At 33.9% G+C, this 57,671-nt stretch carries 54 protein-coding genes and 1 tRNA gene (1 of these 55 running past the window's edge); 23 read left to right on the top strand and 32 right to left on the bottom strand.

Annotation, left to right across the window (positions count from 1 at the left end):
- From BC952_RS15110 to BC952_RS14220, 3 genes are all read right to left on the bottom strand, one after another.
- Positions 1-3,651, bottom strand: a 3,651-nt coding sequence (locus BC952_RS15110) for a beta strand repeat-containing protein (RefSeq protein ID WP_121366249.1), incomplete at its 3' end; no start/stop codon positions are given.
- A gap of 10 nt (positions 3,652-3,661) precedes the next feature.
- Positions 3,662-4,093 carry a hypothetical protein gene (locus BC952_RS14215; RefSeq protein ID WP_121366250.1) on the bottom strand — a complete coding sequence of 144 codons (432 nt, stop codon included), beginning with the start codon at positions 4,091-4,093 and terminating at the stop codon, positions 3,662-3,664.
- A gap of 277 nt (positions 4,094-4,370) precedes the next feature.
- Positions 4,371-5,435 (bottom strand): helix-turn-helix domain-containing protein, encoded by a 1,065-nt coding sequence (locus BC952_RS14220; RefSeq protein WP_121366251.1) that lies wholly within the window; start codon positions 5,433-5,435, stop codon positions 4,371-4,373.
- A 264-nt stretch (positions 5,436-5,699) separates the two neighbouring features.
- Between BC952_RS14220 and BC952_RS14225 the strand changes: the two genes are divergently transcribed.
- Entirely contained in the window at positions 5,700-6,851 is a 1,152-nt protein-coding gene (locus BC952_RS14225; RefSeq protein WP_121366252.1) for a 5-(carboxyamino)imidazole ribonucleotide synthase, read from the top strand.
- Between the two features lie 107 nt (positions 6,852-6,958).
- On the top strand, positions 6,959-7,441 hold the full coding sequence (gene purE, locus BC952_RS14230; protein ID WP_121366253.1) for a 5-(carboxyamino)imidazole ribonucleotide mutase: 483 nt from the start codon (positions 6,959-6,961) through the stop codon (positions 7,439-7,441).
- 49 nt (positions 7,442-7,490) lie between these two features.
- On the opposite strand, the gene BC952_RS14235 is transcribed toward purE, so the two are convergent.
- Complete coding sequence (locus BC952_RS14235) at positions 7,491-8,162, bottom strand: hypothetical protein (protein ID WP_121366254.1); 672 nt, start codon at positions 8,160-8,162, stop codon at positions 7,491-7,493.
- 226 nt (positions 8,163-8,388) lie between these two features.
- Between BC952_RS14235 and BC952_RS14240 the strand changes: the two genes are divergently transcribed.
- The 3 genes from BC952_RS14240 to BC952_RS14250 all read left to right on the top strand — a co-directional run bounded on the left by BC952_RS14240 (position 8,389) and on the right by BC952_RS14250 (position 11,403).
- The gene (locus BC952_RS14240; protein WP_121366255.1) at positions 8,389-10,416 is read left to right on the top strand and encodes a M3 family metallopeptidase; all 2,028 of its coding nucleotides are present in this window, start codon (positions 8,389-8,391) and stop codon (positions 10,414-10,416) included.
- 88 nt (positions 10,417-10,504) lie between these two features.
- Positions 10,505-11,218 carry a YqjF family protein gene (locus tag BC952_RS14245; RefSeq protein WP_121366299.1) on the top strand — a complete coding sequence of 238 codons (714 nt, stop codon included), beginning with the start codon at positions 10,505-10,507 and terminating at the stop codon, positions 11,216-11,218.
- On the top strand, positions 11,218-11,403 hold the full coding sequence (locus BC952_RS14250) for an SRPBCC family protein (protein WP_208639993.1): 186 nt from the start codon (positions 11,218-11,220) through the stop codon (positions 11,401-11,403). Before BC952_RS14245 ends, BC952_RS14250 begins: the two co-directional genes overlap by 1 nt.
- Positions 11,404-12,159: 756 nt before the next feature.
- Here the strand turns inward: BC952_RS14250 and BC952_RS14255 are convergent.
- From BC952_RS14255 to BC952_RS14300, 10 genes are all read right to left on the bottom strand, one after another.
- Entirely contained in the window at positions 12,160-13,056 is an 897-nt protein-coding gene (locus BC952_RS14255) for a GH25 family lysozyme (protein ID WP_121366256.1), read from the bottom strand.
- Between the two features lie 71 nt (positions 13,057-13,127).
- On the bottom strand, positions 13,128-13,592 hold the full coding sequence (locus BC952_RS14260; RefSeq protein ID WP_121366257.1) for a DUF2589 domain-containing protein: 465 nt from the start codon (positions 13,590-13,592) through the stop codon (positions 13,128-13,130).
- Between the two features lie 3 nt (positions 13,593-13,595).
- Positions 13,596-13,799, bottom strand: coding sequence for a hypothetical protein (locus BC952_RS14265; protein WP_121366258.1), 204 nt, complete (start codon positions 13,797-13,799; stop codon positions 13,596-13,598).
- A gap of 4 nt (positions 13,800-13,803) precedes the next feature.
- Positions 13,804-14,340 carry a DUF2589 domain-containing protein gene (locus BC952_RS14270; protein WP_121366259.1) on the bottom strand — a complete coding sequence of 179 codons (537 nt, stop codon included), beginning with the start codon at positions 14,338-14,340 and terminating at the stop codon, positions 13,804-13,806.
- An 82-nt stretch (positions 14,341-14,422) separates the two neighbouring features.
- The gene (locus BC952_RS14275) at positions 14,423-15,088 is read right to left on the bottom strand and encodes a DUF2589 domain-containing protein (RefSeq protein WP_121366260.1); all 666 of its coding nucleotides are present in this window, start codon (positions 15,086-15,088) and stop codon (positions 14,423-14,425) included.
- A 72-nt stretch (positions 15,089-15,160) separates the two neighbouring features.
- Positions 15,161-15,721, bottom strand: a complete 561-nt coding sequence (locus BC952_RS14280) for a hypothetical protein (RefSeq protein ID WP_121366261.1) — start codon at positions 15,719-15,721, stop codon at positions 15,161-15,163.
- 359 nt (positions 15,722-16,080) lie between these two features.
- A complete protein-coding gene (locus tag BC952_RS14285; protein ID WP_121366262.1) occupies positions 16,081-16,827 on the bottom strand; it encodes a LytR/AlgR family response regulator transcription factor in 747 nt (248 codons plus the stop codon).
- Positions 16,820-18,364 carry a tetratricopeptide repeat-containing sensor histidine kinase gene (locus BC952_RS14290; protein WP_244200161.1) on the bottom strand — a complete coding sequence of 515 codons (1,545 nt, stop codon included), beginning with the start codon at positions 18,362-18,364 and terminating at the stop codon, positions 16,820-16,822. Before BC952_RS14290 ends, BC952_RS14285 begins: the two co-directional genes overlap by 8 nt.
- Positions 18,365-18,637: 273 nt before the next feature.
- Positions 18,638-19,030 (bottom strand): hypothetical protein, encoded by a 393-nt coding sequence (locus BC952_RS14295; protein WP_121366264.1) that lies wholly within the window; start codon positions 19,028-19,030, stop codon positions 18,638-18,640.
- A 128-nt stretch (positions 19,031-19,158) separates the two neighbouring features.
- Complete coding sequence (locus BC952_RS14300) at positions 19,159-19,971, bottom strand: UbiA prenyltransferase family protein (RefSeq protein WP_121366265.1); 813 nt, start codon at positions 19,969-19,971, stop codon at positions 19,159-19,161.
- Positions 19,972-20,118: 147 nt separating this feature from the next.
- Between BC952_RS14300 and gcvP the strand changes: the two genes are divergently transcribed.
- Complete coding sequence (gene gcvP, locus BC952_RS14305; RefSeq protein ID WP_121366266.1) at positions 20,119-22,968, top strand: aminomethyl-transferring glycine dehydrogenase; 2,850 nt, start codon at positions 20,119-20,121, stop codon at positions 22,966-22,968.
- A gap of 66 nt (positions 22,969-23,034) precedes the next feature.
- On the opposite strand, the gene BC952_RS14310 is transcribed toward gcvP, so the two are convergent.
- Entirely contained in the window at positions 23,035-23,559 is a 525-nt protein-coding gene (locus BC952_RS14310) for a hypothetical protein (RefSeq protein WP_121366267.1), read from the bottom strand.
- A gap of 365 nt (positions 23,560-23,924) precedes the next feature.
- Here BC952_RS14310 and BC952_RS14315 point away from each other — a divergent pair, with 365 nt between their 5' ends.
- The 5 genes from BC952_RS14315 (at position 23,925) to BC952_RS14335 (ending at position 28,179) form a co-directional block, all read left to right on the top strand.
- Complete coding sequence (locus tag BC952_RS14315) at positions 23,925-24,983, top strand: 3-oxoacyl-ACP synthase III family protein (protein WP_121366268.1); 1,059 nt, start codon at positions 23,925-23,927, stop codon at positions 24,981-24,983.
- Between the two features lie 236 nt (positions 24,984-25,219).
- Positions 25,220-25,744 carry a class I SAM-dependent methyltransferase gene (locus BC952_RS14320; protein ID WP_121366269.1) on the top strand — a complete coding sequence of 175 codons (525 nt, stop codon included), beginning with the start codon at positions 25,220-25,222 and terminating at the stop codon, positions 25,742-25,744.
- Positions 25,744-26,592, top strand: coding sequence for a glycosyltransferase family 2 protein (locus BC952_RS14325; protein WP_121366270.1), 849 nt, complete (start codon positions 25,744-25,746; stop codon positions 26,590-26,592). The genes BC952_RS14320 and BC952_RS14325 overlap by 1 nt, the downstream gene beginning before the upstream one ends.
- Positions 26,593-26,671: 79 nt before the next feature.
- Positions 26,672-27,421, top strand: coding sequence for an MlaE family ABC transporter permease (locus tag BC952_RS14330; RefSeq protein WP_091173546.1), 750 nt, complete (start codon positions 26,672-26,674; stop codon positions 27,419-27,421).
- The gene (locus tag BC952_RS14335) at positions 27,418-28,179 is read left to right on the top strand and encodes an ABC transporter ATP-binding protein (protein ID WP_121366271.1); all 762 of its coding nucleotides are present in this window, start codon (positions 27,418-27,420) and stop codon (positions 28,177-28,179) included. The genes BC952_RS14330 and BC952_RS14335 overlap by 4 nt, the downstream gene beginning before the upstream one ends.
- Before the next feature lie 4 nt (positions 28,180-28,183).
- Here BC952_RS14335 and BC952_RS14340 read toward each other — a convergent pair whose 3' ends face one another.
- Both BC952_RS14340 and BC952_RS14345 read right to left on the bottom strand, forming a co-directional pair.
- A complete protein-coding gene (locus tag BC952_RS14340; protein WP_121366272.1) occupies positions 28,184-28,786 on the bottom strand; it encodes a SprT-like domain-containing protein in 603 nt (200 codons plus the stop codon).
- Positions 28,787-28,798: 12 nt separating this feature from the next.
- Positions 28,799-29,476: an SDR family NAD(P)-dependent oxidoreductase gene (locus BC952_RS14345; RefSeq protein WP_121366273.1), complete on the bottom strand. Its 678-nt coding sequence runs from the start codon at positions 29,474-29,476 to the stop codon at positions 28,799-28,801.
- Positions 29,477-29,606: 130 nt separating this feature from the next.
- On the opposite strand from BC952_RS14345, the gene BC952_RS14350 reads away from it, so the two are divergent.
- Positions 29,607-30,185 carry a GNAT family acetyltransferase gene (locus BC952_RS14350; RefSeq protein ID WP_121366274.1) on the top strand — a complete coding sequence of 193 codons (579 nt, stop codon included), beginning with the start codon at positions 29,607-29,609 and terminating at the stop codon, positions 30,183-30,185.
- On the opposite strand, the gene BC952_RS14355 is transcribed toward BC952_RS14350, so the two are convergent.
- The 10 genes from BC952_RS14355 to BC952_RS14400 form a co-directional block, all read right to left on the bottom strand.
- The gene (locus tag BC952_RS14355; RefSeq protein ID WP_121366275.1) at positions 30,178-31,158 is read right to left on the bottom strand and encodes a M20/M25/M40 family metallo-hydrolase; all 981 of its coding nucleotides are present in this window, start codon (positions 31,156-31,158) and stop codon (positions 30,178-30,180) included. The two genes, BC952_RS14350 and BC952_RS14355, sit on opposite strands and share 8 nt — an antisense overlap.
- A 20-nt stretch (positions 31,159-31,178) precedes the next feature.
- Positions 31,179-31,832 (bottom strand): hypothetical protein, encoded by a 654-nt coding sequence (locus BC952_RS14360; protein ID WP_121366300.1) that lies wholly within the window; start codon positions 31,830-31,832, stop codon positions 31,179-31,181.
- A 4-nt stretch (positions 31,833-31,836) separates the two neighbouring features.
- Positions 31,837-32,886 (bottom strand): ATP-grasp domain-containing protein, encoded by a 1,050-nt coding sequence (locus BC952_RS14365; RefSeq protein ID WP_121366276.1) that lies wholly within the window; start codon positions 32,884-32,886, stop codon positions 31,837-31,839.
- Positions 32,887-32,908: 22 nt separating this feature from the next.
- The gene (locus BC952_RS14370) at positions 32,909-33,619 is read right to left on the bottom strand and encodes an NRDE family protein (RefSeq protein WP_121366277.1); all 711 of its coding nucleotides are present in this window, start codon (positions 33,617-33,619) and stop codon (positions 32,909-32,911) included.
- Positions 33,607-34,095: a DinB family protein gene (locus BC952_RS14375; protein WP_121366278.1), complete on the bottom strand. Its 489-nt coding sequence runs from the start codon at positions 34,093-34,095 to the stop codon at positions 33,607-33,609. The genes BC952_RS14370 and BC952_RS14375 overlap by 13 nt, the downstream gene beginning before the upstream one ends.
- A 9-nt stretch (positions 34,096-34,104) precedes the next feature.
- Positions 34,105-34,485: a DoxX family protein gene (locus tag BC952_RS14380; protein ID WP_121366279.1), complete on the bottom strand. Its 381-nt coding sequence runs from the start codon at positions 34,483-34,485 to the stop codon at positions 34,105-34,107.
- A gap of 13 nt (positions 34,486-34,498) precedes the next feature.
- Positions 34,499-34,957, bottom strand: coding sequence for a YHS domain-containing (seleno)protein (locus tag BC952_RS14385; protein WP_121366280.1), 459 nt, complete (start codon positions 34,955-34,957; stop codon positions 34,499-34,501).
- Positions 34,958-34,960: 3 nt separating this feature from the next.
- On the bottom strand, positions 34,961-35,560 hold the full coding sequence (locus BC952_RS14390) for a peroxiredoxin-like family protein (protein ID WP_121366281.1): 600 nt from the start codon (positions 35,558-35,560) through the stop codon (positions 34,961-34,963).
- Between the two features lie 81 nt (positions 35,561-35,641).
- On the bottom strand, positions 35,642-36,319 hold the full coding sequence (locus BC952_RS14395) for a Crp/Fnr family transcriptional regulator (protein WP_121366282.1): 678 nt from the start codon (positions 36,317-36,319) through the stop codon (positions 35,642-35,644).
- 85 nt (positions 36,320-36,404) lie between these two features.
- Positions 36,405-37,544: an acyl-CoA dehydrogenase family protein gene (locus BC952_RS14400; RefSeq protein ID WP_121366283.1), complete on the bottom strand. Its 1,140-nt coding sequence runs from the start codon at positions 37,542-37,544 to the stop codon at positions 36,405-36,407.
- A 577-nt stretch (positions 37,545-38,121) separates the two neighbouring features.
- Between BC952_RS14400 and BC952_RS14405 the strand changes: the two genes are divergently transcribed.
- From BC952_RS14405 to BC952_RS14415, 3 genes are all read left to right on the top strand, one after another.
- Positions 38,122-38,706 carry a chalcone isomerase family protein gene (locus BC952_RS14405; protein WP_121366284.1) on the top strand — a complete coding sequence of 195 codons (585 nt, stop codon included), beginning with the start codon at positions 38,122-38,124 and terminating at the stop codon, positions 38,704-38,706.
- A 101-nt stretch (positions 38,707-38,807) separates the two neighbouring features.
- A complete protein-coding gene (locus tag BC952_RS14410; protein ID WP_121366285.1) occupies positions 38,808-40,034 on the top strand; it encodes a Glu/Leu/Phe/Val dehydrogenase dimerization domain-containing protein in 1,227 nt (408 codons plus the stop codon).
- A 194-nt stretch (positions 40,035-40,228) separates the two neighbouring features.
- The gene (locus BC952_RS14415) at positions 40,229-41,131 is read left to right on the top strand and encodes an energy transducer TonB (RefSeq protein WP_121366286.1); all 903 of its coding nucleotides are present in this window, start codon (positions 40,229-40,231) and stop codon (positions 41,129-41,131) included.
- A gap of 235 nt (positions 41,132-41,366) precedes the next feature.
- On the opposite strand, the gene BC952_RS14420 is transcribed toward BC952_RS14415, so the two are convergent.
- Positions 41,367-41,762 carry an ExbD/TolR family protein gene (locus tag BC952_RS14420; RefSeq protein WP_113636804.1) on the bottom strand — a complete coding sequence of 132 codons (396 nt, stop codon included), beginning with the start codon at positions 41,760-41,762 and terminating at the stop codon, positions 41,367-41,369.
- Between the two features lies 1 nt (position 41,763).
- Positions 41,764-42,459: a MotA/TolQ/ExbB proton channel family protein gene (locus BC952_RS14425; protein ID WP_121366287.1), complete on the bottom strand. Its 696-nt coding sequence runs from the start codon at positions 42,457-42,459 to the stop codon at positions 41,764-41,766.
- A gap of 129 nt (positions 42,460-42,588) precedes the next feature.
- On the opposite strand from BC952_RS14425, the gene BC952_RS14430 reads away from it, so the two are divergent.
- Together BC952_RS14430 and BC952_RS14435 are read left to right on the top strand one after the other, a co-directional pair.
- The gene (locus BC952_RS14430; protein ID WP_121366288.1) at positions 42,589-43,809 is read left to right on the top strand and encodes a bifunctional folylpolyglutamate synthase/dihydrofolate synthase; all 1,221 of its coding nucleotides are present in this window, start codon (positions 42,589-42,591) and stop codon (positions 43,807-43,809) included.
- 86 nt (positions 43,810-43,895) lie between these two features.
- Positions 43,896-43,970 (top strand) — tRNA-Val (locus tag BC952_RS14435).
- Between the two features lie 182 nt (positions 43,971-44,152).
- Here BC952_RS14435 and BC952_RS14440 read toward each other — a convergent pair.
- Together BC952_RS14440 and gldJ are read right to left on the bottom strand one after the other, a co-directional pair.
- Positions 44,153-45,436 (bottom strand): UDP-N-acetylmuramoyl-tripeptide--D-alanyl-D-alanine ligase, encoded by a 1,284-nt coding sequence (locus BC952_RS14440; protein ID WP_121366289.1) that lies wholly within the window; start codon positions 45,434-45,436, stop codon positions 44,153-44,155.
- 66 nt (positions 45,437-45,502) lie between these two features.
- A complete protein-coding gene (gene gldJ, locus BC952_RS14445; RefSeq protein WP_121366290.1) occupies positions 45,503-47,197 on the bottom strand; it encodes a gliding motility lipoprotein GldJ in 1,695 nt (564 codons plus the stop codon).
- 214 nt (positions 47,198-47,411) lie between these two features.
- Between gldJ and porU the strand changes: the two genes are divergently transcribed.
- The 5 genes from porU to BC952_RS14470 all read left to right on the top strand — a co-directional run bounded on the left by porU (position 47,412) and on the right by BC952_RS14470 (position 55,837).
- Positions 47,412-51,242 (top strand): type IX secretion system sortase PorU, encoded by a 3,831-nt coding sequence (gene porU / locus BC952_RS14450; protein WP_121366291.1) that lies wholly within the window; start codon positions 47,412-47,414, stop codon positions 51,240-51,242.
- A 37-nt stretch (positions 51,243-51,279) separates the two neighbouring features.
- Complete coding sequence (gene porV / locus BC952_RS14455) at positions 51,280-52,476, top strand: type IX secretion system outer membrane channel protein PorV (RefSeq protein WP_121366292.1); 1,197 nt, start codon at positions 51,280-51,282, stop codon at positions 52,474-52,476.
- 74 nt (positions 52,477-52,550) lie between these two features.
- Positions 52,551-53,033 carry a cytidine deaminase gene (gene cdd / locus BC952_RS14460; protein ID WP_121366293.1) on the top strand — a complete coding sequence of 161 codons (483 nt, stop codon included), beginning with the start codon at positions 52,551-52,553 and terminating at the stop codon, positions 53,031-53,033.
- A 142-nt stretch (positions 53,034-53,175) separates the two neighbouring features.
- Complete coding sequence (gene pdhA, locus BC952_RS14465; RefSeq protein ID WP_113637949.1) at positions 53,176-54,174, top strand: pyruvate dehydrogenase (acetyl-transferring) E1 component subunit alpha; 999 nt, start codon at positions 53,176-53,178, stop codon at positions 54,172-54,174.
- A 7-nt stretch (positions 54,175-54,181) separates the two neighbouring features.
- Positions 54,182-55,837 carry a pyruvate dehydrogenase complex dihydrolipoamide acetyltransferase gene (locus BC952_RS14470; RefSeq protein ID WP_121366294.1) on the top strand — a complete coding sequence of 552 codons (1,656 nt, stop codon included), beginning with the start codon at positions 54,182-54,184 and terminating at the stop codon, positions 55,835-55,837.
- A gap of 56 nt (positions 55,838-55,893) precedes the next feature.
- Here the strand turns inward: BC952_RS14470 and BC952_RS14475 are convergent, their stop codons facing one another.
- On the bottom strand, positions 55,894-57,135 hold the full coding sequence (locus BC952_RS14475; protein WP_121366295.1) for a glycosyltransferase: 1,242 nt from the start codon (positions 57,133-57,135) through the stop codon (positions 55,894-55,896).
- Between the two features lie 111 nt (positions 57,136-57,246).
- On the opposite strand from BC952_RS14475, the gene BC952_RS14480 reads away from it, so the two are divergent.
- Positions 57,247-57,671: the 5' portion of a MiaE family protein gene (locus BC952_RS14480; RefSeq protein WP_091173449.1), read on the top strand. The gene runs 157 nt beyond the window's last position; only the first 425 of its 582 coding nucleotides appear in the window; the start codon lies at positions 57,247-57,249; the stop codon falls past the right edge of the window.

Below are 57,671 nucleotides of genomic sequence, written 5' to 3' on the forward strand. Positions count from 1 at the left end.
ACTAAATGAAGTCTTATCTAATGCCAAAGTTGCAATTCCACAAGCATCCGTTGAACCATTGTTTACGTCAGCAGGAGTAATTGTAGCATTTCCTGTAGCATTAAGTTGAACGGTTATGTTTTTTGTAATAGCTACTGGTTTTTGAATGTCAGTTACAACTATTGTTTGAGTTACCGCTACCGAATTGTTGTTATTAGCATCTGTTACATTCCAGGATATTGTTGTTGTCCCCACCGGGTAAAGTGCATCTAGCGCTAAACCATCACTACGAACTCCCGTTGGCAATCCAACAGTACAATTGTCTGTTGCTGTTGCCGAAACAACAACTGTGGCACCACAAGTATCTAAATCTGTGTTTACATTTTTATCTCCATTTGAAACGATAACTGGAACTTGATTATCCGTTACAACTACCGTTTGAATAACTTCAACTGCTGCATTGCTGTTAGCATCTAAAACATTCCAAGCTATGGTTGTTGTACCTACTGGGTAAAGTGCATCTAGCGCTAAACCATCACTACGAACTCCCGCTGGTAATCCAACAGTACAATTATCTGTTGCTGTTGCTGATACCACAACCGCTGTGCCACAAGTATCTAAATCTGTGTTTACATTTTTATCTCCATTTGAAACAATAACTGGAACTTGATTATCCGTTACAACTACCGTTTGAATAACTTCAACTGCTGCATTGCTGTTAGCATCTAAAACATTCCAAGCTATGGTTGTTGTACCTACTGGGTAAAGTGCATCTAGCGCTAAACCATCACTACGAACTCCCGCTGGTAATCCAACAGTACAATTATCTGTTGCTGTAGCCGAAACAACAACTGTAGCGCCACAAGTATCTAAATCTGTGTTTACATTTATATCTCCATTTGAAGCTATAATAGGAAGTTGATTATCTGTTACAACCACATCAAAACTTGTTGTTGACATATTGCCACTTGCATCTGTAGCTGTAAATGTATTTGTTGTTGTGCCCACAGGAAAAACACTACCACTTGGTAATCCTGCTGTTTGAGTCAATTGTACAATTGCACCATAACTAACTGCATTACTGTACAATTTTTGAATGTTCACATCTGACAAGACTGTTGAACCATTGAAATTTCCAGCGTTTTGAAAACCAATCGCCTTTCCTCCATTTGAAAACTCCCTAACAGCAACAGCATCTCCTTGAGATGAAGTCATCAATACTATAGGTTGATTGCTAGAATATACTCTTGCAAATCCAATATTTCCTCCTGCTACAGGCAAATTAAATGAAGTAGGAACTCCAGCAAGAATAGGATGTGATGCTTGAGAAGAAACCTGAGAATAAGTAGTTGGTTCCGTAAAACCACTATTTCTTTGCAAAACAATTATCTCTTTCATCGCTGTCATTGTACCAGCATCATCGGCCTCAAAAGCGGACCATTCATCTGTAACATATGTTTTACCTTGATTTAAAACAAAATCAAGTATTGCGTTTTGACCTCCTATTGGCATGGCAGTTCCAAAAGTTGTCCCATTTAAGTGAACAACAGCATTAAAACCTGTTAAAGCAGGATTCGTACCATTGTATTCAGTCTCTGAGGTAGCACTAAGTGTTACTGTATTTCCTGCTGCAATCAATGCGTTCTGTAAACTTGTTGTATTTGAGTTTATTTCATCCCAAATCAACAATACATTGGATTGACCTGCACAGTTGTCATTAGCAATAGGCTTTGTGTAAGTAACTATAGCTCCACAAGCATCTAAATCTGTGTTTACACTGATTTGTGGAACACTTGTAAACACAGGATCGATATTGTCTACAATTGTAACTATAGCAGATTGATTTGCAAAGTTTCCTACCGCATCAGTACCTCTTAGAATTACTGTATTTGCACCTAAATCTTCACAAGTAAACATAGTTTTATCAATGCTTAATATTGGAGTACTACAGTTATCCGTAGTTCCGTTATCAAGTTGAGAAGCAGTTATAGTAGCAGTTCCAGAAGCACTTATCTCAACTATAATATTCTTAGCAATAACGATGGGTGCTATCGCATCTACCAAGGTAACATTAAAAGTCTTACTATCAAAATTACCATTACCATCATTAGCTGTTAAAGTAATCATTTGAACCGTTCCATTATTATTAATAATAGTTCCAGCCAAAGGTGATTGTGTCACAGTAACAGTTCCACAATTATCAGCAGCAGTAGTTAAAGAGGTATAATCAGGAATAGAAAAACTACAATTAGCATCGAGGTTTTCATTTCTATTTGCAACAGCAGTAAGAGTAGGTTTTGTTATGTCTCCAAAACTTACCGTAAATGTCACTGTCGACTCTTTTAATAAACTGTCTTGAATTCTGATTGAAATTGTACTTGTCCCCGTGGCATTCATGTTAGGAGTTACTGCAATTGATCTTGAATTTCCTGATCCTGTAATTACAATGTTACTATCTGACACTACACTATTATTTGAAGAAGTTCCTGTAACAGTAAAGGTATTGTCACCGGGATACGCATCAGTGATAGTCAATGAAACAGGAGTAATAGCTGTATTCTTGCACAATAAAGGTTGATTAGGTATTGATGAACCAACAGGTATGTCATTATCTAAAGTAGAAAAATTTACCTGTTCTATATCAGAATAAACATCACCAGATCCTAGATTATATTTTGTGACAGTATAAAAATCATAACTTGTATTGTAAACAAGTCCTGTTAAGCTAAAAACATGATCGACATTTGCCGTTGTAGCACTGCTCCCGCTCGCTGCTACACTTACACCTGAATAATTTGTTCCCGCCTCTATTTGCGCATCCGTAGGCGCAGTAGAACCCGCAGGCACTAAAACGTAATAAGTAGTCCCACTTTGAGCAAAAGAATATTTAACATCAGCACTGGTGTACGTGATATTATCAACGCTACTGGATAATAATCTTGCATAATTAAGTGACGAAGGAATAATACTCTGAACCCAACTAGAACTGTATTGACCACAGCTTGTACCTGCATCATAAAAATCATATCCCATAAAAATTACAGAACCTGCGCCATATTTTATAACTGCAACGGTAGCATTAGCATCCGTTCCATACATAGCCGTAAAATCAGGAACGGTTCCACGGGAAATTGCATCTGTTGCACTTAGGTAAGGAAGTGAAGCCGGACCTCCATCAAAGGGCGTACCAGCTGTATTAACCGTGTTTTTAGCCCATGGAGAGGTACTTACAGTTCCTAAATTCCAAGAGAAAATTAAATTTAAAAAATCAGTGTCATACGTTCCAAAAGTCCCGGTCATCACCATAACGCCACCAGCATTTACCCAGTTCTTAATTACATCTCTTGATGCTAAAGGCAAAAAAGTAGTGTTAGATGGATTTTGCGTTTCCATATCGGTCATGAAGAAAAATTCACTAGCATCCAACTGCGTTGCAAGTGTTGTAGCATTTGAAAAACTGGTTATCGAATTATCGACTGTGTAAGTTGGTATTGCACTAATAATTCCTATAAGATTTGCATTTTCTCCATCACATCCTGACGAACCATTTAATCCAGGATAATTAAAAACAGAAACTGCTGTGGTTTGTGCGCTCGCTTGCAAAGCGATAAAAGTAAAAAATAGTATAAAAGCTTTCGCTAATAAATTTTGTAGTAGTTTGTTATTTTTCATTTGTTGTAATTTAATCGATTATTGCATTAACAATTCCCCATTTATTAGCACTTTTTTCAAGTGTTAATCTAACGCTAACTGCAATTTCTTTGTTATCTTTTAAATAAACAAATTTATAAATTGAGGTTGCTTTACTGTCTTCAATAGTAAGAGTATCAAAAACAAAATAACCATTTCCCTTTTTGTTTATTAATTCCTGTTCAGAAATTAATAGTACAGACTTGTCATCAATACTTAAATCTTGACCAAAGGTAAAATTTGCACCTTGATTCAAAATCAAGATGTCTTTCATGCTTTGCTTAATTTCATTTGGGATTTTTTTCTGAAGTTCCTGTAAAGCAACGCATTGCTTTATGATTTCTCCTTGGGATTCTGACTGAGCATTCATTGTATTATACAAAACACAAAAAAAGCTCATAATAAAAAGTAATTTTAATTTCATACCAGTTTGTTTAGATTTATATGCAAGCAAAAATAAAAGGAAAAAAAATCATCGAATAGCCCATTAGGACATATCGACAGCCCATTAAGACCAATTCTATTTTTTCTAAAAGTAGAATAGATTATTATTTTTTATTTTTATACAAAATAATGAAAACCAATTACTTATTTAATTTATTATAAAAAATTAAAATTAAAAAAAAGCAAATAAATAAGAATTATAATCCCAAAAAAAACAAAATAATTTATAAAAATATTGTTAAACGCTATTTATAAACCTACAAAAAACGCACTTCTGAGGGAAGTTTATCAAAGCGCTTTTTAAAATTGGCAGCAAATTTACTCTGGTTAGTATACCCTATTGCAAAAGCAATATTTTTCATTTGCATGTCTGTATTTTGAACCATTTGCATGGCGAGAAGCAGTTTTTTTTCTTTTTGGTATTGCAACATGGAAGTTCCATAAACAGATTTAAAAGCAGATTTTAATTTTGTGGGAGACATATCCACCTGTTGCGCAATATTTTCTACTCCCAGAAAAGAATTTGTTAAGTTATCCATGATTAGTTTTTCTGCTTTGGCAATTTTCCTATAATCAGGAGTATCAATAGGAGTATCACTATCGATGCGTTGATCAACGAAAGCATTCTCAAAGAAAGTAGAAACTAAATGAAATGTTTGGGCTTTTAAAGCAGCTTCACTTGATAAATCCTTTTTAAAAGTTTTCAAATTCTCTAAAATCTCTTTGGACAATTCCTGTGCATTAGGCACAATGTCCTGATATGTTATAAAGCCTTTATTAGAATTTAGAAAATTTTTAATCGAATTGTCTTCTGGTAAAGTTTTAAAAGAAAATTTTTTTTCCGCCCATTCTTTACTGAATCCATACAAATAAAATTCACAAACAGAACCTTTATAAAAATAAGCACCTATCTCAGTCCCCGGTTTTTTAAACCCCCAATATTTACTTGAAAAAGGCGTTTTATCGCAAAATGTATTCTGTACTTTCACTTCGCTTTGAAAAACTGAAAAGGTAAGTGTGTAATAGTCGCTTACAACATCTTCATCATAAATGGCCTTTAGCATGGTGTTTTTCTTGAACTTAATGCTAGTCACCATAATCCAGAAACCTTCTTCAATCTCACGATAATGCAGTACACCTTTAGAAAAAGGATTATTCCTATAAACGGCTTGCTGTTCCCGAACGTGACGAGAAGAAGGGGAATTGATAATGCTTTTTATTAAAATCTCAGGCGAATTAGACAAATACGGTAACTCGAAGAAACCATCTCTATAGAAGTTTATATTTTCTTTTATGAATTTAATCCACTTTACTAGTCGCATCTCTACTCGTTATTAATTTTCAGAGTTGTCAAATTTTAATTATTATAAAACTTTATTGGCAAATATAAATCACAAAAAAGAACAACACAGCAAATTAAACCTATTTTTATTACTAAAAAAGAAATGTAAATTAGAACAGCGTGAATTCTATATTCATATCTAATAACTTATAATCTTCTTCTGCGTGAAATTTTAAAGAAACTAAAATTGAATTTTTGGATTCAATCATTATAAAGTATCTTTGCTTAAACATACAACTACACCATGAATTATTTTTCTTCTGATTTCAAATTAGGAATTCTCGGTGGCGGACAACTGGGCAAAATGCTACTGTTTGACACCCGAAAATTCGACATACAAACTTATGTTTTGGACCCAAGTGATGAAGCGCCTTGTAAAATTGCCTGCGACCAATTCTTCAAAGGGGATTTAATGGATTTTGAAACGGTTTACAATTTTGGTAAAAAAGTAGATGTTCTGACTTTCGAAATTGAGTTGGTTAATCTGGAAGCTTTGGTAAAACTCGAAGAAGAAGGATTAAAAGTATTTCCTTCACCGAAAACGTTGAAACTGATTCAAAACAAAGGAATTCAGAAAGATTTTTATATTCAACATGCCATACCAACAGCAAATTACAAAAGTTTTGACAATCTAAAAAGTCTAATTGTTGACATTCTGGATTCGAAAACGAAACTTCCGTTTGTATGGAAATGTACGGAATTTGGTTATGATGGAAATGGCGTAAAAGTGATTCGACAAATTTCGGATTTGGATAATTTAGCCAATGTAGAATGCATTGCTGAAGAAATGGTTCCGTTCAAAAATGAATTGGCCGTTATCGTTTGTCGCAATCCTTCCGGTGAAATAAAAACGTATCCTGTTGTGGAAATGGAATTTCATCCCGAAGCCAACCAAGTGGAATACGTGATTTGTCCGGCTAGAATTGATGACAAAGTAGCCGAAAAAGCAAGAGCAATCGCATTGACTGTTTCCGAGAAATTCAATCATGTGGGTTTATTAGCCGTTGAAATGTTTCAAACTGAAGATGATGAAATCCTCGTGAACGAAGTCGCTCCACGCCCGCACAATTCCGGTCATTATTCCATTGAAGCCAGTTATACGTCACAATTTGAAAACCATTTGCGTGCAATTCTTGATTTACCTCTGGGAAATACGGACAGTAAAGTAGCTGGAATTATGGTAAACTTAGTTGGTTCCGAAGGTTTTTCCGGAAATGTAGTCTACGAAAACATAGAAAAAATACTGGGTTGGAATGGTGTTACACCACACATTTACGGAAAAAAACAAACGCGTCCTTTTAGAAAAATGGGACATGTAACCATAGTAAACGAAGACATCATTGAAGCGCGAAAAATTGCTGAAGATGTAAAGAATACGATTAGAGTAATCAGTTAATTGAAAGATTGAAAAAATTAAAGATTGAAAAATTCAGAACACCAACTAAATTGAATTACTCAAAAATCTTGAAATACTTAAATCTTGAAATTTTTAAATAAAAAACAATGAAAGTAGCCGTAATAATGGGAAGCATATCCGATATGCCAATCATGCAAGAAGCCATCGATATCCTAAAAGCATTCGAAATAGAAATTGAAGTCGATATCGTTTCAGCGCACAGAACTCCCGAAAAATTATTTGATTTTAGTCATAACGCTCACACACGAGGCATTTCGGTAGTAATTGCTGGTGCTGGCGGCGCTGCACATTTACCGGGAATGGTCGCTTCAATGTCTCCACTTCCTGTAATTGGTGTACCCATAAAATCAAGCAATTCCATTGATGGCTGGGACAGTGTTTTATCCATTCTTCAAATGCCCGGTGGTGTTCCCGTAGCAACCGTTGCCTTAAACGGAGCGAAAAACGCAGGGATCCTTGCCGCTCAAATCATAGGAAGTCACAACAAAAGTGTGATGGAAAAAATAATTAAGTACAAAACAGGATTGAAAGAAGCCGTTAACATCGCTTCTGAAAGTTTACAGAAATAGAAAAAGCTCCATTAAGGAGCTTTTTTCATTTATTTAAATCTTGAAACAGTTATTCAGCATCAACCACAATTTCAAGAACTCCTTCAAATTCTGATGCAATAATATCGTCCTTGCTCAACCAATATTCAGAAGTCTTAATCGTATAATTCACTTTATCCGTAGTCTTAACATCCCATAAAATATCTTCGGCTTCTGGAAAAGGAGCATTCTCAGTCATCTGACTATCAAATAATCGTTTAATCAAATTACTACCTGACAATCCGTTGTTTAATAATTTTAAAATACTTTCTTTTGTCAATTCATTTTCATTCTCACCCTCTGCTGGCGCAAAACTACATTCGATAATCGTCGCTTTTGCATTTGGAAAAGTACCGTTGTACGCTTTGAAAAGCAATTGATTAATATGAAACAAAGTAGAATGCAATCCTATTTCCGGATATTCTTCACATACTTTATCTAAAAACATATCATTTGAAATTTGCTGAATCTGACCTTCATTCAAATCTTCTGACAACTTATATTCTAATACGACAACAGCCGCATCTCTGGGCTCAAAATCACTTATTGCCATAAACAACAATTCTCTTAAAGTGGAAGGATCAGCATCCGCAGCATCCGGATAATCGAATTTTTCCAATAGCTTTATATAATCTTCATTTGTCCAATATTCTTCAACCTCATCAACAGTATTCGCTCTCTTTATTGCAATTTGATAATTCATCTTTTCTTTTAATTTATTATATTTTTTCTGATTCGTCTTTTATAAAACCAATCATTTTTTTCACAATTTAAGGCATTATTACTGCCAAAAGAAATAAATAACATTTAAATAACACTTTAGAATCCGCTATTTTGGTCCAAATCAATTGCTTGGACAACCCCATTTTTTTTATTAAATCCGTACCTTTGATATCTTTAAACATTGAATTATTTTATCAAAAATACAAATGAGCATCTTAACCCACCATTTCAATACAAAATACAATACAGCACCTTTTACGAAAATTAAAAATGAAGATTTTCTTCCAGCTTTCCAGAGAGGAATCGAATTGGCAAAAGCCGAAATCGATGCAATTGTAAGAAATCCAATAAAACCTACCTTCGAAAACACGATTGAAGCTTTAGCATTCAGCGGCGATGTTTTGGATAGAATTTCAAGCATTTTCTTCAATTTGAATTCAGCAGAAACCAATGACGAAATTCAGAAAATCGCTCAGGAAGTTTCGCCTTTATTGTCTGAATTCGGAAACGATGTACGTCTTAATCCAGATTTATTCTCCCGAGTAAAAGCGGTTTATGAGCAACGCGAAAAACTACATCTCAATCCGGAACAAACCACACTTTTAGACAAAAAATACAAAAGCTTTTCCAGAAACGGAGCCAATTTGCCGGAAGACAAAAAGAATCAATTGCGAGAAATCGACAAAGAATTATCGAAATTGAGTTTGCAGTTTGGCGAAAATGTTTTAGCCGAAACCCAAGCGTATCAATTGCATATTACAAACGAATCCGATTTAGCCGGTTTACCTGAAGGAACAATTGAAGCCGCTCGCTCTTTGGCTAAAAGCCTAGAAAAAGAAGGTTGGATTTTCACATTGGATTACCCAAGCTATGTTCCATTTGTGACGTATGCTGATAATCGTGAATTGCGCAAGAAAATGGCAATTGCTTTTGGCGCCAAAGGTTTTCAAAATAATGAATTTGACAATCAAGAAATCGTGCTTAAGATTGCCAAATTACGTTTTGACAGAGCACAAGTTTTAGGTTACGCCACTCACGCTCATTTTGTGCTTGAAGAACGCATGGCAGAAAGTCCGGAAAAAGTAAAAACATTCTCGACTGATTTATTAGAAAAAGCCAAACCGGCAGCTTTGAAAGAATTTGCCCAATTGGCAGCTTTCGCAAAAGAACTTCAGGGAATCGAGGAACTTCAGAAATGGGATGGTGCCTATTATTCCGAGAAATTGAAACAGCAATTATTCAACTTGGATGATGAAATATTAAAACCCTATTTTCAATTAGAAAAAGTTCTGGACGGTGCTTTTGCAGTAGCGCAAAAATTATTCGGGATCACTTTCGAAGAAATTTTTGAAGTGGATAAATACCACGAAGAAGTAAAAACATACGCAGTAAAAGATGAAGACGACCAACTAGTTGCTGTTTTTTATGCTGATTTTTTTCCAAGAAAAGGCAAACGCAACGGTGCATGGATGACGTCTTTTAAATCGCAATACATCAAAAAAGGAAGTAACGAAAGACCGCATATTTCTATTGTGTGCAATTTCACGAAACCTACCGAGACCAAACCATCATTATTAACTTTCAATGAAGTAACGACTTTGTTTCATGAATTTGGTCACGCCTTACATGGGATGTTAGCCAACACCACATATCCAAGTTTATCAGGAACATCGGTATACTGGGATTTTGTGGAATTACCAAGCCAGATTTTAGAAAATTGGTGCTACGAACCGGAAGCATTGGCTTTATTCGCATATCATTATGAAACCGGCGAAATGATTCCGATGGAATTAGTACATAAAATTAAAGAAAGTGCGAGTTTCCAAGAAGGAATGGCAACGATGCGCCAATTGAGTTTTGGATTATTAGATATGGGCTGGCATGCACAAGATCCATCTAATATCAAAGACATCAAGGCTTTTGAAACCGAACAATTTGCAGCGACACAATTGTATCCTGATGTAAAGGAAAATGCAATGAGCACTTCATTTTCTCATATTTTTCAAGGCGGTTATTCTTCGGGATACTACAGTTACAAATGGGCAGAAGTGCTGGATGCAGATGCTTTTGAATATTTCCAAGAATGCGGCATATTTAATAAAGAAGTGGCTACCAAATTCAAGGAAAATGTACTTTCGAAAGGCGGAACAGAACATCCGATGATTTTGTACAAACGTTTTAGGGGACAAGAACCAAAACCGGAAGCTCTATTAAGAAGAGCAGGATTGCTTTAGAAAAATATTTATTGAAAACCCGATGTCTGTTACTTCGGGTTTTTTAATAGACTTACAATACCGCTACAAAAATCAAAACCAACAAAAGATGAGTTTTTTAAAAGCCGAATGGAATAATTTAGCAATGATTAATTATGAAGTCAATCCTCAAATTCTACAAAAATATGTGCCAAAAGGAACGGAAATAGATTTCTGGAACGGCAAATGTTATGTTAGTTTTATTGGATTCCTATTTGAAAATGTTCGTGTTTTAGGAATGAAAATACCGTTTCATTCTGATTTTGAAGAAGTCAATCTTCGGTTTTATGTGAGACGATTTGAAAATGGAGCTTGGAAAAGAGGCGCGGTTTTTATCAGCGAAATTGTTCCAAAATATGCGATTTCATTTGTTGCAAATACCTTTTACAATGAGCATTACCGAACTTTACCTATGAAACATACGCTGAAAGTAAATGAAAACTCCCGAGAATTTATATACCAATGGAAGGTAAATAATAATTGGAATACTATTAATGTTGAAACCGGTATAAACCCTATTGCAATTGAACCCGATTCTGAAGCTGAGTTTATCACGGAGCATTATTTTGGCTATACCAAAATCAATGAAAATGAAACTTTTGAATACCAAGTCACACATCCCAGATGGCAACAATATGAAGTAACCAAAAACGAATCCGTTATTGATTTTGAAAGTGTTTATGGAAAAGAATTTGCTTTTATTAAAGATTTAAAACCCACTTCTGTATTTCTGGCAATAGGCTCGAAAATCACAATTGAAGACAAACGAAAAATAAAACTTTAATGACCCAAATAAAAATTCGGACAAAAATAAATGCACCCATACAAACTGTTTTTGACATTTCCAGAGACATCGACGTGCATCAAAAATCTGCCTGTCCTACAAAAGAAATCGCTATTGACGGCGTTACTTCCGGATTGATAAATTACAACGAAACGGTGACTTGGCGCGGGAAACATAATTTGTGATACAACCTATGCTGAAAAAAGTAAATCTTAAAGTCATAACCGAGTAAAACATTAAAATAGTATCGCGTCTAAATCATGCCATAACAAAAGGATTTAAAAAAGACGTAAATAAATTTAATTATAATAAAGATTCCGGTATGTTTGTTCGTCCTACAAGTCATATGGCTATACAAAAGATTCTTCTGGGCACAATAAATATTAGAACCAAGCACAAACCTACTATTTTAATATCGAAAAAAGTAGGTGCTGGAATATTAAACAGATCTGTAAGAAAGAGAAAGCAAAGATAAAGACATACTCTGTAGCGATAAAATTAGACCAACACTAAAACAAATTGCCTGTTAAGAAACTAACTGTCAAAAAGAAAAAATCTTCACCCGAACAATCGACCATTTTAGACAAACTTAACAAGAAATAGTAATATTCTCTTGCTGTTTGTTCGGGATAGACAGACAAGTCTGTTATCGGAAAGTTAGAATAAAAATCAGTAAATAAAGTAAATAACAACAAGTAGTCTCTATGGTAATCGAAATCAGAAAACCAATGCCTAGATTAAATAATAGGAAGCTATATTATATTTATTGTATAAACTCAAATTGATGAACATTGCTAAAGATAAGTTTTATAGTTAATCGTTTACTAATTCAACCAAAATGCAGTTATAATGTCCACTCACTATTGTCTAAAAATTATACATTCATTTTTCACTAATCTTGTATCGTTTTTCAGGACTAGAAAATTTACATTTAATTTTAACTATTTATAAAGACCTTCTTTTTTTCCAAAAAAAACATCATAATCTGCTTTAGTTGAATTTATACTATAATCATTTGATTTTTGAAGTATCATTAATCCTGTTTTCTTCCAAGCAAATGGTATTCTTGGTGTCTTTTTTGTGTATTCCGCTAACCATAAAGGATACTTAATAAACTTGATATCATTAAGGTATTCATTTGCAAAAGAATAGTCTGTGTATAAAATTGGGATTCTTCCTGTTCTTTTTTCAACCTGTTCTAAAAATTTGATTACATCCGTTTTTAATTTAGTCTTATTTACATTATTTTTAGGTAAACTAAGTTCTTCAATATCTAAAATTAATGAAATATCTGTTTTTTGGAGATCATTAACCTGATTACAAAAATGATTTGCTTGTTTAATAGGATCATTATGATAAATATAAAAATGATAAGCTCCTCTAATTTTATTTCTTTTTTTAGTTAATGTCCAGTTTCTTTTAAATTGATAATCAATTATTTTTTCACCTTGAGTGGCTTTACATATAATAAAACTAATTTCACTATTTTCTGAGATTTCCGAAATAATGTCACCATTCCAATGAGAAACATCAATCCCAAAATATTCTTTTTCTTGCTCTTCTTTTGGTTTTTCAATTGGTTGTCCGATTGGTTCTCCGATTGGTTCTCCGATTGGTTCTCTGATTGGTTTTCCGATTGGTTCTCTGATTGGTTTTTCAATAGGTTTCTTAACTGATTTCTTAGCTGAAATGAAATCTAATTTAGCATCTATTTTCTCAACTTTGCTCTGTGCCATTTTATAACTATTTGTTAAATCAATTATTTTAAATGACAAAAGCGATATCGCAATAATTATTGACATAATAACAAAAATTATTAATTTGGATAAAAAATTCATATATATCTTATTTTAAAATTCCACACTTACTCTATTCAGTTTTAAGTTTAGCTGTTTTTAATACATTGCTTTTAACCTGGAATCTGTGCTCTTAATATTTTCTCATAACCTTCAATAATGTTCTTAATTCCTTCAGTGCTCTCATTCGGTTTAAGAATTATTTCAATTTTTGCAAATGAGGATTTTCGCTTCTTACTAAACAGATTGTTACTTTCTTCTTCATTAGAAAAACTCACCAAAAGTTCATCGTTTTCTAAAGCAACTTCTAAATTAGTTGTGAATTTTAACTCCTCGATTCTTGTAGTTGAAACAGGCACTAATGTTATCAATGGCACATTTACAGCTACATTTTTTATTGAATTATCATGCGCTTTTACGGGGTAATTTATGGAAACCATCTTGGCCTGAAAATTGTCACTTCCTTCTTTTTTTTCAAAGTAAGATTCCATTAAATCATCATGATTTTCTAACAATGAACTATGTGCAATATTTGTTGCTTCATTTATTGCTTCAACTAGCTTACTAAAATTTATCATAATTTACTTTTTTGAGAGGTTATTTTTTAAATCTAGAAATTTTTCATAGGTTGTTTTTAAATCTGAGATACTAGAACTAGCAATTTTAATTTGAGCACTACACTTTTGACATCCGAAACTCGCACCTCCAATAAGAGCGGCTACATTATAATCTATTTGCGAATTACATTCAGATGTTGGGCATGGTATTTTTAAATTATCTATCATAACTTTAGGATTTTAATTGAATATTTTTAGTATAAAATTCAAGAAGAGTAGTTAAACCAACTGGTAATGGAATTGAACCAGCATTAATTTCTACCGACATCTTAGATTGATTTCTTCTTTGGGTTTTATTATTTTCTGAGGCGTCATTAGAAGATGCCACACTTCCTCTCATCACCGTTTTGTCTTTCTCATTTTCATCATCATTTGTATTAGTATTAACATGCGATATAATTTCTAAATCAAACTTCACCGAAACATCTTTTACACAAAGCGAGTTAAATGGAATTATAGTAATTAAAGGCAATTGAAAAGTTATTAATTCAGACGTTTGATCACTTGCAGATTCCTTTGCATTTTTCACAGTCAAACTGATCATTTTTGGAGAAAACGCTCCGTTTTCCGAATCAAAACAGGTTTCCATTAAAAATTTTGCTTGTTCTTGTGCCATTTTAGAATTCGCATTAGTCGCTGCTACAAAGGGTGCAGCAAGAAGTTCCTCTATTAAAACGGCCTGATGGCTAAAATCTTCTTTATCATTCATCTCTATGTATGTGTTTTAAGTTGATAAAATGTCCAGAGTTTATCCTCTGGACATATTAATTCCAATCTAGTTAAAAACTATATTATGTAGCTGGTGCTGGAGCAACAGCAGGTAATTGAATTGGTGATATATTTTTACTGTAAGCATCAATAATCGTTAAAACTCCTTGTGGTAAAGGCAATTGACCTGCATGCACTGCAATAGAGTATTTCGCACTATTACTTTTTTTGTAATGACTACTTGTCGTAGAAGATTCTTTAGAATCGTAACTTGCAGAACCATGAATTGTAACCGAAAAAGGTCCCCATCCAACTTTAGCCTCAAATCCACCTTCTCCTTTAGTTTCAGAGCTTGAATCTTGTTGAGAATCTTGAGCTGAACTTGATTGTACTTCCATTTCAAAATTTACATCTACACTTTCAACAGCCAATGAATTTAATGGCATAATAGTCAGAATAGGTAAATTAAATACTGTATTAAAAGGAGTAACTGTTGTAGTTGAATCAGGTTTGTTAGGATCAGCTGGTGTAATTACGTTATTAGTAAGTACCATCTGAATCATAATTGGCGTATAATTCGTGTTTTCTCCTTCAGTTGTTTTATTAAAACAATTGTCTAATAAAAACTGAGTTTGTGTAAAAGCCATATTAGCATTGGCTTTAGTTGTGGCAATTAGTGGCCCTCCAATAAGTGAGTCAATTGGTAATCCTGAAAATTGCTGTGCAATCGATAATAATTGATCGTCCATAATTTATTTAGTTTTTTATTTTTGCTTACTCTATTCAGTTTTCAGCTTCCCTGTTTTCAATTTAGATATCCACTATATTGGGAAACCTTTTGGAGTTGAAGCAGTATTACTTCTAACATTCATGTATTTAAAATTTCCAGCCTTCATATTACTTGCTCCGTATTGCTGATTGATAAAGAACTCAATAGCTTGTGCATTATTCTTACCTGCATCGCTCGCCTGAAAAAAACCAAAGTTTGGTTCAAAATATACTACGTCATTATTGTTTCCAGTTACAATAATAATTTCATGATTAGGTTCGCCTATAGCATCTCCAATTGCCCCAACACATAATGCCGCTCTGTATATCCTGTTTGCTGCAAGTCCTGTAGCTGATGTCTCCGGATATGCTGTTAATGCTGTTTGTGGAGCCTTCTTTAAACTTAGTGCTTTTGCATAATTCATCATTGCAGTTCCCGCTCCAAAGTTTTGAGCGGAACTAACTGCAGCTACAAACGTTCCTGGTTTATTCCAGGTTCCTAAATCACTTTCTAAAAAACTGCACATATAATAGCATACTCCGCCACGCGAAGGTCCTCCTCCTGTTCTTAACCAAGTATCCTGTTCGATTTTTTTTAATGAAACTAATGCCATAATTATTTTTTTTTAATTCTGTTTACCTACTCTTTTCAGTTTTCGGATTCCCTGTTTTATTTATTTCTAATCATTGGAAGAATTCTTAATAAAACGGTTCATTTCATGTAAACACATGTGGGTTTGTTATTAAAAAATTAAAATCCATTATTAAAAAAAGAAAATGAAATAAATGCTAGCCTTCATTTTATTTTCAGTGGTAAAACTACATTTGAATAGGAAGGGAAAAGAAAAAAATGGCATAAGAGCGGAGATTGCTGTTATGAAGCAGTAAAAATGAAGCACCAATAAATTAGGATAAAAAAAAATCTCTCCAAAAGGAGAGAGTAGCAATGAGGAATGAGAGCGTCACTGATAAATTATTTCAATACATGAAATCTTTTTATGAGGTCTTTATATTTATCACTTAACATGATCTTATGATTCCCTTTTAAAATAATAAGGTTTTCGGAAACAAGTATTTCTTCTATTTTTTGACTGTTGACAATGAAGTTTCTATGGGTTCTGCAAAATTTATCGGCATCCAAAAGCTCGATGATTTTTGTTAACGAAATTAAGATGACAAACTTTTCGTTTTCGGTTACTATGTTGCAATATCTTTCTTCAACTTCGATATACAAAACATTCGCAATTAATACTTTTTTTAAAGAATTTTTCTTTTTAACAAACAGGTATTCTTTACTTATTACTGTGTCTTGATCTTCGCTAAAAAAACCATTTGTTTGAGCATAAAATTTCTCTACAGCCATTTCAATGGCATATAAAACTTCCAATTCGTTAAATGGCTTTAATAAGAAACTAAAAGGAGAGGTAAGTTTTGCTCTTTCAAATATCTGACGGTCTTTTGAACTCGTCAGAAACACAAATGGTTTTAAAGCACCCGGAATATCATTGATAGTTTCCGCAAAGGTTACGCCGTCAGGTTTCCCATCTAGAAAAACATCAATAACTAAAACATCTACTGTCTTTTTATAAAACATAGATATTGCCTCTTTAAATGAGGTTGCAACTCCTACAATTGTATAATTGTTCTCTTTAAGTACTTTTACAAGCGCATCACTTTCTGAAGAAACATCTTCAATAATAAGTACATTTATATTATCCATGATTCTTAAATTTTGGTAAAACAACAATTATTTTAGTCCCTATATTTTCCTGACTTTCAATGTTTAATTTACCGTTGTTCTTTTTAATCATTGTTTTGCACAAATGCATTCCTAATCCTGTTCCAATATTTTCATTGTTCTTTTTTTTAGTCAGTAAAACAGTTTCATTCAAGAGTTCTTCCTGAGTGTTTTTATCCATTCCCAATCCAGAATCTTCAATTACTAAATCACAAAAACTATTGTTAGAAGTGCGTGTATAAATCAATATGCTACCATTCTCCTCAGAAAATTTAATAGCATTATCTAAAAGATTTCTAAGGATAATCTTTAGAGAATCCAAGTCTGCAAACACAAAAATATTTTTAGAAACCGTATTTTCAAAACTAATATTTTTATCTAACATGAAAGATTTATAATTGAATTCAATTTGCTGAATTACAGAAAACAAATGCAATGATTCTTTCTTAAAATATAATTGTTTGGTTTGAAATAAAGCCCAATTAAGCAAATTGTCCAGCAAATTATAGGTTCCATTTGCAATGGCGCTATTGTTATGAAGTAATTTATCTAATTCGGTAAAATTTTTACGTTTCAAATTTTCAAACAACTTAACATTACTTGATTTTAATGCACTTACGGAAGAACGTAAATCATGACTAACAATAGAAAAAAGCTTATCTTTTGTTGCATTCAATTCATCTAACTCTTCCTTTTGTGAAAGGATGATTTTATTGTGTTTTATTTTTTGCTTATAGAAATAAACACCCGCTCCAAACAAAATTAATAACAAAACCGAGGAATAGAACAAGCCATTTCTTTCAGCAATTTTTAACTGATTTTCGGCTTCAAGTACTTTAATTTCTTTCTCTTTTTGCTTTACAGTAAATTTCTTTTCCAACTCAGCAATTGCCCATATCTTATTCTGATCATTTAAGGAATCTTTCCAAGATTCATATTCTTTTCTATATACTAAAGCTAATGGGAAATTTTTCCTATTTTCCTCAACAACAGCCATATTTATGGCCGCTTTTCTTTTTAGTTCAAAATCTTTTACTTTTTTTGACAATAAATACGCTTTTTCAAAATAGGGAATGGCTTGTCTATCTTTATACTGTACATAGTACAAATTAGCGATATCCATATAAGAGCTTATGAGCAATAAAGTATCTTTTTCCAATTGCTGCAATTCAGCACTTTTAAAAAGATATTCTTCCGCTCTATCAAATTTATTAAGATGCAAATAACACAACCCTAAATTATGAGAAACATTGCTTCTTTTAAAATCGAATGCATCATCATTAGTCAGTTTCTCAATTTCTTGAAAATAACGTATGGCCTTTGAAAAATCCCTTAATTCTAATGAAATTTCCCCCAAATACATTTTTACTTTATAGTAAAACCGAAATTTATTAGAAACTGCATTAAATTCATTTTTAGCTTCATTTAGAAGGTTTTTTTGTTTGAAACTAAACGCTCTAAAATAATGGCAGTAATCTGTAAGTTCGTTGTCATGATTATTAAAACTTAATTGTTTCATGGAATAAACCAAGGTAGAATCCCAATTTTTTTTCAAAAAAAACAAATGAGCTTTATTAAAATTGATTTCTTTTTTAAATTCTCTAGCTTTTTTTTTAATTTCAACACTTAATAAATCCCTATTTGATTGTTCTTTAGAAAAAAAGGGTGAAGTGTAACTTAACAAAATTGAAATAATAAATAATTTAATCTTAGTCATTATTGTCTTGCTAATAGATTTTGCGGATACAACAATAAAATGAAAGTGAATTGATTTTTAAACTAAAAATTTTTTCTAACCTTGTTGTACAGTAGTTTCAGTACCCCTGGATGTTACTGGGTCAATATCATTATTATATACTGTAACTTTATCTACATATTTACAAGTATAAAAAACATCAATATACCATGCAGTATAACTTTTAGGCACTTCCTCTCTAGAGTCATATTGCAGATAGAAATCTTTATTATTGCTAGCTACACCAAGTGTAGGTGCTTTAGTGTTATTACTATCTATGAAAACAACAATTCTGAAATTAACAGCATCCTTTATATATTGTGCTGTAACTAGAGGTGCAACTGGTCTTAAAAAATCATTAACCGGTGCCTTAATTAAACTAGCAGGTATATTTTGACCAATCGCTATAGGCGCAACAATAATAGGTTTTAAATTTAAAGTAGAATTCATAATTAAATATTTGGCTTGGTTAACAATAAAATTTATTTTAGCACTAAAATATACTTTTTACTTAACAAAATATATATTTAATCTGTTTTTCTCATAATTCAACAAATTAAGACTATGAATAAAGAGATTTAAAACAACAACAGTAAAAACCACCAAACTATCGGCACACTTTCTACCCAAAAGGAAGTGTAATATTTAGACCGTTTTTCATTGGCAAAAAGGATAAAAAATGAAATGACAATCACTAAAATAAAGTTGATAATCAATTGATTTTTGTCAAAATTACTTTTAAATATTTCCAAAAAATAAAATGGAATCAAAAGTAACAGCCCTACTATTTTGGTTCGCTTTACTCCTATTTGCTGCGGAACAGTTTTAAGATGTGGATCGTCTTTCGCCAAATCAATAATCTCAAAAATAAGTATCAACACAAAAATCAAAACAAAGCGTTGCATACATTTTAGATAGAAATCCAGATTTATTGATATGCCCGCATCTAAAATTGGCAATCCCAACGTCACACCAACCCAACACAACGCCACGATATAAATTTTGACACCAGCCCAATTCCTTGCATTTTTTTTATTTAGAAAAAAGGGAAGCGTATACAGCAATGTGACACTCAAAAAAGCAATAGCAACAATCTGGGTAACGCGTTCCAACTGAAAAAAATAAAAGCCAACCAAAATAAACGAACAAAAACTGAACAAAGTAATTGCTTTAAGTTCCTTCCGCATTTGTATTTTTTTGGCTCGAGCCAAAGCATCGTATTTCACAAAATTATAGCCGACAATCGTTCCGAAAAAAGCAAACTGAGCAACTGCATCGCCTTCCGGAATGTGGAACATGTGTTGCGTCATTCTGACCAAGGCATAACACGAAAAAGCCACGTGAATACTACTATTAATATAGAAATCAAAAATTAATTTAAAAAACCTCATTAGACAAAATTAATCAAAGTGTTAATAAGAACGGCTTTTAGTTGAAAAATTCACAGAAAATCAAGTAAAAAAAGGCAATTAATAGCATATTAATATTTAATTTTACAGCCTTTTAAAACAAGAAACACACAACCCATTTTATATACAATGAAAACAGACGCTTTTGCATTAAGACACATTGGCCCAAGAGAAAATGATTTAGAACACATGTTGAAGACGATTGGGGCAGAAACACTGGAACAATTGATTCAAGAAACGATTCCAAGTGACATTCGTTTAAAATCTGATTTAGACTTGGAACCTGCAATGACCGAATATGAGTTTGCAAATCACATTCAGAAATTAGGGAATAAGAATAAAGTTTTTCAATCCTACATTGGTTTAGGATACAATGCAGCAATTATTCCTGCGGTGATCCAAAGAAATGTTTTTGAAAACCCGGGATGGTACACTGCTTACACACCGTATCAAGCTGAAATTGCTCAAGGTCGTCTGGAAGCAATTTTGAATTTCCAAACTATGGTTATCGAATTAACTGGAATGGAAATCGCTAATGCTTCTTTATTAGACGAAGGAACTGCAGCTGCAGAAGCAATGGCATTACTTTTTGACGTTCGTTCTCGTGACCAAAAGAAGAACAACATTAATAAATTCTTCGTTTCTGAAGAAATATTACCACAAACTTTATCTGTTTTACAAACGCGTTCGACACCAATCGGAGTTGAATTAGTAGTTGGAAACCATGAAACATTCGATTTTTCATCGGAATATTTTGGAGCAATCCTGCAATACCCGGGCAAATTTGGACAAGTTTATGATTATGCCGCATTTATCGCTAAAGCTGCTGAAAACGAAATAAAAGTAGCTGTTGCTGCTGATATTTTAAGTTTAGTAAAACTGACTCCTCCTGGAGAAATGGGCGCTGCTGTAGTCCTTGGAACTACACAACGTTTCGGAATTCCGTTAGGTTACGGTGGTCCACACGCTGCTTACTTCGCTACAAAAGACGAATACAAAAGAAGTATGCCAGGAAGAATCATCGGTGTAACTGTTGATACCGACGGAAATCGTGCCTTGCGTATGGCGTTGCAAACACGTGAGCAACACATCAAGCGCGATAAAGCAACTTCAAACATTTGTACAGCACAGGTTTTATTGTCAGTTATGGCAGGAATGTATGCCGTTTATCATGGTCCAAAAGGATTACAATACATCGCTGATAAAGTACATGCTTCTGCAGCGACGTTGGCAAACGCACTAGAAAAATCAGGTTATCAACAAACCAATACCGCTTTCTTTGATACTATCGTTGTAAAGGCTGATGCCAAAAAAGTAAAAGCGATTGCCGAAGAAAACGAAATTAACTTCTATTACGTAGACGACAATACGATTTCAATTTCCTTAAACGAAACAACAAGTATTACCGATTTAAATAAAATCATTGCTGTTTTCGCTTCTGCAAATGGCACTCCGGTAAACACTATTGAAAGTCTATCAGAAACCAATCATTTCCCAGAAAACGTAAACAGAACATCAACGTTCTTACAGCACGATGTTTTCAACAAACACCATTCAGAAACCGCTTTGATGCGTTACATTAAAATGCTGGAAAGAAAAGATTTAGCGTTAAATCACTCGATGATTTCACTAGGTTCTTGCACCATGAAATTGAATGCTGCTTCAGAAATGTTACCTCTAAGTATGGCACAATGGAATAACATTCACCCGTTTGCACCATTAGACCAAGCACAAGGATATCAAGAAATGTTGGCTAAATTAGAACAACAATTAAATGTTATTACTGGTTTTGCCGGAACTACGTTACAACCTAATTCAGGAGCTCAAGGAGAATATGCCGGATTAATGGTAATTCGTGCTTACCACCAATCAAGAGGGGATCACCATAGAAACATTGCTTTAATTCCATCATCGGCTCACGGAACAAATCCAGCTTCGGCAGCGATGGCAGGAATGAAAGTTGTGGTTACTAAAACATTGGAAAACGGAAATATCGACGTAGAAGATTTACGTGAAAAAGCAATTTTTCACAAAGACAATCTTTCTTGTTTGATGGTTACATACCCATCGACTCACGGTGTTTTTGAAAGCGCAATTAAAGAAATCACACAATTGACCCACGATAACGGCGGACAAGTTTATATGGACGGTGCCAATATGAATGCCCAAGTTGGATTGACAAATCCTGCAACTATTGGTGCTGATGTTTGTCACTTGAACTTACACAAAACATTCGCTATTCCTCATGGAGGTGGCGGACCTGGTGTAGGACCAATATGTGTAGCGCCACAATTAGTTCCATTTTTACCTACAAATCCTGTAATTCCAACTGGTGGAGAAAACGCCATTACGGCAATTTCTGCTGCGCCATGGGGTTCTGCATTAGTTTGTTTGATATCGTATGGTTACATCTGCATGCTTGGTGCTGAAGGTTTGAAACAATCTACTGAATATGCAATTTTAAACGCAAACTACATTAAAGAGAAATTAAACGGTCATTATGATACGTTGTATTCCGGAGAAATGGGTCGTGCGGCACACGAAATGATTCTGGAATGCCGTCCATTTAAAGAAAAAGGAATTGAAGTAACTGATATTGCAAAACGTTTGATGGATTATGGCTTCCATGCTCCTACCGTTTCTTTCCCAGTTGCCGGAACTTTAATGATTGAACCTACTGAAAGTGAAAATTTAGAGGAATTAGACCGTTTTTGTGATGCGATGATTGCTATCCGAAAAGAAATTGAAGTTGCAACTTTAGACAATCCAAATAATGTATTGAAAAATGCACCACATACTTTGATGATGGTTACTACTGATACTTGGAATTTCCCATACACTCGTGAAGCAGCAGCGTTCCCATTAGAATACATTTCCGAAAATAAATTCTGGCCTACCGTACGTAGAGCAGATGAAGCATATGGAGATAGAAATTTAGTTTGTTCTTGCGCACCGATTGAAACGTACATGGAAAGCTAATTTTAAATTTAAAAAAACAAAAATGCCTCGATATATCGAGGCATTTTTTATCTTAATATTCTACATTTAGTATTTATATCCTAAACCAGTTTTTATTGCTTGTGTTCCACCAAATTGATTAGAATTTGCTCCAACAGTCGTCTTATCAGAAGTCATTAATATAAATGGACAACCTAAAATAGCAGCTGCCATTTTAAGCTTTTTTTCTGCTTTTTTGTCACCAGTGTTACCTGTTTGTAAGTTGATCATTCCTGTTTTACCTCTAACCTCACCTACTTTTTTCAAACCGGCAATATATGATTTCTCTTCAAGGATAACTACTTTTTCCCAATCAGCTTCTCCTGCAACAACGATTTTTTCCGTAACATCTTCAACTCTACCACTTTTACCATAAACAATTTTTTCAATTGCATATTTTCCTATAGAGTTTTCAGCATCCTCACCATCGTATTTAAAAACAACAGTATACTCATCAACACGCATAACTTTCCCGTTTACAACCTCTCCACTATGTTTTGAAATTACATCGGTTTGAGCTGCTACAAATGTTGTAGCCAAAATCATGGAAAACAATAAAATAATTTTTTTCATTTTTTTTAAATTAGGTTTTTATATTTTTCAAAAATATAAAAAAACTTACAAAATTAACTATATTTAATTAAAGAAATTAAATTCTTACTAAAGTTATAATAATAATAATAACAGACGAACCTCAACTATAATCCATCTACAAATACAATCAATCTTTGAAAAGCTATTAAACATAAATCAAAAACTATTTTATCTTACAACAAATAGAAAACAAATATCGCAGCTTATATTGCAATTCGTAATAAAATAATCAATATTTTTGCCAATAAACTATTATTTCATAATTATATGCACGCATAGTAAATATTGTGAGTGTAATAATTTTTTAATGATTAATTTAGCATAAAATTTGGAAAATTAACGCAATGAAAATAAAAATAGCTGGAATAGGAAGCTATATTCCTGAGAAAAAAGTAAGCAATACTGACTTTGGCGAACATGTTTTTTTGAATGAAGATGGATCTGCCTTTGGTTACCCTAACGAAGTAGTAATAAAAAAATTCAAGGGAATCACCGGAATCGAACACAGGCGGTATGCCGAAGACCATTTGACATCTTCTGATTTAGCTTTCTTCGCCTCTCAAAAAGCAATAGAAAATGCTGGAATCGATCCAGAGACAATAGATTACATCATATTCGCACATAACTTTGGTGATGTAAAACATGGCACAACTCAATCTGACATGATTCCAAGTCTCGCTTCCCGCGTCAAACATAAATTAGAAATAAAAAACCCAAAATGTGTCGCTTACGATATCCTCTTTGGATGTCCAGGTTGGATTGAGGGTGTACTTCAAGCTAATGCATTCATAAAATCAGGGATGGCAAAACGCTGTTTAGTTATAGGCTCTGAAACGCTATCTAGAGTAGTTGATGCTCATGACAGAGATTCCATGATTTATTCTGATGGCGCTGGCGCTTCAATCATTGAAGCTTCTGATGACGAAACCGGAATGCTGGCCTACGAAAGTGCGACTTATGCTAATGATGAAGCTAATTATTTGTTCTTTGGCAAATCATACAACCTAGATCTAGATCCTGACACTCGCTACATTAAAATGTATGGGCGTAAAATATATGAATTTGCATTAAATCAAGTTCCTATGGCTATGAAAAGTTGCTTGGATAAAAGCGGACTAGGAATTGATGACGTAAAAAAGATTCTTATCCATCAAGCCAATGAAAAAATGGATGAAGCAATAATCCAACGTTTTTACAAATTATTCGACAGACCCGTTCCAAAAGATATTATGCCCATGAGCATACATGAACTAGGAAATAGCAGTGTAGCAACCGTTCCTACCCTTTTTGATCTGTTAATTAGTGGACAAATAGAAAACCAATCTATAGAAAAAGGCGACATTCTTCTCTTTGCTTCCGTTGGAGCAGGAATGAACATCAACGCATTTGTTTACAGATATTAATTCTTAAAAGGAATGTAGCAATTAGGAGCTAATCCGGCTATCCATTACAATTCCTCACTACAAAACTTGTTTTTCTAAGGTGCAAGAAAGCTTCTTTCAGTCGCTTTTTGCACCTTGAAAAACTACATTTTGAAGCTCCGGGATTTTCATTCCCATCCGGGCTAAAAAACAATGCCCAAAAACACATTTATTACTATATTTGTGCCTTCGTGCCCTAGCGGCAAAATCAAAAAAACATGTACGAAAAAACGTTTCCCAATAAAAGATTCAAACATACTTTAGAATTTCTAAAAAAACACGTCTCAACTTCAGAGACCATATTAGACTTAGGCGTTGAAAATCCTTTCTCTAAAATCATGAAATCCGAAGGATTTGCAGTTACAAATACAACAGGAGAAGACTTAGACAAAGACCAATCCGTATTTTCATCACAAAAAACAGATGTGGTAACCGCTTTCGAAATTTTTGAACATTTATTAAATCCCTACACAATTTTAAGTGAAATAAAATCGGATAAAATTTTCATATCCATACCAATGCGTTTGTGGTTTTCTCCCGCTTACCGCAGTAAAACGGACATGTGGGACAGACATTACCATGAATTTGAAGACTGGCAACTGGACTGGCTTTTGGAAAAAACGGGTTGGAAAATAATTGACCGCGAAAAATGGACAAATCCCGTAAAGAAATTTGGTCTTCGTCCCTTATTGAGAAAGTTCACCAATCGCTATTATATTGTTTACGCTGAAAAAATAAAATAATGAATTATTATATTGTTATTCCGGCGCATAATGAAGAAGCCTTCATCGCTTTAACTTTAGACTCTTTGATTTCGCAAACCGTTTTACCTAAAAAAGTAGTTGTCGTCAATGACAATTCTACGGATAAAACAGCAGAAATCGTTACGGCTTACGCCAAAGAGAATCCGTTTATCTCATTAGTAAACAAAACTTCAAGCGCCATACATTTACCGGGAAGTAAAGTCATTCAGGCTTTTCACAAAGGTTTTGAAACATTGGATGAAGAGTATGACGTTATCGTAAAACTGGATGCCGACTTAATTCTACCGAACAATTATTTCGAAACTATTTTAAATATTTTCGAAAAAGACGCAGCGATAGGAATGGCTGGTGGATTCGCTTACATAGAGAAAAATGGCGAATGGATTTTGGAAAACCTAACCGATAAAGACCATATTCGTGGTGCATTCAAAGCGTATAGAAAAGCATGCTTCCAACAAATAGGGAATTTAAAACCAGCTATGGGTTGGGACACCGTTGATGAATTATTGTCAAAATTTTACGGATGGAAAGTCGTTACGGATGCTTCATTAATCGTAAAACATTTAAAACCAACAGGAGCTAATTACAACAAAACTGCCCGTTATAAACAAGGAGAAGCGTTCTACACACTAGGCTACGGTTTTATAATCACTTCCATAGCTTCGGCAAAACTGGCGATGATGAAAAAGAAACCGTTACTCTTTTTAGATTACATCAAAGGTTTTTGGAAATCCAAAGCTGCTAAAACACCATTATTAGTAACGGAAGAACAAGCTAAATTCATCCGGAATTATCGCTTAAAAAAAATGAAAGAGAAGCTTTTTTAGCTTCAGAAATCAAAAACTGCTAAATCAAAAGGTATAACTCTTTACAATTTTTGTAATTTAGCCCATATTCGCAAAACTTATGATGCTCATTCGATATATAACGCAAATAGGAAGATACTTCTTAATGCTGAAAGAAATTTTCAACAAACAAACCAAATGGTCTGTAATGAAAAATTTAATTTTCAAGGAAATTGATGATTTAATTATCGGCTCCCTAGGTATTGTAGCCTTTATTTCTTTCTTTGTTGGTGGTGTTGTCGCCATACAAACTGCATTAAACCTGACCAATCCTTTAATTCCAAAATACCTTATAGGATTTGCAACACGACAATCCGTAATATTAGAATTTGCCCCTACTTTTATCTCCGTAATTATGGCTGGTAAAATGGGTTCTTTTATTACGTCAAGTATAGGCACAATGCGGGTTACAGAACAAATTGACGCATTGGAAGTAATGGGAGTAAATTCTCTTAATTATCTTGTCTTTCCAAAAATAATTGCTCTGTTATTGTATCCGTTCCTTATCGGAATTGCTATGTTTCTAGGAGTTTTAGGCGGATGGATGGCTGGTGTATACGGAGGCTTTACGTCAAGCGACGAATTTATCAATGGAGCTCAAATGGATTTTATTCCATTTCATATCATATATGCTTTTATTAAGACTTTAATATTCGCCATGTTATTAGCAACAATCCCATCTTTTCATGGGTATTACATGAAAGGTGGAGCACTTGAGGTAGGAAGGGCAAGTACCGTTTCCTTTGTTTGGACATCAGTTACCATAATATTATTCAATTACATATTAACGCAGTTGTTACTAGGATCATGATAGAAGTAAAAAACGTAGAGAAATCATTTGGCGGAAACAAAATTCTTAAAGGTATTTCGACGGTTTTTGAAACCGGAAAGACAAATTTAATTATTGGACAAAGTGGATCTGGTAAAACAGTTTTGCTTAAAAGTCTTTTAGGGATCCATACTCCGGAATCCGGAACGATTTCATTTGACGGCCGAATTTATTCTGAATTAAATCCTGATGAGAAACGAGAATTACGAACTGAAATCGGAATGGTTTTTCAAGGAAGTGCCTTGTTTGATTCTATGACTGTAGCTGAAAATGTTGGATTTCCGTTGCGAATGTTTACCAAAGACAATAATTCAAAGATTCAAGAGCGCGTTGACTTCGTGTTAAAAAGAGTGAATCTTACAGATGCACATAAAAAATTACCTTCTGAAATTTCAGGAGGAATGCAAAAACGGGTGGCGATTGCTCGTGCCATTGTAAACAATCCAAAATACTTGTTTTGTGATGAGCCAAACTCTGGTTTAGATCCAAATACAGCAATCTTGATTGATAATCTTATCAAAGAAATTACTGAAGAATACAACATCACAACGGTTATAAACACGCATGATATGAACTCCGTGATGGAAATTGGAGAGAAAATTCTATTCTTAAAAGATGGTTTAAAAGCTTGGGAAGGAAGTAAAGAAGAAATTTTCAGAACCGATAACGAGGCTGTTGTCGCCTTTGTTTATTCTTCTAATTTATTCAAAAAAGTTAGAGAAGCGTATTTGAAAGATTAAAAGATTAGCTGGATTTCAATAACTCCACCTCAGCATTTGGATTGAATAAATAAGTCTTTCCAGAACTCATTTCGAGACATTCAAAACGTTTAGTTCTTACAGCTATTTTTTTAAAAATCTTTCCGTTTTGTATTCGGAAAACACTGCCGTACGGAATTTCGAATAGATAATTCTTATCATTTTGCTGGTCAAATTGTTTCAAGGCTAACGCTAAAGTGGCATCAGTATCACTACTTGCCGTTGGATTTTTGAAATGACGAGCCAATAAAGGCAATAAATGATTCGGGAAAATTTCCGGTCGGATGTAAGGAATCATCAACCGTTGAAAAGAATATTTCCACTCGTTTCCATGCGGTTTAATATTGCGTCCGAATTTTTCAAACGCAACCAAATGAGAAATTTCATGAATCAATGTAATCAAGAACTTGTATTTATTCAGATTTGAATTTACCGTGATTTCATGCTTCCCATTCAACCCTTTTCGATAATCACCATGACGCGTTTGCCTTTCGTTAACAATCTTAAGATGCACTTGATTGGCAACAATAAGTTCAAAAACGGGTTTTACCGCATGCTCTGGAATGTATCTGGCTAAGGTTTCGCTCAAAACAGTTATGAATTAAGGATTCGTAGAAGAAACTTGCAACACTTTACCATTGAAGTATTTGTTTCCAGTCAAAGTGAAATCATAAATATAATTTGCCATCTCACCTGCTGTTATTGGTGCTTGATAGCCTGGAAAAGCTTCTTCCAACATTTCAGTTTGTACGGAACCCAAAGCTAAAACATTGAAAGAAATCCCACGCTCTTTGTATTCTTCTGCTAATAATTCTGATAATGTAATAACGGCCCCTTTACTCGAACTATAGGCTGCCAATCCAGCAAACTTTAAACTTCCCTGAATCCCACCCATAGAACTTATGGTTACCACATGGCTTCCTTTTTGCAAATAAGGCAGACAAATTCGAGTCAAATTAGCAACTCCAAAAACATTTACTTTATAAATGTTTTCAAAATCTTCTTGAGTGGTTTCTGAAAAAGGTTTAAGCAATAAACTTCCTGCGTTATGAACGACAGCGTCTATTTGTTTCCAAGACTTGGAAAGAAAATCACTTACTTTCACCAATTCAGATTCATTGGATAAATCAACCGAAAGGCAGGTAATATTTTCGTTCCCTAATAAAGATTGAGGAATTTTTCTGGAAATGGCTAATACTTGGTGACCAGCATTGGCAAATTGTAATGCCAACTCAAATCCTATTCCTCTACTCGTTCCTGTGATGATAATATTTTTCATGAAGCAAAAATAAACAAAAACAGTAAAAAAATAATGCTTTATACAAAGGATTGTTGTTGTTATAAAAATTAAAAATTACTACAATTTTACTTATTTTTGGTAAACCAAATTAACATCAGATTCTAAAAAAATGATAGACAGTATACAATTCGAAACTGCAAAAATGAATGAAATTGATGGCGTATTGGCATTACAGGAATTGTACCTTGTAGCTAATCTATCCGAAGAAGAAAAAGCTTCCGGATTTGTTACCACGCCATTTACTATTGAGCAACTAACCGAAGTCATCACTGAAAATAACTTATTTGTTGCCAAAAACAATAACAAAATCATTGCTTATATTTTTGCAGGAAGTTGGGAATTTTTCAAACAATGGCCTATTTTCAATTACATGAGTTCATTGTTTCCGGAACTGACCTTTTTAGATTTTGACATCACCACTACCAATAGTTTTCAATACGGCCCCATTTGCATTCACAAGGAATATAGAGGAAAGGGATTGATAATCCCACTTTTTGAGTTCATGAGAAAACACGTTGTTAAGAAATACCCATTGGCTTTGACCTTTATCAACAAAGTAAATATCCCGTCTACAAAAGCGCATACCGAAAAACTAAAATGGACCATTATTGGGGATTTTCAATTCAATAATAATGAATACTTCATTTTGGCGTATTATATGAATCAGGAGGCTTCTGAAACTATTTAAGCATAATGATCTCTCGTGTTGGGGAGTTTGCCATTTGCGCTACAGCAGGTAATAATTCCTGAATAAAAGAAGTCATGTGCGGAATATCCATCGCTTTGAAATCATCAGAAACATGATGGTAAAATTCAAAGTTTTGAAAATCAAACGTACTCACAGACTGACAAGGCACTTTAAAAAGTTCGTAAAATGAATAGTTGTCTGATCTATAAAATAATTTATATTCGGCTTCTTTTGGAAGAAAACCAATCGTATTTTTCCCAGTATATCCATTGATTTTATCTGCCATATTAGATTTATCAAAACCCGTAATATAAGCCAGATAATCTCTTTTCATTGGCACACCAATCATTTCAATATTGAACTGGGCATACAATTTAAAATCTTGTGCTTTCAATTTTTTGGCCAAATGTTTAGAGCCTAACAGCCCTTTTTCTTCTCCAGCAAAAAACACAAAAAGAATACTCCGTTTATTATTTTTGGCGGTACTGAAATATTTTGCCATTTCAGCAACTGCAGTTGTTCCTGAAGCATCATCATTTGCACCGTTATTTATAAAATCGCCATTTACCCCATTTTTATCCAAACCAATATGATCGTAATGTGCGCTTAGAATTACAAACTCATTTTTTAAAAATGGGTCATTCCCTTCAACAACACCTACAATATTGAATGCAGTTTCCTTAAAAGTTGATAACGTATCACGATACGATTTAAAATATGGTTTTACATTATTGTTGTTAAAAAATTGTTCTAAATAATCCGCAGCTTTTACCATTCCTGCTTTTCCGGTTTCCCTTCCCTCCAGTTCATCCGAAGCTAAATATTTCAATGTTTTAGCAACGTCATTTTCTTTTACTTTATAACCAAAATCAATACTTTTTAATTTAGCATCAACTGTAGCTTGGGCAATAAGAGTTGATGATGACAGAAAACTAAAGAAAATTAAAGAAAGAGATAGACATGCTTTTTTCATAATATTGAAGTTTATGTTTTTTATAATATGGTTTTATTTCGATAATATTTCTTGTAGACTTTTACCATTTGAACAAAAGCCAAAATCACAAAAAATGATGGAATTACAATTGGAATTACATATTTAGAAAAGCTGGACGTATTTTGAGCCAAGGTATTCAATATCAAAATCAAACTCAACATTCCAACAAATGTACCTATTAAAGTCCCTGCAATATAAAACAGTTTGAGTTTATTTACTATTGAAATATAATTCCCATTGATTAGATATAGATTCCAACCAGTCCAAAATGGTACTTGAAGAAAATTGATTGCACTCAAAAAAACACCTATTAACAAGGGAGAATACATCGCATATTTTTCTAAAACACCTTGCTGTTCCATTGTTTGATTAGCACTTGCATAGAAAGAATAGCCTATTATCAATAAGAACAAGATGGCGAAAAAATCAATAACTTTCATTAACTTTTTATTATTAACCAATTGCTTTGCGAAAATTAAAGTAAAATAAACCACAAACATTTCAACAAAAACAACTCCTAACAAAAAAAATGTTAAGCTGTTCAACCCTAGTTTTGAATAGATTTCAAAACCAATAAAATTCAAATATCCCAAAGGGATTGAACCGATAAAGCTCACTAAAAAACCAACAAAAATGTTCTTTAATGCCTTCATAATTTTAGAAATTAACAATTTTACTGCTTTGTTCCAGATGCATTTTATATTCCCTCATGCCGTCTTTATGCTGTAAATAGGGAGCTCCATTTTTATGGTTTGCCACACTTATTTCATACATATAGGTGATATGACGCGCAAGTTCTTTCCATGCAAAAAACAATGAATGTTTTGGGTCATAAATATGGGTAGGCTCGCTTGCAGCTCCATTAAGTTCGACTACTGAAAAATTCAATCCTTGCTCTAATTCTGCTATAGTATTGTACATCACATCCAATCTACCAAAATAGAAACCCGGAATTTGCATACACATTTCGTTAATCGTTTGTGTCAATTTTGGGGTTATCCAATGACTTCCATCAATAAATTTCGCCCCGCGTGCATGATTACCATACGGCACCAAATTCAACTTTTCTCCTTTTGGAAGAATGTCGAGTAGTTTTTTTCCGTATTCCTGTTTCAAAACCTTTAATTGCAATTCATATCGCGGATTTTCTTTTATTAATTCTTCTACGGTAGAGAATCCGTTTCCGGTAATAATCAAAAATTCTTTCGAAACTATTCCGGTGATTCTGCCGACTTTTTCGTGAGGATAACGCACATAGAAAATCCCAACTTCGTTTTTGTACGGAATTAAATCCTGTACTACATAATCAAAATTTGCTTTTTCAGCATATCCTTTTAAATCTTCAATCGTATTAATTTTTTTGACACCAGATCCGCGAAGACCTATATCTGGTTTTGCAATCAAAGGGTATTTTATTGCCGCAGCTTCAATCGCATTTGAAATATCTTCAAGAGCAGTTCCTTCTTTTATTAATTCCGTTTTTGGGTAATACTGTTGTGGAATCAAATTATAGATTTCTTTTTTGGACTCCATCATAAAACCGCCATTTTTTATGGTTGGATTAGAAGCATTAAAGAAAAAAATAGATTTTGCCTTTATTGAATAATAGGACCATAAAAAATAAATAGGAATGTAAACAATCTGGAAAGGCCAATATTCCCAATGCGTAATTTTATGAAAAAATAGTTTGCTTTGCCTGTTCGTCATAACTCGGGTCAATGTTTGTTTTTTAAACGGTGATAAATGAGGTCGAAAAATCCTGTTGCGCAATCAAATCGTAATGCAATATAACTACTTTATTTTTTTCAATAACCGCTTGCGTAATACTCAACGTTTTCATCTCCTCATTTCTATTGATGACCAAACCATTTTCATCATTTTCTTCTTCGGTGTAGCGATGAAAATCGTACATTTTTGATTCGGAAATTTCGAGATTTGTATCCATAAAAGTATGAAACCAGTCGGCACGTTTTTCACGAATCGATGAGGAATACAAAGTCGATGAAGACCAAATATGATTTTGATGAATATCCAAAGGAGTTGTTCGTTTTTCTTTTCCGTTCCAGCGCAATTGAAAAAGAGCGTTGTTTTGAAATAAGACTAACGTAAAAGGTTCTATGTTGTCCAAATCAATTTCGTTCCAGAAATCCTTTGGCGATAAGCTGCTGATCATGTCTAAAACAATCAAGCCTCGGCTTTTTCGATATGGAAGTTGCACTTCATGCTTTTCATCGGCACCGTTTAAAAGCACTAAAATTGTACCGTCCGCATTAGCTACAAACCACGTTCCTCCTGCTTTTGGATCCTTTGAAAAAATAAGATTCTTTCCATTTACGGTATAAATCCTTGGCGGTATTGCGCTTGGCCGTACAGTTTTTTCATCCCGATTGGATGTAATGATAATTTTATCATTCGTTGCGACAAAACTTACTGTGCACATTGATTTCTATATTCTATGGTAGATCGGGCAACGCCAAAATTAGGGTCAATTGTTACTGTTTCACATTGCAAGATAGCCACTTTTATAAGCGCCTGATGGTGAATACAATGTTCTAAATTATACAATAATTCTCTGAAATAGTTGCTTTCTATTCGGATTTCCTCTCCATCAATAATTTGTAACAACTCGATATTTTTATTTTTTTTATCTAAATTTTGTTGAATCAATAGGATGTTTTCAATAGCAAAAGCAGTATCCGTTTGAATTCGAATATTTCGTTCTCTTTTATCATAATTCACAAGACCTAAATCATACTGATTTTCTAAGCATTGAAACATTTCAATAATATGTCTTGTATGCTCTCCAATGGTAGCATTACTTAACTCCGCACAAGAATTTGAGTATTCTGTTTGAGACAATTGATTCAGCAAATCAATTAGTTCGTTCAAACTATTATTTATAGAAGGTATTAACATATTTAAGTTTTAATTCAACAAATTCATCAATCTAGTCCTCTCCTTAAAAACTAAAATAACACAGCAAAGAAAGGTAATTAGTGCCAAAATAAAAAGTGTGCCGCCATCATTTTTCACTTCAATACCAAGAACGAACAGATGAGCAAAAATTGCACCAACCATAACGCCGCAACCCATTATAGCGCCAAATAACAAAGTTCTGGGAATTAAAATCAAAATTACCGTAATCAACTCGGCAACTCCAGTACCAATCCTTCCGTAAGGTTCAATTCCCAAACTCGAAAAAATATAAACCGACTCTTCACTAGTCGTAAATTTGAAGTAAAGTGTTTGCACTAAAATTACTGCTACTGTAAGTCTCAGCAACCAGAAAAAAAGAGATAGTTTCATGATTTCTATTTTTTTATTTAACTATTTTATTCCAATTTGCATCAGCCTTCATCATCAAAACATTTTCCTGCTTGTTCCAAGTCTTCAAAGTGTTATTAAAATAGGCATTGTAAAACAGATACAACTTCCCATTTGTTATTTTGAAAGTTTCCGGATTTATTGATACTTTTTCATTAGAATCTCCCATTGCAAAAGCACACCAACCGCCGTATTGCGGTTCATATTTTGAAGGATTCTTTAGGAATGCTTCTTTATTTACTGGCGTCGAAAAATAATAAATCACTCCCTCATACGCAGTTGTTAGTTCTTTTCTCCCTTTGACTGCTTTCCCTTGTTTAAAATAAGCTACCGGATCATGTCCCTGAATAGCAATACTTTTTTCAATATTAAAATTAGTAGCACGTTTGTTATCCTTTTGCGAAAAGACAGAAAGAGTACATAAAATCGTTATAATAAACAATAGTCCTTTCATATTTTATTTTTTTAAAGATTTAGCAACAGCAACCAACAAATCATTTGAAATTCTGTTCTTGAAATTAGGTGTAATGTGTTCAAACTCTATTTCTCCATTTGTATTCAAAATAAAAACCGCTGGAACAGGTAAAAAAGAAGTATTCATTCCATCAGAACCTTTAGTTATTAAGGGCTTATAATTTTCAGGAGCTTCAAAAGCAATCCCAACAGCTTTAGCTAATTCGCCTATACTGTCGGACAATAACAGATAATTTAATTTTTCTTTCTCATCAGTAACCTTCAAGCTTTTTGGTGCATCCGGACTTATAGCGATGATTTGATATCCTAAATCCAGTAATTCTTTTTCGGCTTCCGCCAAAGCAGCTAAATGTACATTACAATATGGACACCATCCGCCACGGTAAAAAACCAAAACTGTTCTTTTCTTACGGATTAATTCCAATACATTTACATCTGTATTTTCAACAGATTTTAAAGTGACATTAGGGATTTTTTCTCCAATAAGTAATGGAGTAATTTCTGACGCCTGTTTAGGCAAATCATTTTGAGCGTGAACAGACAATCCAATTGCAAACAAAACCAAATAAATTATTTTTTTCATAGTATTACATTTTTGAAGTTGTAAAACTACTGTGCAATTTCGAAACCATTTGTCGGCTATATTACAGTTACTGTAAAATAATTATAGTTTACGCATATCGGTGATAATGATTTCTTTTCTGCTGTAAACAATAGTTCCATTGGTTTCCATTTCATTGAGCAATTGAGTCGCAGTTTGTCTCGACGTACAAATAATTTGCGCCATATCATTTTGGGTCAGATAATTATCAATAACAACGGTGTTTTCAGTTCTTACACCTTCTTTCTCCGCCCAATCTTTTAGGAACTGAAACAACCTTGTTTTAGCATCTTTTGAAATTAGATTAGCATAACTATTCTTAATGCGTTTCATTTTAAGCCCGACAAACTTAGTGTATGACAAAGCCATACTTGGATTCCGTAACAATAAATCTTCAAAATCCGACATTAGAAAACTACAAATAGCCACATCATCTGAAAGCACTTTTGCATATTCATTGGACTGACTATCGGCTTCCAAAGTCAGTTCTCCAAATAAATCACCCTTTTGAATAATATCTTTAATTGTTTCGTTTCCTTCTTCATCAACTGCCACAATCTTTATGTTTCCCTTTTTCAAAAGAAAAATTCTTGGTAAGTCCGATGAAGAAAAATAAATAATTTCACCTTTCTGAGCTTTTTTAAAACCAGTAATTATACACAATTGTCTAATTTGTCCAAAACTTAATGTTCTGAACAATTTGTGATCACGCAAATACCAATATTTTAAATCCTCATACATAAAAATTATTTTGGTAAATGTATTAAAAAAACAAAACCCTTTCTAACCGAAATTAGAAAGGGCTTAAACAACTATTTTGTTCTCTTTACGAAACCAATCCTCTAGAAATTACAATTCGTTGTATTTCAGAAGTACCTTCATAAATTTGAGTAATTTTAGAATCACGCATCATACGTTCCACATGATATTCAGCAACATAACCGTTTCCACCGTGAATTTGTACGGCTTCATTGGCCACTTCTAAAGCGATTTCAGAAGCGTATAATTTTGCCATTGCTCCAGAATGCGCAATGTCTTTACCTTCATCTTTTTCGCAGGCCGCTTTCATTACCAATAATTTTGCGGCAGTTACTTTTACATACATATCAGCCAGTTTGAAAGCAATGGCCTGATGATTAAAAATTTCTTTTCCAAAAGCTTTTCTCTCATGCGAATATTTCAAAGCAATTTCATAAGCTCCAGTTGCAATTCCTAACGCTTGTGATGCTATTCCAATTCTTCCTCCGTTTAAGACATTCATTGCAAAAGCAAATCCAAATCCGTCCGCACCTATTCTATTTTCTTTCGGAACTTTTACATCTGAAAACATCAACGAGTGGGTGTCACTTCCACGAATTCCCATTTTCCTTTCTTTTGGTCCAATATCAAATCCGGCCCAACCTTTCTCAACAATAAAAGCATTGATTCCTTTATGTCCTTTTTCAATATCCGTTTGAGCAATTACAATATATGTAGAAGCCGTTGATCCGTTTGTAATCCAGTTTTTTGTTCCATTCAATAAATAATAATCCCCTTTGTCTATTGCTGTTGTTTTTTGCGAAGTGGCATCACTTCCCGCTTCTGGCTCTGACAAGCAAAAAGCTCCAATCACTTCTCCTTTTGCAAGTGGCACTAAATATTTCATTTTTTGCTCTTCATTGCAATATTTTTCAAGACCTGCACAAACCAAAGAGTTATTTACTGACATGATTACAGCCGATGAGGCATCAACTTTTGCAATTTCTGTCATGGCCAAAACATAGGAAATACTGTCTAAACCAGATCCTCCATATTTAGGATCAACCATCATCCCCATAAAGCCTAAATCGGCCATCATTTTTACTTGCTCCGTTGGAAATTTTGAATGTTCATCACGTTCAATAACACCCGGTAATAATTCTGCTACAGCAAAATCTTTAGCGGCTTGCTGAATCATTAAATGCTCTTCGGTTAGATTAAAATCCATATTTTTATTGTAAATTAAATGTTCTTAAATTGGTCAACAAAAGTAATTATTAAAAGTTAGTTTTCAAACGATTTCGTAAATTTAGCTAATGTTTAAAGAAAAGCGTGAAGTTAAATAGAAACAATTTAAAAACTTCTTCTGTGATTTAGATTTAGCATACAATATTTATTTATCGAAAACAGGAAACCAAAAGTTTTAAAGTAATTTGTTAAGTTAGACATAAAGAATATCTACACCAATTATAAAACTAATATACATTGCAAATTAATAATTTATCAGAAATAAAAATCGTTGTATCCAATAAAATAATGATATTCAAAACCTGTGAATCTTTACTTTACTAGAAATTTTAAAATTCACGATAAGCAATCAATATATTGAATAATATTAATGGAGTAAAAATAATTACCGCTCCACAATAACCTAATTGCATTAATATCCTGAACGAAAACGTTGTAATAATTATTAAATAACCAAAAATTGATTCTTCTAAAACCTTAACTCAAAAAAAAGCACTGTTTGACTGCTAAATAAATAAATAAATGATAGTTTTGCTAAAATTTATATCAGTTATATTATGAAAAATCTTTTATTATTATTCGTGTTTCTATTATCTGTGCAATTCAGTCAAGTATGCGCACAAAAACAAATTGAAGTAGATGGTGTTATTTTACCAAGGACTATTGATTTCAAACAAAGAACTTTAATGCTAAACGGTGTAGGAATTAGATCTAAAATGTGGGTTGACGTTTATGTTCAGGCTTTATACCTATCGGAACTTTCACAAAATGCTGAAAGTATTATTGAAAGTAATTCAGAGATGGCAGTTAGATTACAAATCACTTCATCAATGGTTACCTCAGATAAATTGTCAAAATCTCTTAATAAAGGTTTATTAAAATCAATTGGTAATGGTAATATTGAGAACTTCAAAACACAAATTGCTTTACTTGAATCGCTGCTAAATAAAGAAAAAACGGTAAAAGACGATGCTTTTAACCTCATTTATAATCCTGCGGATGAATCTCTTTGGGTTTTTAAAAACGACAGATATGAAGGAAAAATTCCTGGGTTCGAATTCAAAAAAATATTTTTCGGCATTTGGCTTTCTAATAAACCGGTTGACGAAAAACTTAAGAATGACTTATTAGGCAAATCTTAACAGCTTTTTTTGACTAAAATGCTTTTGATAAATAATACCAAAAAATCAAATTCGCATTATTGTATTTTTTATATTTGTCAAAAATAAACATATCGCAATAAATGAAAGATTTATTAAAGAAATTCGAAAATAAAGAGCCCGAAATAATTTTCAACTGGAAAGATGCTGAAACGGAAGCTGAAGGATGGACAGTCATCAATTCACTTCGTGGTGGCGCTGCCGGTGGTGGAACTCGTATGAGAAAAGGGTTGGATATGAATGAAGTTTTGTCTTTGGCAAAAACCATGGAAGTAAAATTTTCGGTTTCTGGACCTGCTATTGGCGGAGCAAAATCTGGAATTAATTTTGACCCGAATGATCCAAGAAAAAAAGGCGTTTTACAACGTTGGTATAAAGCCGTTTCTCCGTTATTAAAAAGCTACTACGGAACTGGCGGTGATTTAAATGTTGATGAAATTCACGAAGTGATCCCAATGACAGAAGAATGTGGTGTTTGGCATCCGCAAGAAGGCGTTTTCAACGGTCACTTCAAACCTACTGAGGCGGATAAAATTAATAGAATTGGACAATTGCGTCAAGGTGTGGTGAAAGTGATAGAAAATCCAAAATTCTCACCAGATGTTTCCAGAAAATATACCGTTGCCGATATGATTACCGGTTACGGCGTTGCCGAAGCCGTTCGTAATTATTACACTATTTATGGTGGAGACGTAAAAGGGAAGAAAGCAATTGTACAAGGTTTTGGAAATGTAGGTTCTGCTGCCGCTTTTTACTTAGCCGAAATGGGTGCTAAAGTAATTGGTATCATCGACAGAGACGGTGGATTAATCAATGAAGAAGGATTCACTTTCGAAGAAATAAGAGCTTTATTTCTTGCAAAAGACGGAAACAAACTAGTTGCTGAAAACATGATTCCTTTTGAAGAAATCAATCAAAAAATATGGACGATAGGTGCTGAAATATTCACTCCATGTGCCGCTTCCCGATTGGTAACTCAATCTCAAATTGACAGTTTAATTGCTCATGGTCTTGAAGTAATTTCTTGTGGTGCGAATGTTCCTTTTGCCGATAAAGAAATATTTTTCGGTCCAATTATGGAAGATGTAGATCATAAAGTGAGTTTAATTCCTGACTTTATTTCTAATTGTGGTATGGCTCGTGTTTTTGCTTACTTCATGGAAAAGAAAGTACAAATGACGGATGAAGCTATCTTCCAAGATACATCAGAAATCATCAAAAAAGCGATTGAAAAAGCACATGCTTTAAACCCAAGTAAAACAAATATTAGTGCAACTGCTTTTGAAATCGCATTGAAGCAACTTACTTAAATAAAACAGTATTTATAACTATTTACCGGAACTGGGATTAAGCAGATTTTAAAATCTATTTAATCCCTTTTCTTATTTCTAGTTTTAGGGGAAAGCAATATTATTTATATTCTGGCAGTCGCTTTTTACTCTTGACAATTTTTAGTACTTTTCAACGTTTTTTAGTAATACACTTTTTAAAATTTAAAATACAAATGAGTTCCACCATTTCATCAGATCAAAAGAAATCCTTAGCACTATCCATTCTTTTGTATGCGACAATGTTGTTAATTTTATTTTTCATCCGCTTTTGGCCTCCCGCAAACATGGATGAACTTGCTGGTGGCGGTGGTGGCGGTGGTGTTACAGTAAATTTTGGCGACAGCGATTTAGGTTCTGGAGCAAATTATAAAAGCGAAGTTTTGGAAGTAAAAAATCAAACCAAACAAACGCCTGCAAAATCAACTCCTGACGAAGCTATTTTATCTCAGGAAAACAGCTCCGAAGAAACGGTTGTCATTCCGACGAAAGAAAAAACTAAAAAACCAACAGTCGTTGTAAAAGAAGAAACGAAACCAGTGGTTGTAAAACCTAAAGTTTCTAACAATACAAATGATGCTTTATCCAGCATATTAAAAGGTTCTAATAAAGGTGGTGATGGAGATGACAAAGCAGCCGGAAACAAAGGAAAAACCAATGGAAGTTTAAGTTCTAACGGGTATTATGGAACTGGTGGTTCCGGTGGAGGAACAGGCGGTGGAAATGGTACTGGAACAGGAATAGGAACTGGTAGCGGTTATGGTTCTGGAAGCGGTGGCGGAAGCGGAAGTGGTTCTGGCGGAGGCGTTGGGTATTCTTTAGGAAACCGAAAAGCATTATCTAAACCTAAACCTAACAGTGACTGTAGCGATGAAACTGGAATAGTAGTAGTAGAGATAACGGTTGATAAAAATGGCAATACTATTAGTGCTGTTCCAGGAATAAGAGGGACTACAATTACTGCCAAATGCTTAAAAGACCAAGCCAAAATGGCGGCTATGAATACAAAATGGAGTACCAGTAGTAATGGACCCGAGAAACAAGTCGGTAAGATTATTTATAATTTCAATTTGAATTAGAACAATTAGAAACGTCACTTTTTTGTTTTAAACAGACCTTATCTACTCATTATGAAGAACGACAAATAGAAGTATTTTACGAATTTGCGTGAGGGATAGGAGCAAGTACCGAAGTACTGCGGATATCCCGACCGGAATAGAAAAAGGAGCTAATCAGCATAAAGTTGATTAGCTCCTTTTTCTATTGTGGTCACGCCCAAATAATGCAAATGCTACATAAAAACTCGTAATGAGTTTACTTAGGACTCGTAGCAATCACAAACTTTAGATTGTTCTTCACTCCTATTTGCAGTACGTCAACTAAGTCTTGCACTTGCAAATTGAAAGGAATTCGAACAATAACTGTTTGATCCTTTGCAGAATCCATTTTAGACATCAATGTAGTTTCCAATTCTTCAAAGGAAACTGCTTCCTTGTCGATGTAGAATTTTTTATCTTCTGTGACAGATAAACTAATGTATTGCTTGTTTGTTTTCTCGTTTGATTGTGCTTTTGGCAATGTCATCTTGATAACATTTGGATTTGCCAATGTTGATATAATCAAGAAAAACAACAACAGGAAAAACATAATATCACTTAATGAAGAAGTCGCGACCTCGGCATGAAATCTTCTTTTTCTTTTTATAGACATATTATGATCTTTGAATAATATTTACAAATTCCAGTACTTGCTTCTGGATTTTTAAAGCAAAATTATCAATCTTGCCGTTTAATAAATGGTATCCGCTATACGCAATAATACCAACGATTAATCCAGCACCACTACTTATCATTTTCTCATACAATCCTCCAGAAATATTACCAATACTAATATTCTCTGTTACCGAAATGCTGTAAAATATTTTTATAACTCCAGAAATAGTCCCGATGAATCCTAATGTAGGTGCAATTCCGGCAATAAGTCCCAAATGACCTAAATGCTTTTCCATTTCTCCTATTTCGATATCGGCTGCACGATCCATATTGGATTCAATTTCAACAATAGGTCTCCCAATAACCAGAATCCCTTCTTTTATGATATTTCCTGAAGCGGTATTATTTCGTTCTGCAATAGATCGCGCCAAATCAAGATTTCCTGAATTTAGATTATCGCGTACATCGCGCATCAAAAGTGCATCAATTTTTGATGCTTTACTGATGTACAAATAGCGTTCAATAATCAGATAGAAAGTGTAAAATAATAGAATCCCGATTGGGATAAGCCACACACCACCTTTTAAAAGGAATCCTAAAGTGGATATTTCGGTATTTGGAGCAATTTTTTCAATAACTACGTTTGAAGCAGCGTTGGTAATGGTGTCGGCCTGTAATTGTATAAAACTAAACATATAATATTATTGGATTTTAATCATTAATTCTAAAAATTATTTCAATTTTGCACTAAAGATACTTTTCGATGTACTATTAAACTAAAAAAATCGAAAAATATTTTAAACAACTACTATTTAATAACAAAAATGAACTATCAGGAAACCATAAATTGGATGTTTAACCAACTCCCGATGTACCAACTTCAGGGCGCTTCGGCCTATAAAAAAGATTTGACCAACACGCATTTACTGATAGCTCATCTTGATAATCCACAAGAAAAACTTAATTGCATTCATGTTGCAGGAACCAACGGAAAAGGCTCGACATCACACATGTTTGCGTCCATACTTCAAGAAGCGGGTTATAAAGTTGGATTGTACACTTCTCCTCATTTAAAGGATTTCCGGGAACGTATAAAAATCAACGGAAAGGATATATCTGAAGAATTTGTTACTGACTTCATCAATGAACACAAAAGTTTTTTTGAGTCCAATGACATGAGTTTTTTTGAAATGACCGTTGGACTAGCCTTCGATTACTTTGCAACAGAAAAAGTAGACATCGCTGTTATTGAAGTGGGCATGGGCGGACGATTGGACGCCACCAATATCATAACTCCATTAGTTTCGGTGATTACCAATATAGGATTGGACCACACACAATTTTTGGGAAATACATTAGAAGCCATTGCTTTCGAAAAAGCGGGAATTATCAAACCCAACATTCCTGTAATAATAGGAGAATACACTCCTGAAACGAAACCTGTTTTTTTGGCCAAAGCCAAAGAATGCAATTCGGAAATTTATTTTGCTGCTGATTTGATTTCAGAAACCTATCCTTCTGACTTAATTGGTGATTATCAAATACACAATAAAAAGACGGTACTACAAACCATCTCGGTTTTAAATAGTCAGAATGAATTTAAAATCACTTCAGAAAATACAAAATCCGGTTTACTAAATGTGGTAAAAAACACCGGACTTCAAGGAAGATGGCAACAATTGAATGAGTTCCCAAAAGTTATTTGCGATACCGCACACAACAAAAACGGACTGGAAATTGTTTTGAATCAAATCCAAAAAGAAGATTTTGATACTTTACATATCGTTTTAGGAGTTGTAAATGACAAAGATTTAGATGAAATCCTGCCTTTATTCCCTAAAAAAGCCATCTACTATTTCTGCAAACCTAATATTCCTCGCGGGCTGGATGTTCTAATTCTAAAACAAAAAGCGGCTAGCTTCGACCTAAAAGGCGAAGTATATAATTCTGTTTCAGAAGCTTACCAAAAAGCACTGAAAAATGCAGAGATCACTGACTTTATATACATTGGAGGAAGTACATTTGTGGTCGCAGAAATTTTATAATTTTTTTATTTTTTTTCTTGCAAATACCAATTCTAGTTGTATATTTGCACACGCAATAACGGAAACGAAAGTAACCAAATTGTTTAGGGCGATTAGCTCAGCTGGTTCAGAGCACCTCGTTTACACCGAGGGGGTCGGGGGTTCGAACCCCTCATCGCCCACAAGAAACTCCATTAGAAATAATGGAGTTTTTTTATGCTTACTATTTTTGAATTGATACAAAAAAAATAAAACCCAACAAAAAAGTGAGTCGTAAGTATTTTAATTAGCATGCTCTCTAAATAAGAATGCAATCACCTATACTGTGATTGCATTCTTATTTTAAACCATACACAAAAAAGCGCTATATAAGTTCCAAGGCGCGTTCTAATGCCATTCCTCGCGAGCCTTTAATTAAAATTGTACTATTACTTAATTTCGTTTTTGAAAAATCATTTGAAAAAGTTTCAAACGTATCGTAGAACCAAAAATTATCTTTCTCTATTTTATTTTCATAAAATGCGGATCCCACAAAGTAACATTTTACATTTTGACTATTTGATAACATAGTAACAATCCCTTTATGCTCATCTAAACTTTCACCACCAAGCTCAAACATATCTCCAATAATAATGACCTTATTAGCACTCTCTAATTGTAAAAAATTCTCAATAGCCACAGTCATGCTGCTCGGATTGGCATTATAAGCATCCAGAATGATTTGATTTGTTCCTTTAGACAGAAGCTGCGATCTGTTGTTTTCAGGAATATAACTTTCCAAAGCCTGTTTAATTGCAACATCATCTACTCCAAAATACTTGCCGATAGTAAGTGCCGCATTTATGTTGTTTGCATTGTATAACCCTATTAAATGCGATTTTATTATACGATTAGAGTAACTAATCTCAACAAAGGGATTCGCCTTTACAGCTGTTATATTTACATCTGCATTTTCTCTATTTATACCAAAAGAAAAGAACTTTAATGCCTTCGCCTTTTCAACCTGAATTAAGTCCTCCAGATTTATAAAAGCGAGCTTGTTATTTACCGAAAGATATTGATACATCTCACTTTTCCCTTCAATAACACCTTCAACCCCACCAAAACCTTCTAAATGAGCTTTACCAAAATTAGTGATATAACCATAATCTGGCTTTGCTAAATCACACAGAAACTCAATTTCTTTTTTATGGTTCGCCCCCATTTCAACTATACCAATTTCAGTCTCCGCATTAAACGAAAGCAGCGTTAGTGGTACTCCAATATGATTGTTCAAATTTCCAACAGTCGCCTTAGTATTATATTTTTTAGATAGAACAACATGAATAAGTTCTTTCGTTGTTGTCTTACCGTTACTTCCCGTAAGAGCAATAATAGGCAATTTCAAAAACTCGCGATGGTATTTTGCCAATTCTTGTAATGCTATTAGACTGTCGGTAACTAAGATCGTTCTGTTATCAATGTAACATGATTCATCATCAATTATTACATAAGAGGCCCCCTTTTCCAACGCTTCTTTTGCAAAACTATTAGCATCAAAATGGTCTCCTTTTATGGCAACAAATAAAGAATTTAGTACAATTTTTCGTGTGTCTATCGAAACCGAATTACACTTTAAAAACAAATTATGAATGTCTTTGATATCCATTTGAAACGATTTAAAAAAACAAAAGCCCTAATCAAAGGGCTTTTGTTCTAATTTTATATAAAAAAATTAATTTCTTGGTGATTTTCTTTTTTCAGCTTTTGGACCTACTCTAGACATTGCACATCTAAAACCTATATAATCTGTTGCCATGTCTTGAGGGAAATATCTTCTTTGAGCTGGATCAAGCCAATATGCTCTATCTCTCCAAGAACCACCTTTATAAACTCTTACGTGATCATTAATCAAAGTAGATCTTTTATTTGAGGCATCATATTTCCTAACCATTTTGCCTAAACTATCAGTTGTTACATTATGTCTAGGAGAATTATACATGGATTTTTCTTGTTTAGATTTTTCATCATCTGAATCGGAAGATCCAAAATTATAATATTTAGTTGACTGCTTGTCTCCATCTCTATAATTGATATTATCACTTTTATCAAAATTCTGTCTTAAATAAGTTTCTTGCTCATCAACAGGAACTTGCGCAATCTCTCCAGGTAAGTTTCTAGCTATAATTCTACCGTTACTTAAAGTGTCATATTGAATATTATCTTTAGTAACAATTTCAATTTTACCATCTGCACCAATTTTATTTTTAGTGTATAAATTCCCTCTAAAATAATTAAAATCGTTTGCTTCATTGTCTACAATTGGTCTGTATACATCGGCAACCCATTCAGCAACATTTCCAGCCATGTCATACAACCCAAAATCATTAGGCGCGTATTTTTTCACTTCATTAGTAATATCAGCACCATCATCTGACCATCCTGCTATTCCTCCGTAATCACCATTTCCTTGTTTGAAATTGGCCAATTGATCCCCTTTACTTTGTCTTTTTCCAGAGCGAGTATACCCGCCAGACCAAGGGTATTTTTTCTGACCTTTATATGTATTATACTCTCTTTGACCTACATCTGCAGCAGCAGCATATTCCCATTCAGCTTCGGTAGGAAGTCGATATTCCGGCAAAACAATCCCAGAAGATCTTTGTGCATATACATTTTTTTCTTCTGTAATTTTACCGTCTTTATCTGCTTTTGGAGCTTTAGCCTTTTTAGAACCTCTTCCTCCTTTTAATACAATCTCTTCATTACCACCAAAAGTACTTGTAGGAGATTTCAAATATGTCTCCGTACTGAAAGAACTTTCTGCACTTACATCTGTATTTTTAGCATTCTTTTTCAGGTATCCGTTTTTTTCTAAAACCGCTTCGTTTACACGATCAGTTCTCCACTTACTGAATTCAACTGCTTGAATCCAATTCACACCTACAACTGGATATTCTGCATAAGAAGGATGTCTTAAGTAATTATTGGTCATAGTTTCATTATAACCCAACCTATTTCTCCAAACTAAAGTATCGGGAGAAGCTCCTTCGTATATGTTTTTATAATTTTCCTCACTAGGTGGGAACACCATTTTCAACCAATCCAAGTATTCTAAATACATAAAATTAGTCACCTCAGTTTCATCCATATAAAAGGATTGAACATGTTGTTGAGTTGGAGCATTATTCCAATCATGCATGACATCATCCTGCACTTTACCCATAGTAAAAGTTCCACCTTCTACAAAAACCAAACCTGGTCCTGCTTCTTGTTTTTTATTACTTAAGCCTGCTTTTTTGCCATCAACATTCCAACCTGTTGCTCGTGATGAATTTTTAGAGCTAGATTTTTTACTGCAACTAGCCAAACCGACAATCAATATAATTGATAACATCAATCGTAAGACCATAATTTTCTTTACTTTCATACTCTTTAGTAGGTGATAATTTTTGAAGCCGCAATATAATAATTAAGATTTAATCTGCAACATCCTTTTTTTAATAAATAATTACAACTGAATTCCATTTTATATTTGTATAAACATGAACGCAAATTTATAATATTTATTATTTATAATTACGTTAAATGATTTATTTTTACTCAATAATTATTCAATACCTTGAACCACGATTTACAAAACAATGAGAAAAACACTTCTGCTATATTTGACATTAATTCCTTTTTTTTCATTTGCTCAAATTAAAGGGGATGCTGTTATTGAATGGTTAGGCATAAAAGAAATGTCTTATGGCAATTTCAAAGTAAATATCCCCCAATTTTCAGGTAATAGTTTTCATTATGATGCTTCCAAAAAAATTCTTTCTCATACAATTAAATTAAAAGAGGTACCCTATTTTAACGAAAACAAAATTCAAATCACTAATATCATTTATGAAGCGATTACACTTTCTGAGCTTGGTGATTTAGCCCCCGAAAATATCCCAAAAACAACTAATCCTACCATTATTGTTTCTGCTTCGAGAGACATCAGAGAAGCTTTTGTCACTATTTCTCCGATAATAAAAGACGATTTTGGATTCAAACGTGTCAAATCCTTTTCTTATGAAGTAGAAAATAATAATTCTAGAATCTCACAATTTAACAAAACGGCCAATAGTATTTCTAACTCTGTATTGGCAAATGGCAATTGGTTTCAATTTTATATCGAAAAATCAGGCGTGTATAAAATATCCAAGAGCTTCCTGCAGCAACTGGGACTTGATGTAAACACTATTGACCCAAGGAAAATAAAAATCTATGGCAATGGCGGAAGCATGCTACCCTTAACAAATAGTATTTACTATCCAAATGACTTGGCGGAGAACGCTATTCAAATTACTGGCGAAAGTGATGGTGTTTTCAATAATGAAGATTACATTCTTTTTTACGGACAAGGAGTTGACGGTTGGAACGAAGAAAGCAAAACTCATGTCAATTTGTATGATGACAAATCCTATTATTACATTACTGCACAGGGTTCAGACGGAAAAAGAATTACCCCTTTAGCTCAAGCTACCGGAAACAGTACTGTGACTTTAACTACTTTTGACGATCATCAGTACCACGAATTGGACCTCGTTAATATTGTGCGTCTGGGCCGTCAATGGTTTGGGGAATCTTTTGAAGTCAAAGACGAACAGGAATTTGATTTTGTTTTCCCCAACATTGATTCTTCAGTTCCAGTAAAAATTATGATGACAGCCGCTTCAGCCGCATTAACCCCAACCTCTTTTAATGTTATTGCAAACGGAAATACAACTGGTACTATTTCATTTCCAGCTCTTAACAGCAATTCAGAAACCGAATTTATTTTAGGATTTTTACCCAATAACTCGAATTTTACTGGAGCCGAAAACATAAAAATAAAATTAAAATACAACAACAATGGGGTTCCAGGTTCCAAAGGATTTTTGGACAATATTAGACTTATTGCCAAGAGAAAACTTCAAGGCTACGGAAAACAATTTCATTTCCAATACGATCAATCTGTTTCGAGTCTAGGAATTGCAAACTACGAAATTTCGAATGCGACCGGCATTACTCAAATTTGGGACATTACTGAAACTGATAATATAACCAAAGTCGATAACTTAAATCAAAACACATTAAATTTCAAAACAAATCTGGGAGAACTCAGAAAATACATTGCTCTAGACGCATCCGATTATTACACGCCATTGAAAGACAGCAAAACAAAAATTAAGAATCAAAATCTAAAAGGCACAATATTTAACAATGGACAAGGCCAATTTCAGGACATTGATTATGTAATTATTTCGCCATTTTTTTTAGCCAATCAGGCAGAAAAATTAGCTAATTTTCACAGAAACCATTCCAATTTGAATGTAAAAGTGATTACTTTAGAATCGATATATCAGGAATTTTCTTCGGGAAAACAAGATATTGCCGCCATAAGAAACTGTATCAAATACATTTATGAAAATGCATCGGCACCGGACAAAAGAGTGAAATATATCAATCTTTTTGGTGATGCTTCTTACGATTTTAAAAATAGAATCATAAACAATACCAATGTTGTTCCTATATATCACTCCTTAAATAGTAGCACAACAGGAGAATCCTCTTTTGCCTCTGATGACTTTTTCGGATTAATGGATCCGTCGGAAGGGAATATTGTATCCTATTTTGGAGGAATCGATATTGCTGTGGGAAGAATGTTGGTCAACGACACCAAACAGGCTGATGAAATGGTAAACAAGGTAATTGAATACCACGATTTAAAATCTTATGGCAGCTGGAGAAACAACTTTGTATTAGTTTCCGATGATTCTGATTTATCTTCGGATGCCACTTTACAAAACAGACAAAACCTCCTTGCCGATGCAATTGCTTTGCAAAAACCATTTTTGAACGTGAATAAAATCCTGTTAGACTCTTACGTACAGGAAGCTTCAGCAGGAGGTTCAAGATATCCTAAAGCCCGAACCGATTTTTTTAACGCCTTTGAAAAAGGAGCTTTGGTATTTAATTATTTAGGACATGGTGGTGAGGATGGACTGTCAAGTGAACGGATTTGGGAAAAATCAGATGGACAGAACTTGATTAATCAATACAAGTATCCATTATTCATAACTATTACTTGTGAATTCTCTCGCTTTGACAATCCCTTTAGACCAACAGCGGGAGAATACACGTACTGGAACTCAAAAGGGGGAGCTATTTCCATGATTACTACGATACGATCTATCGGTCAGTTTAGCGCAGAAAACTTTAATGATACTTTTACAAAAAATCTATTATCATATGGTTCAAGCCAATACACATCAATCGCGGAAGCACTAAGAATCTCAAAAAACAGCAATCCAAATTCAGCGACAAATGTTGTTTTTTATATTGGTGACCCAGCCTTAATGCTTGCTGTAGCGAAACCAAAAATCAGATTGACAAAAGTAAATGATATTGATGTTACCCAACCCATAGACGATTTTAAGTCATTATCTAAAATTAAGTTAAACGGGGAAGTTACTGATGAGAATAACAATCCATTAACAAATTATAACGGAGAAGTTTCTACTATAATTTTTGACAAAACTATTTCAAGAACAACCAATAACAATGACGGAAATAGTCCAGCCTTTAATTTTAATATTCTAGGGGAAACTATATTTAGAGGAAATGCATCCGTTACAAATGGAAAATTTGAATTTAGCTTCGTTGTACCCCGAGACATCAGAATTCCTTTGGCTAACGGAAGAATTAGTTTTTATGCCAAAAAAAACCAAGTATTGCAAAACGAAACAGGTTATGATTCCAGCATAAAAATAGGCGGAATAAATGAAAATGCAACTGCAGACAATATTAGTCCAAGAGTTAAGTTATATATGAACGATGAAACTTTTGTTTCCGGCGGAACAACAAACGAATCCCCATTTCTTGTTGCCTTACTTGAAGATGAAAATGGAATAAATACAGCTAGTGGAATAGGCCACGACATTGTTGCTATTTTAAATGGAGATGTGAGTAACCCATTTATTTTAAATGATTATTATCAAACAAAACTGGATGATTTTACAAGTGGAACGCTTCGATTTCCATTACGCAATTTAGCTGCGGGATTACATACTATAACATTCAAAGCTTGGGATGTTTATAACAACCCGATAACTGCCGAAATACAATTTATTGTAGTTGGTGATGAAACAATAACATTAACACATGTATTGAATTATCCCAACCCATTTGTCAGGTATACAGAATTTTGGTTTACACATAACAGGCCTTATGAACCACTTGAAGTACAAGTTCAAGTAATGACAATAACAGGCAAAATAGTTTGGACAAAAAATCAAATTATAACAACCGAAGGTTTTTTATCCAAAGAAATCACTTGGGATGGCAAAGATGATTTTGGAGATAAAATAGGAAAAGGCGTTTATGTTTATAAACTTACCGTCAAATCAAGTTTGACAAACAAAAAAACTGAAAAATTTGAAAAACTTGTAATACTTTAATAATATACTATATTTGTCTAATAAAATTCCTATGATAATGAAAAAAATAGCTTTGACTTTCGTCTGTTTCTTTGCAATTTCTTTTGCAATAGCACAGGACAGAGTCCTAAATCCTGGAGTTCCGTTTTTATTGGTTGCTGCAGATGCAAGAGCAGCTGGAATGGCGGACATTGGAGTGGCAACATCTGCAGATGCATTTTCTCAACAATGGAATCCAGCAAAATATGCTTTTGCAACAGATGCACAAGGATTTTCGATCAGCTATACGCCTTATCTTACTGATTTAGTAAATGACATTTCATTAGGACAATTCACTTATTACAACAAACTTAATGAAAGAAGTGCATTTGCAGCGAGTATTCGATATTTTGGTTTGGGTGAAATTGAACTAAGACAGGATGCAAATGATGAACCAAGAATAGTTTCTCCAAACGAGTTTGCTATTGATGGATCTTATTCATTAAAACTAAGTGAAAAATTCTCTATGGCAATCGCAGGACGATTTATTAATTCCAACCTGAAAGTACCTTCTGAGGGTAATGATGCATCATCCGCAAGTTCATTTGCTGTTGATGTCGCTGGTTTTTACCAGTCTGAAGAAATAGCCTATAATGAATTCAACGGAAGATGGAGAGCTGGGTTTAATATTCAAAATTTAGGCCCAAAGATTAGTTATGATAATGATGATTTAAACAACAACTTCCTACCTGCTAATTTAAAAATAGGAACTGGTTTTGATTTTATTTTAGACGATTTCAATAAGGTTTCCTTAAATGTTGAATTTAATAAATTGTTAGTACCAACTCCTCAAATTCCAGGATCGCCAGTTGACACCAACAATGATGGTGATTTTAATGATCCTGAAGACATAACTCAAGCTGAACAAAATGCACAGACCTCAAAAAATTACCGTTCTATTGGATGGACATCCGGGGTTTTCAAATCATTTGGTGATGCTCCTGATGGATTCAGCGAAGAATTAAAAGAAGTCACTTATGCTGTAGGCGCCGAATATTTGTACCAAGATTCCTTTGCAATGCGTTTGGGATATTTTCACGAAAGTCCGCTTAAAGGAGCTCGACAATTTTTATCGCTTGGAGCAGGTTTCAAATATAATGTTGTCAAAGTAGATGTTTCGTATTTATTCTCGGCATCAAAAGTAAAAAACCCATTAGAAAACACCCTGCGCTTTTCACTTACCTTCAATTTTGGAGATAAATATGACGAATATTAAACATAAATAAAATCCACAAATAACAATCCAAACTTCAACACTATGAAGTTTGGATTTTTTTTCCTTAAAAAAGTATGAAAGAAATAACAATTACCACTCAATTCAAAGTATTCGATTCTGTTCAAGATTTACCAAATGACATTCAGGATTTAATGACGCAAGCTGTTGAAGTACGAAAGAATGCTTATGCTCCTTATTCCAAATTCAGAGTTGGAGTTGCAATTTTTTTAGACAATGGAAAAATTGTACTTGGTTCCAATCAAGAAAACGCAGCTTATCCGTCAGGGCTTTGTGCAGAACGTGTAGCTATTTTTTATGCAGGAGCAGTTTATCCGGAAGCCAAAATTTTAAAAATGGCAATTACAGCTGCATCGGACACGAACCAAACTACGGCTCCAATTCCGCCTTGTGGATCTTGCAGACAATCAATTGCAGAATATGAAATTCGACAAGAGACCCCTATCGAAATCTATTTTATGGGAGAAATTGGCGAAATTTACAAGTCGGAATCTCTGAAAAATTTACTCCCATTTATGTTCGATAAAAAATTCTTGTAAAAATTCCAAAAATTGCCTATTAAATTTTAGTTCTTACTTGGAATGTCTTATTTTTGCATTTCGCAAATTTGTGGGAGGAAACTATTTTGCGTTATAGTACAAATTGATAATACAATAACACTTTAGCAAAAGAAAAATTCAGATGAAAGAAGTTACAAAAGAAGTATATTTAAAGTGGTATGAAGATATGCTGCTTTGGAGAAAGTTTGAGGACAAACTTGCAGCATTATACATCCAACAAAAAGTTAGAGGTTTTCTACATTTATATAATGGTCAAGAAGCAGTATTAGCTGGTGCATTGCACGCTATGGACTTGACAAAAGACAAAATGATTACTGCTTACAGAAATCACGTTCAACCAATAGGTATGGGAGTTGATCCTAGACGCGTGATGGCCGAACTTTTAGGAAAAGTTACTGGAACTTCAAAAGGTATGGGTGGTTCCATGCACATCTTTTCAAAAGAACACCGTTTTTATGGTGGTCACGGAATTGTAGGAGGACAAATTCCTGTAGGTGCAGGATTAGCTTTTGCAGACAAATATTTTGAAACTGGCGGTGTTACTATGACCTATTTTGGTGATGGTGCAGCACGTCAAGGATCTTTACACGAAGCTTTTAACATGGCTATGTTATGGAAACTTCCAGTTGTATTTATTGTTGAAAACAATGGATATGCAATGGGAACTTCTGTAGAAAGAACAGCCAATCATACTGATATCTGGAAATTAGGTTTAGGGTACGAAATGCCATGTGGACCAGTTGACGGAATGAATCCTGTAAAAGTTGCTGAAGCAATGACTGAAGCAATTGACAGAGCACGTCGTGGAGACGGACCAACTTTCTTAGAAATGAAAACATACCGTTATAGAGGTCACTCTATGTCGGATGCACAATTATACCGTTCGAAAGAAGAAGTAGAAGAATATAAAAAAATTGATCCAATTACTCAAGTTTTAGATGTAATTAAAGATCAAAAATATGCTACAGAAGAAGAAATCGAAGCAATAGATCAAAGAGTAAAAGATTTAGTGGAAGAATGTGTAACATTTGCCGAAGAATCTGAATACCCTCCTATTCAACAGCTATACGATGTAGTATACGAACAAGAGAACTATCCATTTTTACCTCATAAACTATAAATCAATTATGGCAACAATAATTACAATGCCTCGTTTGAGCGATACAATGACGGAAGGAACGGTAGCGACTTGGCTAAAAAAAGTAGGTGATAAAGTAAGTGAAGGTGATATCCTTGCAGAAATTGAAACCGATAAAGCAACAATGGAATTTGAGTCTTTCAATGAAGGAACACTTTTACACATAGGAATCCCTGCAGGTGAAACTGCACCAGTTGACTCTTTATTAGCAATTATAGGAACAGAAGGTGAAGATATTTCAGCTTTATTAGCCGGAAAACCAGCTGATGTAGCTCCAGCTAAAGAAGAAACAAAAGTTACTGAAGAAACAGCAACTACCCCTGAAGTTACTAAAGTTGCAGCACCTGCAACAGCTTCATTACCAAAAGGAGTTGTGGTTATCACCATGCCTCGTTTGAGCGACACTATGACCGAAGGAACTGTAGCGACTTGGTTGAAAAAAGTAGGCGATGCTGTTGCTGAAGGTGACATTCTTGCTGAAATCGAAACTGATAAAGCTACAATGGAATTCGAATCTTTCAACGAAGGAACTTTACTATACGTAGGAATCGAAGAAGGAAATACTGCGCCAGTTGATAGCCTTTTAGCAATCATTGGACCTGCAGGAACTGATATCAGCGGAATTGCTGAAAACTATAAAACTGGCGGAGCGCCACAAGCTGCTCCTGAAGTTGCAGAGGAAAAAGAAGTTGCTTCAACAGAAAAAGCTTCGGAACCAGTCGCTCAAGAACCATCAACTGATGGTCAAAGAATTTTAGCATCACCATTAGCAAAGAAAATTGCAAGTGACAAAGGGATCCAATTGACACAAGTAAAAGGTTCTGGTGAAAACGGACGTATTGTAAAAAGCGATATCGAAAACTTTACCCCACAAACTGCAGCTGCTCCGGCGCCGACAACTGCAACTACACCAGCAAAAATAGAAACTGTTGCTGCTGCAAAACCATTTGTTCCAGCAGGAGAAGTTCTCACAGAAGAAATCAAGAATTCGCAAATGCGAAAAATCATAGCGAAGCGTTTAGCAGAATCTTTATTCACAGCTCCACATTACAATTTAGTAATTGAGGTAGCAATGGATGAAGCTATGAAATCTAGAACTATCATCAACAGCGTTCCTGACACAAAAGTATCGTTTAACGATATGGTGATCAAAGCGTGCGCAATGGCTTTGAAAAAACATCCAAAAGTGAATTCACAATGGAGAGAAGATTCAATTCTTATCAATCACCATGTGAACATAGGAGTTGCTGTAGCTGTTGAAGACGGATTAGTAGTTCCAGTATTACGTTTTACAGACGCTATGAGTTTATCTCAAATTGGCGGAAGCGTAAGAGATCTTGCAGGAAGAGCTAAGAACAAAAAATTATTACCTACAGAAATGGAAGGAAGTACTTTTACAGTTTCTAATCTAGGAATGTTTGGTATTACAGAATTCAATTCTATCATTAATCAACCCAATTCTGCAATCCTATCTGTAGGAGCTATTGTAGAAAAACCGGTTGTGAAAAATGGCCAAATTGTTGTAGGAAATACAATGACGTTATCTTTAGCTTGCGACCACAGAACAATTGATGGCGCAACTGGAGCTCAATTTTTACAAACATTGAAACAATTTATAGAAAACCCAGTTACGATGCTTGCGTAATATCTAGGATTTTAAAACACAAATCCCGTCTTGTTTCTAAAACTTGACGGGATTTTTTATTTATTTTTCTCCTCAATCCAACGGGACATATATTTGGTGCTTTTCAAAGTATGATGTTGCAATATGGAACCCATAAAATTATTTAATCGATGTTGCTGTAAATTAGAGCATAAAAATTCTATTTTAGTACTAAAGTCAGTTTCGAACAAACCTTTAGAATATCGTTTATTGACAATCTCAATTCCGTTTTTTTTGGCTTTACCCCAAATTGTTTTGTCTTGATACAATTGTACTGCTCTATCGACAAAATCAGCTACATCATCCGTAATAAAACCATTCCAAGGCAAATCACCATGCATGGATTCTGAGCCAATGAAAGTCGTGACACTTGGCGTTCCGCATTGCATCGCTTCTAATAATTTCCCTTTAATACCTGCACCAAAACGCAAGGGAGCTAAAACCACTAGTGCTTCCTGAACTACTTCTTGAGCATCAATCGCTCTTCCCATGATTAAAAAGCTTTCTTTCTTGTTATGTAATTGCAGTACTTTTTGTGAAGGATAAGCGCCATACACATTCAACACAGCTTCTGGCAGACTTTTTTTAATTAAAGGCCAAATTGTATCTTTTAAATATTGAACCGCATTCCAATTAGGCTCATGAAGAAAATTTCCAATAAAAACAAAGCCTTCTCGTTCTTCAAAAGTCGGCAATTCCTGCATTTGGGCACCGTCAATCGGTTCCAACAAAAAAGGCAAATAGTACAATAAAGATGGGTCAATTTTAAATACAGACTCTAGTAATTCCATTTCAAATTCGGAAATCATCAAAGACAAATCACAACGCAAAATACTGGCAATTTCCCGTTTTGCAATCTCTTCAACAAACAAATCAGTAGTCTTAAAGAGACGGTTTTCTTTGAATGCTTTCTGGCGAGAAAATCTTAGACAATGCAAATCTTCGGTATCTAACAATCGTAACGCATCCGGACAATTTTCGGCAACGCGCCAACCAAATTGTTCTTCCATCATAAAACGATCAAACAAAACTACTGATGGATTTAATTCTTTTATAAAAAAATCAAAACTGGAATTATTAAGTTCAATTGATTTCTTATCAACTTCGTATTCTTGTAAATCAACCATGAAATCACTGTTTTGAGCAGGGCTGGCAAACGTAACATTAAAACCTTGTGCTTTAAAAAGTGAAATCAGCTGCATCATCCTTCCTCCTGCTGCGGACGAATTAGGTTCTGGCCATACAAAACCGATAATTAAAAGCTTTTGAACTTGATTCATAGTATTATAAAATTTCAATTGCAAAATAATGCTATTTTGAGTTCAATCTGGTCATTTGGACAAAAAATAGATTAGAAAACACTAATTTTGTTCTAAATAAATTTCAGTATCATGTTAGGATTAAAATTAGCCACAGACCCTCGTTGGGTAAATATAGTTGAATCGAATATAGAAGAAATCTTGACGGATCATGCTTGGTGTGAACAAAAGGCAGCATCAAATGCGATAAGCCTAGTTACTTATAACTCCGAATTAGAAGAATTAGTAACCGAAATGTTAATCATTGCAAAAGAAGAATTAGATCATTTGCAATTAGTTCATAATTTAATCAAAAGCAAAGGATTGACTTTAGGTCGAGAAAGGAAAGATCATTATGTAAATGAACTTTTTAAATTTATGAAAAAAGATGGCAGTCGAAAAGATGCTCTTTGCGATCGATTGCTGTTTTCTGCTATGATTGAAGCAAGAAGTTGCGAACGGTTTAAAGTTTTATCAGAAAACATAAAAGATATTGAACTGGCTACTTTTTACAGAGA

The organism is Flavobacterium limicola, assembly GCF_003634755.1.
Lineage (GTDB): Bacteria > Bacteroidota > Bacteroidia > Flavobacteriales > Flavobacteriaceae > Flavobacterium > Flavobacterium limicola.

Excerpts from the sequence above, each read along its gene's own strand:
- BC952_RS14215 (WP_121366250.1), bottom strand. The coding sequence starts at position 4,093 with ATGAAATTAAAATTACTTTTTATTATGAGCTTTTTTTGTGTTTTGTAT.
- BC952_RS14220 (WP_121366251.1), bottom strand. The coding sequence starts at position 5,435 with ATGCGACTAGTAAAGTGGATTAAATTCATAAAAGAAAATATAAACTTC.
- BC952_RS14225 (WP_121366252.1), top strand. The coding sequence starts at position 5,700 with ATGAATTATTTTTCTTCTGATTTCAAATTAGGAATTCTCGGTGGCGGA.
- purE (WP_121366253.1), top strand. The coding sequence starts at position 6,959 with ATGAAAGTAGCCGTAATAATGGGAAGCATATCCGATATGCCAATCATG.
- BC952_RS14235 (WP_121366254.1), bottom strand. The coding sequence starts at position 8,162 with ATGAATTATCAAATTGCAATAAAGAGAGCGAATACTGTTGATGAGGTT.
- BC952_RS14240 (WP_121366255.1), top strand. The coding sequence starts at position 8,389 with ATGAGCATCTTAACCCACCATTTCAATACAAAATACAATACAGCACCT.
- BC952_RS14245 (WP_121366299.1), top strand. The coding sequence starts at position 10,505 with ATGAGTTTTTTAAAAGCCGAATGGAATAATTTAGCAATGATTAATTAT.
- BC952_RS14250 (WP_208639993.1), top strand. The coding sequence starts at position 11,218 with ATGACCCAAATAAAAATTCGGACAAAAATAAATGCACCCATACAAACT.
- BC952_RS14255 (WP_121366256.1), bottom strand. The coding sequence starts at position 13,056 with ATGAATTTTTTATCCAAATTAATAATTTTTGTTATTATGTCAATAATT.
- BC952_RS14260 (WP_121366257.1), bottom strand. The coding sequence starts at position 13,592 with ATGATAAATTTTAGTAAGCTAGTTGAAGCAATAAATGAAGCAACAAAT.
- BC952_RS14265 (WP_121366258.1), bottom strand. The coding sequence starts at position 13,799 with ATGATAGATAATTTAAAAATACCATGCCCAACATCTGAATGTAATTCG.
- BC952_RS14270 (WP_121366259.1), bottom strand. The coding sequence starts at position 14,340 with ATGAATGATAAAGAAGATTTTAGCCATCAGGCCGTTTTAATAGAGGAA.
- BC952_RS14275 (WP_121366260.1), bottom strand. The coding sequence starts at position 15,088 with ATGGACGATCAATTATTATCGATTGCACAGCAATTTTCAGGATTACCA.
- BC952_RS14280 (WP_121366261.1), bottom strand. The coding sequence starts at position 15,721 with ATGGCATTAGTTTCATTAAAAAAAATCGAACAGGATACTTGGTTAAGA.
- BC952_RS14285 (WP_121366262.1), bottom strand. The coding sequence starts at position 16,827 with ATGGATAATATAAATGTACTTATTATTGAAGATGTTTCTTCAGAAAGT.
- BC952_RS14290 (WP_244200161.1), bottom strand. The coding sequence starts at position 18,364 with ATGAAACAATTAAGTTTTAATAATCATGACAACGAACTTACAGATTAC.
- BC952_RS14295 (WP_121366264.1), bottom strand. The coding sequence starts at position 19,030 with ATGAATTCTACTTTAAATTTAAAACCTATTATTGTTGCGCCTATAGCG.
- BC952_RS14300 (WP_121366265.1), bottom strand. The coding sequence starts at position 19,971 with ATGAGGTTTTTTAAATTAATTTTTGATTTCTATATTAATAGTAGTATT.
- gcvP (WP_121366266.1), top strand. The coding sequence starts at position 20,119 with ATGAAAACAGACGCTTTTGCATTAAGACACATTGGCCCAAGAGAAAAT.
- BC952_RS14310 (WP_121366267.1), bottom strand. The coding sequence starts at position 23,559 with ATGAAAAAAATTATTTTATTGTTTTCCATGATTTTGGCTACAACATTT.
- BC952_RS14315 (WP_121366268.1), top strand. The coding sequence starts at position 23,925 with ATGAAAATAAAAATAGCTGGAATAGGAAGCTATATTCCTGAGAAAAAA.
- BC952_RS14320 (WP_121366269.1), top strand. The coding sequence starts at position 25,220 with ATGTACGAAAAAACGTTTCCCAATAAAAGATTCAAACATACTTTAGAA.
- BC952_RS14325 (WP_121366270.1), top strand. The coding sequence starts at position 25,744 with ATGAATTATTATATTGTTATTCCGGCGCATAATGAAGAAGCCTTCATC.
- BC952_RS14330 (WP_091173546.1), top strand. The coding sequence starts at position 26,672 with ATGATGCTCATTCGATATATAACGCAAATAGGAAGATACTTCTTAATG.
- BC952_RS14335 (WP_121366271.1), top strand. The coding sequence starts at position 27,418 with ATGATAGAAGTAAAAAACGTAGAGAAATCATTTGGCGGAAACAAAATT.
- BC952_RS14345 (WP_121366273.1), bottom strand. The coding sequence starts at position 29,476 with ATGAAAAATATTATCATCACAGGAACGAGTAGAGGAATAGGATTTGAG.
- BC952_RS14350 (WP_121366274.1), top strand. The coding sequence starts at position 29,607 with ATGATAGACAGTATACAATTCGAAACTGCAAAAATGAATGAAATTGAT.
- BC952_RS14355 (WP_121366275.1), bottom strand. The coding sequence starts at position 31,158 with ATGAAAAAAGCATGTCTATCTCTTTCTTTAATTTTCTTTAGTTTTCTG.
- BC952_RS14360 (WP_121366300.1), bottom strand. The coding sequence starts at position 31,832 with ATGAAGGCATTAAAGAACATTTTTGTTGGTTTTTTAGTGAGCTTTATC.
- BC952_RS14365 (WP_121366276.1), bottom strand. The coding sequence starts at position 32,886 with ATGACGAACAGGCAAAGCAAACTATTTTTTCATAAAATTACGCATTGG.
- BC952_RS14370 (WP_121366277.1), bottom strand. The coding sequence starts at position 33,619 with ATGTGCACAGTAAGTTTTGTCGCAACGAATGATAAAATTATCATTACA.
- BC952_RS14375 (WP_121366278.1), bottom strand. The coding sequence starts at position 34,095 with ATGTTAATACCTTCTATAAATAATAGTTTGAACGAACTAATTGATTTG.
- BC952_RS14380 (WP_121366279.1), bottom strand. The coding sequence starts at position 34,485 with ATGAAACTATCTCTTTTTTTCTGGTTGCTGAGACTTACAGTAGCAGTA.
- BC952_RS14385 (WP_121366280.1), bottom strand. The coding sequence starts at position 34,957 with ATGAAAGGACTATTGTTTATTATAACGATTTTATGTACTCTTTCTGTC.
- BC952_RS14390 (WP_121366281.1), bottom strand. The coding sequence starts at position 35,560 with ATGAAAAAAATAATTTATTTGGTTTTGTTTGCAATTGGATTGTCTGTT.
- BC952_RS14395 (WP_121366282.1), bottom strand. The coding sequence starts at position 36,319 with ATGTATGAGGATTTAAAATATTGGTATTTGCGTGATCACAAATTGTTC.
- BC952_RS14400 (WP_121366283.1), bottom strand. The coding sequence starts at position 37,544 with ATGGATTTTAATCTAACCGAAGAGCATTTAATGATTCAGCAAGCCGCT.
- BC952_RS14405 (WP_121366284.1), top strand. The coding sequence starts at position 38,122 with ATGAAAAATCTTTTATTATTATTCGTGTTTCTATTATCTGTGCAATTC.
- BC952_RS14410 (WP_121366285.1), top strand. The coding sequence starts at position 38,808 with ATGAAAGATTTATTAAAGAAATTCGAAAATAAAGAGCCCGAAATAATT.
- BC952_RS14415 (WP_121366286.1), top strand. The coding sequence starts at position 40,229 with ATGAGTTCCACCATTTCATCAGATCAAAAGAAATCCTTAGCACTATCC.
- BC952_RS14420 (WP_113636804.1), bottom strand. The coding sequence starts at position 41,762 with ATGTCTATAAAAAGAAAAAGAAGATTTCATGCCGAGGTCGCGACTTCT.
- BC952_RS14425 (WP_121366287.1), bottom strand. The coding sequence starts at position 42,459 with ATGTTTAGTTTTATACAATTACAGGCCGACACCATTACCAACGCTGCT.
- BC952_RS14430 (WP_121366288.1), top strand. The coding sequence starts at position 42,589 with ATGAACTATCAGGAAACCATAAATTGGATGTTTAACCAACTCCCGATG.
- BC952_RS14440 (WP_121366289.1), bottom strand. The coding sequence starts at position 45,436 with ATGGATATCAAAGACATTCATAATTTGTTTTTAAAGTGTAATTCGGTT.
- gldJ (WP_121366290.1), bottom strand. The coding sequence starts at position 47,197 with ATGAAAGTAAAGAAAATTATGGTCTTACGATTGATGTTATCAATTATA.
- porU (WP_121366291.1), top strand. The coding sequence starts at position 47,412 with ATGAGAAAAACACTTCTGCTATATTTGACATTAATTCCTTTTTTTTCA.
- porV (WP_121366292.1), top strand. The coding sequence starts at position 51,280 with ATGAAAAAAATAGCTTTGACTTTCGTCTGTTTCTTTGCAATTTCTTTT.
- cdd (WP_121366293.1), top strand. The coding sequence starts at position 52,551 with ATGAAAGAAATAACAATTACCACTCAATTCAAAGTATTCGATTCTGTT.
- pdhA (WP_113637949.1), top strand. The coding sequence starts at position 53,176 with ATGAAAGAAGTTACAAAAGAAGTATATTTAAAGTGGTATGAAGATATG.
- BC952_RS14470 (WP_121366294.1), top strand. The coding sequence starts at position 54,182 with ATGGCAACAATAATTACAATGCCTCGTTTGAGCGATACAATGACGGAA.
- BC952_RS14475 (WP_121366295.1), bottom strand. The coding sequence starts at position 57,135 with ATGAATCAAGTTCAAAAGCTTTTAATTATCGGTTTTGTATGGCCAGAA.